Source organism: Streptomyces desertarenae (genome assembly GCF_042681365.1).
GTDB classification, from domain to species: domain Bacteria; phylum Actinomycetota; class Actinomycetes; order Streptomycetales; family Streptomycetaceae; genus Streptomyces; species Streptomyces desertarenae.
Genome location: NZ_JBHUFU010000022.1, coordinates 1 through 57,046 on the forward strand (window position 1 = coordinate 1; position 57,046 = coordinate 57,046).

Below are 57,046 nucleotides of genomic sequence, written 5' to 3' on the forward strand. Positions count from 1 at the left end.
GCTGTTGAGTTCTCAAGGAACGGACGCTTCCTTCGGAACCCCTTCCCAGGGCCCCTCCGGGCGCTTCCCTTCGGTGTTTTCCACCTTACCAGAACCTTTTTCCGGTCCGTTTCCGTCCCGTTCTCCGGTTCCGGCTCCCGGGATCCTGTCGAAGCGCGATTGCTTCCGGTTCCCGTTCGGCGGTTCCCCAAACGTACTGGAGCGGGGCGCCCGGATGCAAATCCGGGCGCCCCGCTCTCTGTTGGTCCTGGGACCGGGGCCTCAGACCTCGACCACCACCGGAAGGATCATGGGACGCCGGCGGTAGTTGTCCGACACCCACCGGCCCACCGTGCGGCGGATCAGCTGCTGAATCTGGTGGGGCTCGGAGACCCCGTCCTGAGCGGCCTTGGCCAGGGCCTCGTCGATCTTGGGGACCACGGAACCGAAGTCGCTGTCGTCGATGCCGGAGCCCCTGGAGTGGATGTGCGGACCAGCGGTGATCTTCCCGGTGCTGCTGTCCACCACCACGAAGACCGAGATGATGCCCTCCTCTCCGAGGATGCGGCGGTCCTTCAGCGAGGTCTCGGTGACGTCCCCGACGGAGAGGCCGTCGACGTAGACGTACCCCGCCTGGACCTTGCCGACGATCTTCGCCCTGCCGTCGACCAGGTCGACCACCACGCCGTCCTCGGCGATGACGATGTGGTCCTTGGGGACACCCGTGAGGGCGCCCAGCTCCGCGTTGGCGCGCAGGTGGCGCCACTCGCCGTGGACCGGCATCAGGTTCTTCGGCCGGCAGATGTTGTAGAAGTACAGCAGCTCGCCGGCCGAGGCGTGGCCCGAGACGTGGACCTTGGCGTTGCCCTTGTGGACGACGTCGGCGCCCCACCGGGTCAGCCCGTTGATCACGCGGTAGACCGCGTTCTCGTTGCCCGGGATCAGGGACGAGGCGAGGATCACCGTGTCACCCGGGACGATGCGGATCTGGTGGTCGCGGTTGGCCATGCGCGACAGCGCGGCCATCGGCTCGCCCTGCGACCCGGTGCAGACGAGGACCACCTCGTCGTCCGGCAGGTCGTCCAGCGCCTTGACGTCCACGACCAGGCCGGCGGGGACCCTGAGGTAGCCGAGGTCCCGGGCGATGCCCATGTTGCGGACCATCGACCGGCCGACGAACGCGACGCGGCGGCCGTGCTCGTGGGCGGCGTCGAGGATCTGCTGGATGCGGTGGACGTGACTGGCGAAGCTCGCCACGATGATGCGCTTCTGCGCTCCGGCGAAGACCTGGCGCAGCACCTGGGAGATGTCGCGCTCGTGCGGGGTGAAGCCCGGCACCTCGGCGTTGGTGGAGTCCGACAGCAGCAGGTCGATGCCCTCCTCGCCCAGGCGGGCGAAGGTCCGCAGGTCGGTGAGGCGGCGGTCCAGCGGGAGCTGGTCCATCTTGAAGTCGCCGGTGTGGACCACCATGCCGGCCGGAGTGCGGACGGCGACGGCGAGGGCGTCCGGGATGGAGTGGTTGACCGCCACGAACTCGCAGTCGAAGGGGCCGATGCGCTCGCGGTGCCCCTCCGCCACCTCCAGGGTGTACGGCCGGATGCGGTGCTCCTGGAGCTTGGCCTCGATGAGGGCCAGGGTGAGCTTGGAGCCGATCAGCGGGATGTCCGGCTTCTCCCTCAGGAGGTACGGGACACCGCCGATGTGGTCCTCGTGCCCGTGGGTCAGGACGATGCCGTCGATGTCGTCCAGCCGGTCCCGCACGGAGCTGAAGTCCGGCAGGATCAGGTCCACGCCGGGCTGCTCCTCCTCCGGGAACAGGACGCCGCAGTCGATGACGAGCAACCGCCCGCCGTATTCGAAGACGGTCATGTTGCGGCCGATCTCGCCCAGGCCGCCCAGCGGGGTGACGCGCAGGCCGCCCTCGGGGAGCGCCGGCGGCGGGCCGAGTTCGGGATGCGGATGGCTCAAAAGTCTCTCCTCATCACGCACGCCACGCGCCCCCGCGGGGCACGTGGCGCGCGATCGTCGTGCACGTGCGGTTGTCGTTCCGTATGAAGTTGTGAAGCCTGTGTCAGAGCTGTACCCCACCGGCTGCGAGATCGCGCTTGAGCTGCTCGGTCTCCTCCGGGGACAGCTCGACGAGCGGCAGGCGCAGGGGGCCGGCGGGCAGGCCCTGGAGGGCGAGCGCGGCCTTGGTGGTGATCACGCCCTGGGTGCGGAACATGCCGGTGAAGACCGGCAGCAGCTTCTGGTGGATCTCCGTCGCCTTGGCGACGTCGCCGCCGAGGTGGGCCTCGAGCATCGCACGCAGTTCGGGGGCGACCACGTGGCCGACGACCGAGACGAAACCGACGGCGCCGACGGAGAGCAGCGGCAGGTTGAGCATGTCGTCACCGCTGTACCAGGCGAGCCCGCTGGCGGCGATGGCCCAGCTCGCGCGGCCCAGGTCGCCCTTGGCGTCCTTGTTGGCGACGATCCTGGGGTGCTCGGCCAGCCGGACGATGGTCTCGGTGTTGATCGGGACGCCGCTGCGGCCGGGGATGTCGTAGAGCATCACCGGCAGGTCGGTGGCGTCGGCGATGGCCGTGAAGTGCCGGTACAGCCCCTCCTGCGGAGGCTTGCTGTAGTACGGCGTGACGGCCAGCAGACCGTGGGCGCCCGCCCGCTCGGCGGCCCGGGCCAGCTCCAGACTGTGCCGGGTGTCGTTGGTGCCGGCTCCGGCGACGACGTGGGCCCGGTCTCCGACCGCCTCGACCACGGCGCGCACGAGCCGGGCTTTCTCCTCGTCGCCGGTGGTCGGGGACTCGCCGGTGGTGCCGTTGACGATCAGGCCGTCGTTGCCGGCGTCCACCAGGTGGGCGGCGAGCCGCTGCGCGCCGTCGAGGTCGAGTTCACCGTCTTCGGTGAACGGCGTGACCATCGCGGTCAGGACCCGCCCGAAGGGCGTCTGCGGTGTGGAGGTCGGAGCCATGGGTCCCACGCTACTCGCAGCCTGTGGTGCGATGCTCCCTCGGGAGGCCGGTTGCGGAGCCCGACACTGTCCGCTCGGGGGTTCAGACAGTGCCGGGTCCGTGGAAAGAGCGTAGACGAACATCGCCAAAAGCCGCAATCCGGACACCGTTCCCGAGGGTCCGCCTCCCACCCGGAGCCGCTACGGCGCCACCCGCCCGTTGGCGTTGAACGCCGCGTGGGTCAGCGGCATGAGCCGCGCCCAGTGCTCCTCCATCCGCTCGGCGACCATCTCGATCTCCCGCTGCGGGAAGGAGGGCACCTTCGCCAGCTCGTGCTGCGTGCGCAGTCCCAGGAAGTGCATCAGCGAGCGGGCGTTGCAGGTCGCGTACATCGACGAGTACAGGCCGACCGGCAGGGCCGCGCGGGCCACCTCGCGGGCGATGCCGGCGGCCAGCATCTCCCGGTAGGCCTCGTAGGAACGGCGGTAGGACTCCTCCAGCGCCTCGGTGACGAGCTTGTGCTGCTCCGCGGTCCCCTCGACGAACCGGTACTTGCCCGGGCGGCCCTCCTGCACCAGCCTGCGGGAGGCGTCGGGGACGTAGAAGACCGGCTCCAGCTCCCGGTAGCGGCCGGACTCCTCGTTGTAGCTCCAGCCGACCCGGTGGCGGTGGAACTCCCGGAAGACGAACAGCGGCGCGCTGATGAAGAAGGTCATCGAGTTGTGCTCGAACGGGCTGCCGTGCCGGTCGCGCATCAGGTAGTTGATCAGTCCCTTGGAGCGCTCCGGGTCCTTCTCCAGCTCGTCCAGGGACTGCTCGCCCGCCGTGGAGACCCGCGCCGCCCACAGCACGTCGGTGTCTGCGGCGGTGTGCTTGACCAGCTCGACGGTCATGTCACTGCGGAAGCGGGGGGTGGAGGGATCGGGCACCTGGGAGGTCCTTCCGGTCTCGTCGCTGCGGGGCGCGACCAGCCTACGGGGGCCGCGCCGCCGGACGGAGCCGGGACCGGGCGGCGGCGCCGGGGGCCGCACGGCGGGCACGGCGGTGATGTTTCCCCGTTTGTTACCGAAAACGGGCACACCGTCGAACGGGTGGACGTTCTCCGTACGACAGCGCAGACCGTCGTACGAGGAGCCCGAACCCCATGGACCGCCGCGAAGAGTCCGTTCCCTTCGCCTTCACCGCCGAGTCCGAGCGGTTCCGCAGCAACGTCACGCCCCCGCGCGTGCGCCCGACGGGATCGCAGATCGCCGGCCGCGTCCTGCTGGGTCTGGTCGTCGTGGCCGGGCTGATCGGCTCCCTGCTGCTGGGCATACCCGCCCTGGAGACTCCGGACGCGCCGGGAGGCCGGCCGGACGGGCCGACCGCCGCCGAGGGCCGCTGATAATCTCCTCGCTCACAGACTCCCCACCGAACGTGCCTGTGAGCGAGGATCCCGTGCCCCTGCACTTCCTGACGGCCGACGGCGAACCGGACGCCGCCCTCTCGGAAGCTCCGCTGCCGTACGAGGAGCGTGAACGGTGGCGGCGTCCGTACCGGCCCGGCCCGTGGCGTGTCGCCGCGTCGGCCGTGGCGCTGCTGATCGCCTCCTACCTGCTGCTGTCCACCCTGATCATCGCCATGGCGGGCACCGCGGCGGAGGCCGGGGCGTGCCTGGCCGCGGCGGCGCTGGTGATCGCCTACGCGCTGCGGATGCTCCGCGTGGGGGTGTGGGTCAGTTCCCACGGGATACGCCGGGTCTCGCTGTTCAGGACGGTGACGCTGGCGTGGCGAAACGTCACGTCGGTGCGGACCGCGCAGCAGCCGGTTCGGTGGCTCGGTCTGCCGCGCACCGTGCAGGGCCAGGCGCTGCTCGCCGGATCGCGCGAGAGCGGGGCCGCACAGACGCTCCTCACCGACCACGACGCCGACTTCCTGGCGCGTCCGGAGGCCTTCGACCGGGCTGCGGACATGGTCGAGGCCTGGGCCGCGGAGTACCGCCGCCACCCGTGAGCGCGCCGCTCCGCCCCCCCCCGGCGCCGTCCGGCGCCGTCTCCCGTCCGAGCGGGGGCGGCGGACGGCGCCGGAGGCAGGGCGGCGGGGGCCTGTCAGCGGCCGTCGCCGCGGACGGGCTTGCCGTCGTGCAGGGCGATGGCCCGCTGCATCGCCTTGCGGGCCCGAGGAGTGTCCCTGGCGTCGTGGTACGCGACGGCCAGCCGGAACCAGCAGCGCCAGTCGTCCGGTGCGGCTTCCGCCTCGGCCTTGCGGCGGGCGAAGACCTCGTCGGCCGAGGCCCGGTCCACCCGGCCGCCCGGGGTCCGCTCCGGCCCGTCCTGCGGCAGCCCGCCCTCGGCCTCCAGCTCCCGCGCCAGCCGGCCCGCGTTCCGCGCGAAGCGGGTGTTGTGCCACAGGAACCAGACGCCGACACACGGCAGCACGAAGGCCACGGCGCCCATCCCCATCGCGGCGGGCTCGCCCGTGCGCAGCAGCAGCACGCCCTCCAGCGCCACCACCGCGAAGACGACGACCAGCGCGGTGGCGAGGAAGGCGTAGGTGATCTTTCCGCCCACGGCCCTCAGTCCAGGTCCAGGAAGTTCTCCAGCCCCACGGTAAGCCCGGGGGCGTCCACCACCCGGCGCACGCCCAGCAGGATGCCCGGCATGAAGCAGCTGTGGTGGAGCGAGTCGTGGCGGATGGTGAGGGTCTCGCCGGTGTCGCCGAGCAGCACCTCCTGGTGGGCCAGCAGGCCCCGCAGGCGCACCGCGTGCACCGGGACCCCGTCCACGTCGGCCCCGCGGGCGCCGTCGAGGGCGGAGGTGGTGGCGTCCGGCTGCGGGGGGCAGCCGGCCTCGGCACGGGCGGCTGCGATGAGCTGGGCGGTGCGGGTCGCGGTGCCGGAGGGAGCGTCGGCCTTGTTCGGGTGGTGGAGCTCGACGACCTCGACGGACTCGAAGAAGCGGGCGGCCTGCTGGGCGAAGCGCATGGTGAGGACGGCGCCGATGGAGAAGTTCGGCGCGACCAGCACCCCGGTGCCCGGTGAGGCGTCCAGCCAGCCGCGGAGCCGCCCGAAGCGCTCGTCGGTCCAGCCGGTGGTGCCGACGACGCCGTGGATGCCGTGGCCGACGCAGTACTCGAGGTTGCCCATCACCGCCTCGGGGTGGGTCAGGTCCACCGCGACCTGGGCGCCTGCCCCGGTGAGGGCCTCCAGGCTGTCGTCGCGGTCGAGGGCCGCGACGAGTTCCATGTCGTCGGCGCCCTCCACGGCGCGCACGGCCTCGGAGCCGATCCGGCCCCTGGCTCCGAGGACTGCCACGCGGAGCTTGCTCATGTGCGTATGTCTTCCTTCGGGTCGCGGGCGCCGCCGCGGGGACGGCGCGGAGCGGGTGCGCCTGCCGTGGCGCCCCCGCGGGTCGGGGGCGGGTCAGGCGACGGCTTCGTCCAGGCGGGCGCTCTGCCGGTCGGTCAGCGGTCCGATGACCGAGAGCGAGGGCCTCTGGCCCAGGATCTCGCGGGCCACCGAGCGGACGTCGTCGGGGGTGACGGCGGAGATCCGCCCGAGCATGTCGTCGACCGACATCTGCCGGCCCCAGCACAGCTCGCCCTTGCCGATGTGGTTCATCAGGGCACCGGTGTCCTCCATGCCCAGCACCGTGGAGCCGGCCAGCTGCCCGACGGCGCGCCGCAGCTCCTCGTCGTCCAGCCCGTGCTCGGCGACGTGGTCGAGCTCGTCGCGGCAGATCTTCAGCACGTCGTGGACCAGGTTCGGGCGGCACCCGACGTAGACGCCGAACAGGCCGCAGTCGGCGAACCCGGACGTGTAGGAGTAGACGCTGTAGGCCAGACCGCGCTTCTCCCGGACCTCCTGGAAGAGCCGCGAGCTCATGCCGCCGCCCAGGGCCGCGCTGAGCACGCCCAGCGCCCAGCGGCGCTCGTCGGTGCGGGACAGACCGGGCACGCCCAGGACCACGTGGGCCTGCTCGGTGCCGCGGTCGAGCACCTCCACGCGGCCGGCGGTGCGGATGCGGCGCGCTCCGGTGCGCGGCCCGACGGGTTCGGCGCCGGCGTCCGCCAGCGCACCCGCCGCCTCGAACGCCTCCCGCACCTGGCGCACGACCGTGTCGTGGTCGAGGTTGCCCGCGGCGGCGACGACCAGGTGGGTGGGGTCGTAGTGCCGGCGGTAGAAGCGGGCGATGCGGTCGCGGGTCAGGGCGTTGATCGTCTCGTTGGTGCCCAGGACCGGGCGGCCCAGCGGGGTGTCGCCGAGCATGGTCCTGGCGAACAGGTCGTGGACGCAGTCGCCGGGGTCGTCCTCGGTCATGGCGATCTCCTCCAGGACGACGCCGCGCTCGGCCTCGACGTCCTCGGAGCGGATCAGCGAACCGGTGAGCATGTCGCAGACGACGTCGATCGCCAGCGGCAGGTCGGTGTCCAGGACCCGGGCGTAGTAGCAGGTGAACTCCTTCGCCGTGAAGGCGTTCATCTCGCCGCCGACCGCGTCGATCTCCGCGGAGATGTCCAGGGCGCTGCGGCGCCTGGTGCCCTTGAAGAGCAGGTGCTCAAGGTAGTGGGTGGCGCCGTTGAGGGCGGGCGTCTCGTCGCGGGAGCCGACCCGCGCCCAGATGCCGAAGGTCGCGGAGCGGACGTCCGGCACGGACTGCGTCACCACGCGCAGCCCGCCGGGGAGCACGGTCTTGCGGACGGCTCCCCCCGGGTCCCCGCCTGCGGCGGCCCTGGAGCCGCGGTGGGCGGCGGGGAGCGGGAGGGAGCGGGAGGAGTGGGCATGGGCGACGGCCCGCCCCGCCGGGGAGGCGGGGCGGGCCGTCGTACGGGGCGTGCGCGTCACTTGGCGGCGGTGTCCTTCTCGTCGTCGGCGCCCTCGGCGCTGTCCGCGCCGTCTTCCTCGTCCAGGACCGGGATCAGCGACAGCTTGCCGCGCTGGTCGATCTCGGCGATCTCGACCTGGACCTTCTGGCCGACCCCGAGCACGTCCTCGACGTTCTCCACGCGCTTGCCGCCGGCGAGCTTGCGGATCTGCGAGATGTGCAGCAGGCCGTCCTTGCCCGGCAGGAGCGAGACGAAGGCGCCGAAGGTGGTGGTCTTCACGACCGTGCCCAGGTAGCGCTCGCCGACCTCGGGCATCGTCGGGTTGGCGATGCCGTTGATGGCGGTGCGGGCGGCCTCGGCGGCCGGTCCGTCGGCGGCACCGATGTAGATGGTGCCGTCGTCCTCGATGGTGATGTCGGCGCCGGTGTCCTCCTGGATCTGGTTGATCATCTTGCCCTTGGGGCCGATGACCTCGCCGATCTTGTCCACCGGGATCTTCACGGTGATGATCCGCGGCGCGTTGGGGGACATCTCGTCGGGGACGTCGATGGCCTCGCTCATCACGTCCAGGATGTGCAGGCGGGCGTCGCGGGCCTGCTTGAGGGCCGCGGCCAGCACGGAGGCCGGGATGCCGTCCAGCTTGGTGTCGAGCTGGAGGGCGGTGACGAACTGGCGGGTGCCGGCGACCTTGAAGTCCATGTCGCCGAAGGCGTCCTCCGCACCGAGGATGTCGGTGAGGGTGACGTAGTGGGTCTCGCCCTCGACCTCCTGGGAGATCAGGCCCATGGCGATGCCGGCGACCGGGGCCTTGAGGGGCACACCGGCGTTCAGCAGCGACATGGTGGAGGCGCAGACCGCGCCCATGGACGTCGAGCCGTTGGAGCCCAGCGCCTCGGAGACCTGGCGGATGGCGTAGGGGAACTCCTCGCGCGAGGGCAGCACCGGGACGATGGCCCGCTCGGCCAGCGCGCCGTGGCCGATCTCGCGGCGCTTGGGGGAGCCGACGCGGCCGGTCTCACCGGTGGAGTACGGCGGGAAGTTGTAGTGGTGCATGTAGCGCTTGCGCGTCACCGGCGAGAGGGTGTCGAGCTGCTGCTCCATGCGGAGCATGTTGAGGGTGGTGACGCCCAGGATCTGGGTCTCGCCGCGCTCGAACAGGGCCGAGCCGTGCACCCGCGGGATCGCCTCCACCTCGGCGGCCAGGGTGCGGATCTCGGTGAGACCGCGGCCGTCGATGCGCTTCTTCTCCTTGATGACGCGCTCGCGGACCAGGGCCTTGGTCAGCGCCCGGTAGGCCGCGGAGATCTCCTTCTCGCGGCCCTCGAACTGCGGCAGCAGCTTCTCGGCGGCCAGCGCCTTGACGCGGTCCAGCTCGCTCTCGCGCTCCTGCTTGGCCGCGATGGTGAGGGCCTGGGCCAGCTCGTCGCGGACGGCCTGCTCCAGCGCCTCGTACACGTCGTCCTGGTAGTCCAGGAAGATCGGGAACTCGCCGACCGGCTTGGCGGCCTTGGCGGCCAGGTCGGACTGGGCCTTGCACAGGGTCTTGATGAAGGGCTTGGCGGCCTCCAGGCCGGCGGCGACGACCTCCTCGGCCGGCGCCTCGGCACCGCCCTTGACCAGCTCGACGGTCCTCTCGGTGGCCTCGGCCTCGACCATCATGATCGCGACGTCGCCGTCGGGCAGGACGCGGCCGGCGACGACCATGTCGAAGACGGCCTCCTCCAGCTCGCTGTGGGTGGGGAAGGCCACCCACTGGCCGCGGATCAGGGCGACGCGGGTGCCGCCGATCGGGCCGGAGAAGGGCAGGCCGGCCAGCTGCGTGGAGCAGGACGCGGCGTTGATCGCGACGACGTCGTACAGGTGGTCGGGGTTGAGCGCCATGATCGTCTCGACGACCTGGATCTCGTTGCGCAGGCCCTTCTTGAAGGAGGGGCGCAGCGGGCGGTCGATCAGGCGGCAGGTGAGGATCGCGTCCTCGCTGGGACGGCCCTCACGGCGGAAGAAGGAGCCGGGGACCTTGCCCGCGGCGTACATCCGCTCCTCGACGTCGACCGTCAGGGGGAAGAAGTCCAGCTGGTCCTTCGGCTGCTTCGAGGCGGTGGTGGCCGACAGCACCATGGTGTCGTCGTCCAGGTAGGCCACGGCGGAGCCGGCGGCCTGCCGGGCGAGCCGGCCCGTCTCGAAGCGGATCGTGCGGGTGCCGAAGGAACCGTTGTCGATGACGGCTTCGGCGTAGTGGGTCTCGTTCTCCACCAGGAAATTCTCCTCGTCTGTGTCTCCGCCCGGGTGGCGGGGACCGTGATGGTGGAGCGTCTTCCCGTACGGGCCGGTCTTCGATCGAAGCTCCCGGGATCGGTGCCCGGGGGCCACTACCGAGGACCGGCGGCGTGAGAACGCTCCGCCTCATTCGGTATGTCGTTGTGGGACCAGACTACAAAGCTTCTGCTCCCCGTGAGGTCCCGTACGCCGCGAAGGTCTTCCGCGCGTACGGCGAAGGGAGCGGCCCCCGCCGGGGGAACCGCTCCCTTCTGCGCGTGCTACCGGGCGCCCGCGGCGCCGCGGCGGATGCCCAGGCGCTCCACCAGGGCGCGGAAGCGCTGGATGTCCTTCTTCGCCAGGTACTGCAGCAGGCGGCGGCGCTGGCCGACCAGCAGCAGCAGACCGCGGCGGGAGTGGTGGTCGTGCTTGTGGGTCTTGAGGTGCTCGGTGAGGTCGGAGATGCGGCGGGTGAGCAGCGCGACCTGCACCTCGGGGGAGCCGGTGTCGCCCTCCTTGGTGGCGAACTCGGCCATGATCTGCTTCTTCGTAGCGGCGTCGAGCGACACGCGATACTCCTCGGGGTTCTTCGTGAGGCCACCGAGTGCCCCTGGTCCTGTGCACAGGGGATCTTCCGGGACTCGGGAGGCGGGGTCCGCTGGGCGCTGCCCCCAGGCTCTCCCGGAGGCGCGTACGCACACGGCCGCGGACCACCTTACCAGCCGTACGACGGGCCGATCACCGCGGGAGCGGCGCCGACGCCGCGGTGACCGGCCCGTTCGCGGGGCGTGGAGCGGTTCAGCCGGTCATGCTCCGGGCCGCGGAGTAGGCGTCCAGCACCGCCAGGCAGAGCGGGACCAGCGTCAGCAGGACGAAGCCCTCGGCGATGTCGAGGAAGCGGCCCCAGAAGGGGGTGACGCCGCGCCGCGGCACGACCAGCCCGATGGCCGTGAGCAGGGCGGCCGCGGCGGCGAGGGCGGCCGACAGCCAGATCGTCCGCAGGTCCAGGGCGCCGCCGTCCCCCGTCAGCAGCTTCTGCACCAGGTCGGCGGGCGGGTTGAGCGCCAGGCCCAGGGAGAGCAGGGCCAGCGAGACCAGGCCGGCGGCCAGCGTGCAGGCCACCTGGGCGGTGTAGCGGAACAGGCGGGCGCGCGCCAGCAGGCCGAGCCCGGTGGCCAGGGCCAGGAGCTGGCCCCAGCCGGAGTCGGAGAAGCCCAGCACGGCGCAGGCGCCGACGGCGACGGCCGCGCAGCCGCCGACGAGGCCGAGGAGCATCTCGTGCCCGCGGCGGGCCTGGGCGGCGATGCGGTCGGCGTCGACGGGGCCGGCGGTGTCGGGGGCGGCGTCCGGATCCTCGTCGTAGCGCATGGCGCCGGTGCGGGGCGGGTGGTAGCCGATGGGCAGCCGGGCGAAGCGGGCGGACAGGCCGGGCAGGAAGGCGATGGCTCCGACGGCCACCGGCACGCACACGGCGGCGGCCTCCACCGGGCGCAGCTCGGTGAGGATGGCCACGAAGGTGACGAGGGTGCCCACGGTCGAGGCGAAGGCGGCGGCGACGAACGGGCCGTCCCCGCTGGGCGTGACGGCGATCAGGGCCACGGAGGCGACCAGGACGGCCACGCACCCCAGCAGGAACTGCAGCCGGCCGACACCGGCGCCGTCCGCCGGCGGCAGCAGACCGGAGCCGGCGATCATCACGTGCGGCAGGGACGCGAGCCCGAGCGCGACGGCGGAGGAGCGGTCGTCGTAGACGCGGGCGCGCACGCCCGCGAAGGCGATCAGCAGCACCCCGGTCACGGCGGCGAGGACGCCCGGCAGGCTGTGCATGTCGTGGCGGACCGGGTCGGCGAACCACAGCACGAAGGCCATGAGCGCCAGCAGCACCACGCCGCCGACCAGGCCGGCGCCGCGCATCAGGTCGTCGCTCCACATCCTGCGGTCCCGGCTCACCGCGGAGGCGACCGCGTCGGAGACGTCGTCGAAGACGGCCGGCGGCAGCGACTCGGCGAACGGGCGGAGGCTGAGGACCTCGCCGTCCAGGACGCGCTGGGCCCCGAAGGAGCGGGAGGCGTCCAGCACGCTGCCGTCGCGGCGCACCAGGTGGTAGCCGACCGGGGCGCCCTCCTCGGGGGACTGGCCGCTGAGGCGGAGGACCTCGGGGTAGAGGTCGGCGACCGGAACGTCCTCGGGGAGCGCGACGTCGATGCGGCTGTCGGGCGCGACGATGGTGACCCGGCAGAAGCCGGTGGCGGCTGCCGGTGCAGTCGTACTCACCTCAGAGATCCCCCTCGTGGGCTGCTCACTGGCTCTCACTGGCTCCACACGATGCGCACGGCCCCTCCACGGGAACCCCGTGTCCTCCCGCGGCTCCCCACCGTCGGCCGGCCGCTCACGCTGCGCATATGTCGCGCGCCACCCTACCGCTCTCCGCCGGCGCGCACTGCCAGTAGGATCGCCCCGCGCGGACGGGGTCCGTCGCCACGGGGGCGTCGGGAGGAACACCGTCCCGCTCTGCCCGAGGGATTGATGCTTCCGTGAGTCAGATCGTCGTCAAGCGTCCGCCACGGGTGCTCCCGCCCAGCGTGCCCAGCGAGGATCTGAGGCTGGAGCCGCCCCCCGAACTCCCGCGCGGGCAGCAGGAGGGCGTGCTGTTCCAGCTCCTGCCGATGCTCGGCATGGGCGGCTCGGTCGTCTTCTTCTTCATGCCGAACGCGCACCCCTTCATGCGCATCATGGGCGTGATCATGATCGCGTCCACGCTGGCCATGCTCATCGCCACCATCGTGCGGTTCCGGCGGGGCACCCAGGGCGAGATGGCGCAGATGCGCCGGGACTACCTCAAGTACCTGGCGCAGACCCGGCGCAAGGTCCGCAGGACGGCGCAGAAGCAGCGCGACGCGCAGTACTACCTGCACCCCTCCCCGGAGCAGCTGTGGGCCCTGGTCGCCGAGGGCAGCCGGGTGTGGGAACGGCGTGCGAGCGACGACGACTTCGTGCACGTGCGCGTCGGCCTGGGCGACCAGCGCCTCGCCACCCCGCTGGTGGCGCCGGAGACGGCGCCGGTGGACGAGCTGGAGCCCCTGACGGCGGGGGCGATGCACCAGTTCCTGCAGACGCACGGCACCGTCGGGAACCTGCCGATGGCCGTCTCCCTGCGGGCCTTCTACCACCTGACGGTGAGCGGGGACCCGGAGTCGGTGCACGGCGCCGTCCGCGCCATGGTCGCCTCGCTGGTCTCCCTCCACTCCCCCGAGGACCTGGTGGTCGGGGTCGTGACCGGGCGGGACGGGACCGAACGCTGGGAGTGGGCCAAGTGGCTGCCCCACGTGCAGGCCCCCGGCGTCACCGACGGCGCGGGCAGCAGGCGGCTGATCACGGGCGACCTGGCGGAGCTGGAGCACCTGCTGGGCGCGAAGCTGGAGGGCCGTCCGCGCTTCAACTCCTCCGGGCAGCCGCTGCTGGAGCAGCCGCACGTGGTGGTCGTGCTGGACGGCGGCGCCGCGGTGCCCCCGAACGCGATGCTGGCCTCCGCCGAGGGCCTGCAGGGCGTCACGGTCATCGAGGTGGTGCCCGGTGACATCGGCAGCCCGCGCGGCGGTCTGTCGGTCGTCGTGCGCCCCGGCGAACTGCGGCTGGAGTCGGCGCACGGGGCGGTGTACGAGGGGCGGCCGGACTCTCTCTCCCCCGAGGCCGCCGAGGCGCTGGCCCGCCAGCTCGCCCCGCTGCGCATGGGCACGGGCGGTGACGACGACGAACCGCTGCTGGCCAACCTGGAGTTCACCGACCTGCTGAGCCTGGGCGACGCCGCCTCGGTGGACGTGCGGCGCACCTGGCGTCCGCGGTCGACGGCCGAGCGGCTGCGCGTCCCGATCGGCGTGGGCGAGGCCGGCCAGCCGGTCATGCTGGACCTGAAGGAGGCCGCGCAGGACGGCATGGGCCCGCACGGCCTGTGCGTCGGCGCGACCGGTTCCGGCAAGTCGGAGCTGCTGCGCACCCTCGTGCTGGGCCTGGCGGTCACGCACTCCTCGGAGACGCTGAACTTCGTCCTGGCGGACTTCAAGGGCGGCGCGACCTTCGCCGGGATGTCCCAGATGCCGCACGTGGCGGCCGTCATCACCAACCTGGCCGACGACCTGTCGCTGGTCGACCGCATGGGCGACTCCATCCGCGGCGAGCTCAACCGGCGCCAGGAGCTGCTGCGCGACGCCGGCAACTACGCCAACATCCACGACTACGAGCGGGCCCGGGCGGCGGGCGCCCCGCTGATCCCGCTGCCCTCGCTGGTGCTGGTCATCGACGAGTTCAGCGAGCTGCTGACGGCCAAGCCCGACTTCATCGACATGTTCATCCAGATCGGCCGCATCGGCCGTTCGCTGGGCGTGCACCTGCTGCTGGCCTCGCAGCGCCTGGAGGAGGGCCGGCTGCGCGGTCTGGAGACGTACCTGTCGTACCGGATCGGTCTGCGCACCTTCTCAGCCGCCGAGTCGCGCGCCGCGCTCGGTGTGCCCGACGCGTACCACCTGCCGTCGGTGCCCGGTTCGGGCTACCTGAAGTTCGGCACCGACGAGATGGTCCGCTTCAAGGCCGCCTACGTCTCGGGCACCTACCGCACCGGCACCTCCGCCGGCGACGGCGCCGCCGGGGGGCCGCTGCCCGCCGAGCGCCGGCCGGTGCTCTTCACCGCCAGGCCGGTCCCGGTGCCCGCGCCGCGGCGCGCCGAGCCCGCGCCGGCCCCCGTGCCCGCCGCGCCGGCGGACGACGACGCGCTGGCCGACACCGTCCTGGACGTCATCGTGCGGCGCCTGGAGAACCAGGGGCCGGCCGCCCACCAGGTGTGGCTGCCGCCGCTGGACCAGGCGCCGCCGCTGGACGAGCTGCTGCCGGGTCTGACGACCGTCGCCGGGCGCGGCCTGACCCAGCCCGACTGCCCGCACGCGGGCCGGCTCGCGGTGCCGCTGGGTCTGGTGGACAAGCCCTTCGAGCAGCGGCGCGAGGTGCTGGTGCGCGACTTCTCCGGCGCCGCGGGCCACATGCTGGTCGTCGGCGGCCCGCAGTCGGGCAAGTCCACCCTGCTGCGCACCCTGGTCGCCTCCTTCGCGCTCACCCACACCCCGCAGGAGGTCCAGTTCTACGGGCTGGACTTCGGCGGCGGCGGCCTGTCGGCCGTCTCCGGGCTGCCGCACGTGGGCGGCGTCGCCTCCCGGCTGGACCCCGAGCGGGTCCGGCGGACCGTGGCGGAGGTCGCCGGCGTGCTCAACCAGCGCGAGGAGTACTTCCGCGCGAACGGCATCGACTCCATCGCCACCTTCCGGCGCCGCCGGGCCCGTGGGGAGATCACCGACCAGCCGTGGGGCGACGTGTTCCTCGTCGTCGACGGCTGGGGAGCCTTCAAGCAGGAGTACGAGATGCTGGAGGCCGTCGTCACCGACATCGCCTCCCGCGGTCTGGGCTACGGCATCCACGTGGTGGTGGCCGCCTCCCGCTACATGGAGGTGCGTCCGGCGCTGAAGGACCAGTTGCTGAACCGGCTGGAGCTGCGGCTGGGCGACACCATGGACTCGGAGTTCGACCGCAAGGTCGCCGCGAACGTGCCCACCGGTGTCCCCGGCCGCGGCCAGACGCCGGAGAAGCTGCACTTCATGACCGCCGTTCCCCGCATCGACGGCGTGGCCTCCGACGAGGAGCTCTCCGAGGCCACCGCTGCGCTGGGCCGCGCGGTGACGCAGGCCTGGCAGGGCCCGCCGGCCCCGCCGGTGCGGCTGCTGCCGCGCGAGCTGCCCGCCGGCCGGCTGCCCGCAGGCGGCGACCACCCGCAGTACGGCGTGGCCTTCGGCATCGACGAGAACACCCTTCAGCCGGTCTTCGTCGACTTCGAGACCGACCCGTTCTTCCTGGTCTTCGGTGAGAGCGAGTCGGGCAAGACGGCGCTGCTGCGCCTGCTGGCCAAGCAGATCTGCGAGCGCTACACGCCCGACGAGGCGCGCATCATCGTCGCCGACTACCGGCGCTCGCTGCTGGGCGACATCCCCGAATCGCACCTCATCGTGTACGCCGCGATGTCCAACGCCATGGACACGCACATGGCCGCGATGCGGGACCTGATGGAGAAGCGCACTCCGCCGGAGGACGTCACGCCGCAGCAGCTGCGCGACCGCAGCTGGTGGCACGGCCCGAAGATGTTCATGATCATCGACGACTACGAGCTGGTCTCCACCTCCAGCGGCAACCCGCTGGCGGTCCTCACCGAACTGCTGCCCTTCGCCCGTGACATCGGCGTCTGCTTCATCATCGCCCGCAGTTCCGCCGGTGCCTCCCGCGCCTTCTACGAGCCGTTCATGCAGCGCATGAAGGAGCTCGGCGCCCAGGGCGTGGTCCTCTCCGCCGACCCCGGCGAGGGGGAGCTCCTCGGCAACGTCCGCGGCCGGCCGATGCCGCCCGGCCGGGGCCACTTCGTCTCCCGCAAGCGCGGCACCCCGCTGGTCCAGGTCGGCTGGCTGCCGACGCACTGACCCGCCGCGGGCGGCACGGCCGGCCCCCGGCCCCCACCGGCCGTGCCGCCCGCGGGACGCCAGGGCGCCCCCTCAGGGCCCGGGTTCCCCCGGAGGGCCCTCGCGCCGTCCCCGCGCGGACGGCCCCGGGGGCCCGCTGCCGGGAGGCGGCCGGTGCTTCCCCCGATGGTTTGGAGGTTGGGCGGACGCCCCTCGGCGCACGGACCGGGCTGTTATCTTGCCCGGAGGTCCGTGAGCCGCGGAACGCCGCGCCGTACCCCTCGGTTCACCACCGCCACCGCACCCCGGGCCCGCCGCGCACGGCGCGGTGCGGAGGGACGCTCCCGCCGCCTGTCGAGGAAGGACGCTGATGGGGACTCAGCAGGAGAAGGACGAGCTGTACGCGATGGACATCTCCGGCGCCGTGTGGGAGAGCGCGCCCGGCGGCCCGGAGGACGAGAAGGTGGAGATCGCGTACCTGCCGGGCGGCGCCGTGGCCATGCGCAACTCCAAGGATCCCGGCACGGTGCTGCGCTACACCGCCGCGGAGTGGCGGGCCTTCGTGCTCGGCGTGCGCGACGGGGAGTTCGACCTCGAACCCTGAGCCCCGGATCGTCCGCCGGCAGAGACGGCAGGCGGGTGTCCGGCGTCGTGGACGCCGGACACCCGCCTGAAGCGTTCGGTGACGGATCCGGAGGGGATCAGAACTCGAACTGCTGGGCCGCCTTGCGGTCCGTCTGCTGGTAACCGCTGGTCGACTCGTCCAGCTTGTCCGCGATGGCGTTGAGCGTGGTGTTCAGGCCGGTGACGTCCCGGCCCCAGCCGTCGTGCTTGGCCTTGAAGGCGTCCCTGGCCTCACCGTTCCAGGTGTTGACGACCTTCATCACGCGGTCCTCGAGCGCGTTGAGCTCGTTCGTCAGCTCCTTGGCGGCGCTGCGGATGTCACTGGCCGCGGCGGTGACGGTGCCGTAAGTGATCTTGATGGTCATGGTCCGCCCCTCCCTTCTGTGGTGTTTTCGTTACTTGACGGTCGGGGTGACGCCCACGCCGGTGAAGTCGCTGATCGGGCTCGCCTTCGCCAGCTGGTTGAACTTCTCCATCTGGTCGATCTCGTTGGCGGTGAAGCCGTCCTTGCTCGCCTGGAGGGCTTCCTCGATCATCTGGAGCCTGCCGTCCAGCTTCTGGGCGTACTCGTTCGTCTGCCGCTGGAGCCTGTCGTAGGAGCTCGCGGCGTCACCCTTCCAGGCGCCCTGGATCGTGTCGACCACGGCGTTCAGGTTGGAGATCTTGCTCTTGAGCTTGGCCTGCATGTTCTGGACCTGGTCGATCAGGGACTTGAGATCGGCATCGCTTGACTGGAAGTTGCCGCCGCCTTCTCCGGACATACCGTTCTCCTTGGATTGGGTTGGTGGTGCTTGCGGGCCGGTCGTCGTGGGCGCTCCACGTGCGGGCCCCCGTCATGTCTTGCGGATCGTCCTCCGCACGAGAACGAATGCGCCGGCAACCACGATGGCCGCCGCGGCACCCGCTCCCAGGTGGATCCACAGGTCGCCGTCGTCCTCGGACTCGGCGGCCGTGTTCTCCACCCGGTCCTTGCGGCCCTCGTCCGTCCCCCCGGCGTCGTTTGTGCGGCTCTTGCCGTCGCTCTCCCCCCAGGAGGGGGACGCCGGTGCCGAAGGGGTCGGTTCCGTGGCCTCGATCGGGTTCTTGCCGGGGTCCCCCGGATCGCCCCTGCCCTCGAGGAGGTGGATGCGGGGCCGGACGGCACCGTACCCGACGTAGACGCTGGAGGCTCCCTTTTTGTCGTCCTTGCGTCCGGCGGTGTCGACCAGCACGCGGAGGACCTGGTTGGCCGTCCACTCGGGGTTCTTGGCCCAGATCAGGGCGGCCGAGGCGGAGGCGAGGGCGGTGGCGGCGCTGGTGCCTCCGTCGCGGACGCAGTACTTCTGGAAGCTCTTGTCGCACCAGCCGGGCATCTCGCTTCCCGGGGCGGACAGATCCACGTTCATGCCGTGCTGGGAGAAGCCCGTCACTTCCCCCTGCTGGTCGGTGGCGCCGACACCGACCACGCCGGCGTACGAGGCGGGATATCTCGGTTTGTTCTCCTTCCGGGCGTCGTTCCCGACACTCGCGAAGAGCAGCTTCCCCTTGCCGAGGGCGTACTCGATCGCCTTCTCCCCGTCCTCACGGTAGTACGGACCTCCGAAGGACATGCTGATGATCTTCGCATCGCTGTCCGCAGCCGCTCGGATCGCCTTCGCGTAGCCATCGGAATCGAGCTTGCCGTCGAGGCCCTTCAACGGGATGCGGTAAGGGACGATCTCCGCACCGGGGGCCAGGCCCCTGACGCTTCCGTTCACGCCCGAACCGGCGATGAGCTCGGCCATGTTCGTCCCGTGGCCGAGGTAGTCGTCGGTGGCCTCTCCCGGGGCACCGGTCATGTCCTCTCCGGGCAGGACCCGGCCTCGGAGAGCGTCGGTGGAGGCGTTGACACCGCTGTCGATGACCGCCACCTTGACGCCCTCACCGGTGCTGACCTTCCACATCTTCTCGGCCTGCATGGCGTCCAGGTACCACTGCTGCGAACGGATGTCGTCCGCGTGGGCCGTCGGGGCCAGCCCGACGAGGCACGTGGTCCATGCGCTGGTTGCCGCCAGCGCGGAGAGCAGGCGCCGCCGCGTGCGCCGCGACGGCAACCTGTTCCGGCCGTGGTCGTGTCCTGCCGTCATCGCCGCTCTCTACTGTGGGGGTTTCAATCGATGACGGGAGGGGCGGTTCCGTTGCGCCCCGTCCGCCATGTCTCTTCGTCCTCGGTGAGGTAGTCCGGTCGGCGGGAGTCGCTCCGGTTCTCCTCACGGGGGCTCGTGGTCCCGCCGCGTGGCACCGCGCCCGCCGGGGCCCGGCCGCCTCCGGTGGCACCGTCTCTCGTCAGCCCGGTGCCGCCGGGCGTGAAGGGGCGGGCCACGCCTCCCTGGCCCGGGGCGCTCCGGGGGGTGCCGACGGCGCCGCCCGCGGTGCCCGCGCCCGGCCTGTGTCCGCCGGAGGTGCCGCCCGTGCCGGCACCGATCGCCCCCGCACCCGCGGCCCCCGCGAGGGGGCGCCCCGCCATGCCGTGTTCCGCCCCGACGACGGTCCCGCGCGGAATGCGCGAGCCTGCGGGTGTCCCTCCGCCCTGCTGCGGGGTCCCACCGATGATGCCGCCGCCCCTTCCCATGGGCGGGGTGCCCTGGGAGCCGCCGCCGGGACCGCCCCCGCCTGTCACGGGACGCACGGCCTGGCCGTTCGCCGGCGGAACAGTGGAGGAACCGCCCCCGCCTGTCACGGGACGCACGGCCTGGCCGTTCGCCGGCGGAACAGTGGAGGAACCGCCCGCTCGCCCCGCGCCGGACTGGCCGGGGGCGTGCGCGGCCGGAACCCTGGAGGCGCCCGTCTGCTTGAGGTTCCCCCCTCCCCGGTGGACGGGAGCGGGCACGGGGCCGGGCAGGACGGGGCCGGGCGTGGCGGGCCCGCCGCCCGACGGAGCGACCGGGGCGCGCGGACCGGTGTCGGCGGGCGCGGGGGGCGCCACGGGGCCGGCGGTGTTGAGGTCGGTGCGCACGGGCTCCCGGGGAGCGGGCATGCCGTCGACGGAACCGGGCGCGCCCGCACCGGACGGCGACGCCCCCGCCCCGGCGGCCGGCGAGCCGCTCGCGGTCGCACCGCTCACGATCCCGCCGCCCCCGAAGCCGGGGGACGCGGAACCACCCCCGCCTCCCGGCACGGGGCCGTCCCCGGATTCGGGCGGCGGCGCCGGGGGCATGCCGACGTTCGGCATCGGGCCGAACTCCGGCTCCTCCAGGCCCTGCATGTTGTCGTGCGAGACCTTGTAGTAGGACGCCAGGCGGTTCATCTGGTTGATGGCCTCCTGGCGGTCGTCCTCCTTCTTCTTGGCCAGCTTGTACTTCTCGTTGGACTCGTTCCGCTCCTCGGGGGGAATGCTCTCCAGACGCGGTGCGGCCATGACGGCGGCGTCGCGCTTGGGCATGCTGCTCTGCACGTTGGCCAGGCCGACTCCGGCCGCCTTCAGCTGGGTGCTGGCCTTCTCCGTGAAGTCGGCGAGGAGCAGGGTGTTCTTGCTCAGCTTCCGGCCCCAGTCGCGGAAGCTGTCGCCGAACTCGCCCTCCCAGTCGACCTTGTCGATGTGCTTCCTGATGTCCTCGCCGACTTCCCTGATCTTCCCGCCGGCCTTCCACAGCTCGTCGGCGGCCTCCCCGATCTCACCCGGCTTCCCGTCGTCGACCAGGGAGAGCATCTCTTCGAGTTCCTTGTCCTCGAAGTCCGTGGAGCCCATGACGCTGTTGCGCGCGGCCACACCGCCGAACGGGTCGAACGGGACGAAGGCGCCGCTCCGTTTGAGGTCGGTCATGAAGAGCTGGCCGGTGACGACCGGCTCCTCGGGCCTGTCCTGCCTGTTCTCGTCGGTCACGGTCGTACCTCCCCCGTCAGTAGGTGACTCCGGTGGCCTCGTCCTTGGGCGGCTGCTTGCCCGCGGCCTGCTCCAACTGGTACTGGTGGGCCCGGGTCTGGAGCTCCCAGAAGCGCCGCTTCAGGTCGTCCTCCAGGTTGCCGAAGCCGACGTCGGCGCCGTGGACGGCGATGCGCATGGCCTCGATCTGGTCGCCGAGGACCTGGGAGAGCCGGGTGAGCTGGGTGTGGACCCGGGCGTACTGGGAGTAGACGCCGTCGGCCTCGGCGAACTCGCCGCCGAAGGAGGAGCGCTTCACCTCCTGCTGCCCGACCCTGGTGGGCGAGGCCGGAGAGCTCTCCAGGTCGCGGAGGATGTCGTCGACCCGCTTCTTGAAGTCCTTGAGGGACTCGAGTTCGCCCTTGAGCTTCCCGGTCGGCACCCCCATCAGGCTCCCCCTCCACCTGTTGAACGCACATGTCCGTCCCGTGCCCCACCACTGTAGCCATCGGGTGGGACAGCACAAACAGCAATCGACGGCGGCCGGTTCGCCCGCGGGCCGGAACGGGGGCGCCGGACGGCGGTCCGTCACGGTGTCAACCCGCCTTCTGCAACAGGATCGAACCATCTGGCACCGCCGCCACCGCCCGTGTGCGCCGGATGGGTGAAGTACCCGTTTCCGCCGACCGGCGTGAAGATCCTGTGCCGATCCGTCGCGTCCCCGCGGCGCGGCGGGTGCGGGCTAGCCGGCCGCGCGCCTGCGCCGCCAGTCCCGGTACACCAGCGAACTCCCCGCGATCACGGAGACCAGGACACCGCCGCCGACCACCGCGTACGTGCCCAGGCGCTCGTTGCGCTCCTGCGCGGTCTCGCCCAGGTGGAGTCTGGCCGGGGTGGGCGGCTCCGCCCGGTCGACGCCCTCGCGGGCCACCGGCTCCTCGATCCGCCGGTCGTCCTCGGTGAGCGCCCGGACGGGATCGACGACGCCCCAGCCCACGTGCCGGTCGTGCCCGGGGACGGAGCGCTCGGCGGTCTGCGCGATCTGGGCGGCGACGTGGTGCGGCTCCCAGTCCGGGTGCTCGGCCACGAGCAGGGCGGCGACGCCCGCCACGTACGGCGCCGAGAAGCTGGTGCCGTTGTCGGCGCAGTGGCCGCCGCCGGGAACCGTGGAGATCATGTCGACGCCGGGGGCCGCGACGTCCACGAAGTCCCCCGACTGGGAGAAGGGCGCCCGCTCGTTGTTGCGGTCGGAGGAGGCGACGGCGATGACGCCCTCGTAGGAGGCCGGGTAGGTCTCCTTGACGTTGCCGCCCAGGCCGTCGTTGCCGGCCGACGCCACGATGACGACGCCCTTGTCCAGCGCGTCGTTCACCGCCCGCTCCAGCCGGGAGTTGGGCCTGAGGGGCTCCGCGGTGTCCTGCGAGATGTTGATGACCTTCGCTCCGACGCTGACCGCGTACGCGATCGAGTCGGCCATGCTGTCGGTGTCGCCGCTGCCCTGGGCGTCGTTCTGCTGGATCGGGATGATGGTCGCCCCGGGCGCGATGCCCACGAAGCCGGTGTTGTCGGCCGGGCGCGCGGCGATGATGCCGGCCACCTTGGTGCCGTGGCCGACGGTGTCGTCCGTGCCGTTCGCCGCGGGGGGCTTGACGGCGCCGCCGTACTCGTCCTTCTTCGGCGGCTCCAGGAACCTCTTGCCCCGCCGGGTGTCGACCGCGCCCTTCAGTTGCGGGTGGTCGTCGTCGACCCCGGTGTCGATGACCGCGACCCTGACGCCCTCTCCCCTGGTCTTCTCCCACAACTGGTCCAGGAGCACCCGCTTGAGCGACCAGGGTCTGCCCTCGAAGGGCTCGGCCGGGTAGGTGCACTGCCCGGTGTCGGCGGCCGCCGGCGGCGCCCAGGCCAGGGATCCGGTGACGGCGCCCAGGGCCGACAGGCCGATCGCCGCGGCCGTCGGGAGCGCAGCCCAGCGGCGCAGCCCGCGGGCGGGAGCCGGGCCGGACGCGCCCGCGGTGGTGGTCGTCGTGTCCGTCATCTCCTGCTCCTCCCTGCGCTCAGGAGCCCTGCGGCTGCTTCGCCGCGTTGGTGCTCAGCCTCGGTCCGGTCGGCAGGAAGCTCGACCAGTCGGCGGGCACCAGGGCCGGCTGCACGCCGTCGTAACCGAGCCTGATCTGCGCCTGGTTGCCGTCCTGCACGCTCTCCTGCGGGTCCTTCCTCCTGCCGTCCGTCCCGATCTCGGACTCGTCCTGGCCGCTGTCGGCGTTCGCCTGCACCGCGTAGCGCAGACCGGTGTCGGTCACCAGGAACACGCCGCCGGAGCCGGTGTCCCGCCCCGTGACCTGGCGGAAGAGCAGGCCCGAGCCGGGGGTCACGTACGCGCTGGTGGCGCCGTTGGGCAGGGGGGCGGGGTAGTTCTTCCCGGCCCAGGTGCTGAGCGTGGTGGTGCCCTTCTTCTCGTCCACGTCGCGCAGCACGTTGCACAGGGCGTCCCGGCCGCTGCCCGGCCGGTTGGCCGTCCTCGCCTCCGCCCGGGGCCAGTTCAGGTCGTGTCCGTAGAAGGCGGCCTCGGGCCGGATGGCTCCGGCGCTGACCTCCCTGGCCTTCCCCTGCTGGCCGAGCGCGATGGAGGCCGGGCTGTTGAGCAGCAGTTTGGCCATGAAGTCGGTGACCTGCATGATCCGGCCCCTGAGCACCACGTAGTGCTGGTGGCCGGTGCCGGACGGGGCGCGCAGCACCATGCCGACCCGGTTGGCCTCGGCGTCCAGGCTGCCGGGGGCGCCGGCCGGGGTGTTCACGCCCTGGATCGCCTGCGGGAACCGGATCTCGTCGCCCCGCCGGAAGGTCTTCAGCCAGTCGGCGCTGACGTCCTGCGGCCGCGCGGCGCCGACGACGGTGCGCAGCAGCGTGTCGTCCCGGGCGATGGGGTAGGCGGTGCCCTGCGCGTCGATGATGTGGAGCTTCCCGTCGGGGTCCCTGACGTACATCACCTCGCCGCCGCGCAGCCGGTTCTCCCCCTCGACCCGCCCCTCGTCCCGGTCGGCGAGGACGAAGACCGCCTCCTGCACGCCGTCGTCGCCGGGCTGGACGCACACGGCCCACCGCTTGGCCCTGGTCGCCTCGCCCTTGTCGGGCAGCCGGTCGGGGGCGTAGGGGATGCCCAGGGTGGCGCCGTGCGGGATCCTCCCGCTGTCGAGCACCTTCTCGTCGACCTCGACGATCCCGAACTTGCTGGGGTCCAGGAGGAGTTTGGCGGAGGCCAGGTTGAGCACCGGGTGGAGCTGCTTCTTGCCCTTGGTCTCCAGGACGACGTAGCGGGTCGTGGACTTGCTGCCGATGACGACCTTCTCGCCCGGGTTGTCCCAGCCCTTGGGGGCCTTGGGTTTGAACATGCCCCAGGCGCCGAAGCCCGCCAGGACGACGACCCCGATGATCAGCCCGGGCAGCACGGCCCGCAGCGGACGCGGCGCCCCCTCTTCCGTTCCGGTCGGCGAGGGCTGGAGGAATGCCGAGACCAACCGCTTCTTGGCGAAGGTGTAGGCGTTGAGCTCGTCCCGCCGTGATGCCATCTCTCGCTGCTTCTCCCCACTGGTGGGCCCAGTGTCCCCCGGGAATCCGGAGCACCGCCACTGCTGCCGTTTGTCGGACCGGGCCCCTACTATGCCGGTTGGCGATCGGCCCCCGCTGCTCCGGTAGGGTGATCGCCCGACCAGCGCCCTGGAGGGTCAGGGCGATTACGGACACAAGGGGATTTTCTGGGGATGGGGACCGCCACGCGGGCCCGGACCACCACGTCCGCGCCCGACAACCCGGCGCCGGACGGCGCACGCCCCGAGCCCGCGCGCCCGCACTCGGTGCGGGCGGTCACCCCGCGCGTCGAGGCGCGCCACCGCGCTCTGGGGCCGCTGCGGCTGCACCAGTTGGTGCTGGCCGAGCTGGCCGCGGCGGGAGTGCTGGCGGCCGCCGCCGTCCACGAGGTCCTGGTGATCCCCGCCGCCGTGGTGGCCGTCCTCCTGCTGCTCGTGGTGGTGATGCGGCGGCGCGGCCGTCCGCTCCCGGAGTGGCTGGGCACCGTCATGGCGCTGCGCCGCCGCAGGCGGCGGGCCGCGGGCGAGGTGCTCCCCCCCGAGACCGATCCCGGACTGGCCCCGGCCGTCGAGTGCGACCCGGCCCTGCGCAGCCTGACCTACACCGACCGCGACCGGCGCGGCATCGGCATGGTGGGGGACGGCACGTTCCTGACCGCCGTGCTGCGCGTCGAGCCGCGTCCCTCCGCCCTGCGCTCCGGACCCGCCGAGCGCCCCCTGCCGCTGCGGCTGCTCTCCGACGTCCTGGAGGTGGACGGCATCCGGCTGGAGTCGGTGCAGGCCGTGCAGTACACCCAGCCCGCCCCGGCGCCGCACCTGCCCGCGCAGTCGGTGGCCGCCGCCAGCTACGGCCCGCTGCAGGCTTCGTGCGGCGCCCCGGCCGTACGGGTGACCTGGGTGGCGCTCAAACTCGATCCGGAGCTGTGCCGTGAGGCCGTCCAGGCCCGCGGCGACGGCCTGGAGGGCGCGCAGCGGTGCCTGGTGCGGGCCGCGGACCAGCTGGCCAGCCGACTGGCCGGGGCCGGGTTCCGCGCGACGCTGCTGTCGGAGCAGGAGCTGGTCACGGCGCTCGCGACGTCGGCCGGGGCGAGCCCGATGGCCACGGCGCGGGCCGGCCGCCCCGACTCCGCGCCGGCCCGGCGCACCGAGGAGAGGACGCGCGCCTGGCGGTGCGACGACCGCTGGCACACCACGTACGCGGTGGCCCGCTGGCCCGAACTGGGGCCGGGCGCCGCTCCGCTGCCGTCGCTGGTGGCGGCGCTGACCGGCCTGCCCGCGCTGGCCACCACCTTCAGCCTGACCCTGAGCCGGGGCGAGCGCCGCTCCGTGGCGCTCCGCGGCCACCTGCGGATCACCGCCCGCAGCGACGGCGACCTGGTCTCCGCCCGGCACACGCTGGAGCGGCTGTCGCGGGAGCACGGGGTCGGGATCGTACGGCTGGACCGCGAGCAGGTGCCCGGGGTGCTGGCGACGCTGCCGCTGGGAGGGACGCGCTGATGCCCGGATCCGCCGACTCGACGCGCGCGGCCGCACGGCCCCGGCTGGGGTTCGGGCTGCGCGGCCCCCGGACGGCCCGTCAGGTCCTGCCCGCCGAGCAGATGGACGCGCTCGCCCTGCCGGTGGGTGACGACGGTGTGGTGGCCGGCGTGGACGTCCGGGACCGCCCCGCCGTCCTCGGCCTCCACCACCCCGTCCCCCACGACGTGGTGCTGGTCGGCGGTCTGTGGACGGCTCAGGTGCTGGCGCTGCGCGCGGCCGGCACGGGGGCCCGGGTGGCCGTGGAGACCGGCCGTCCGCAGGCGTGGACGAACCTGGCCCGGGCCGCGGGCGGCGACCAGCAGTGCATGACGCTCCACGACGTGGGACGGGTGCCGCCGATGGGCGCCACGGCGGTCTCGCCGGTGGTCGTGGTCCGGGACTGCGGGATGAAGCCGCCGCGGGGCCGGGTCTCTCCCGGGCCCTGGCAGTCGGTGCTGACCCTGCTTCCGTACCTGAGCCCGGTGGCCCCCCGGCTGCTGAGGGGTGCGTCGCTCGCCGGCATCCAGCAGGTCTCCCCCGAGGAGGCGCGGCAGGTGGGCCGGATCCTCTCCCTGTCTCAGCAGGAGGTCGAGGCGCTGTCCACGCTCGCCGACGGTGTGACGCTGTGGTGTTCCGGGCAGGACCGGCGGTTCGTGCTGACCAGACCCACCGACGCGGAGGCGGGGCTGCTGGGCACCGCCCGGCGGCTGGACTGATCCGGCTCGCGGCGGGCGGTTCCGCGCCGTCACCGGTCCGTTGCCGGAGTGCGACGGGTCCGGCATGCCGTATCCGCGTCCGCGGCGATTAGTGTGGTCCTGCGCACGGCAGGACGGCCCGGGGAACCGGCCGGGGCCGTGGTGACGGAGGGTCCGCCGGAACCGCCCGCCGGCGAGGGGCGGACCGTGCGGCCCGACCGGGTGCCCGACCAGATCAGCAGGAGGCATTGTGAGCAGCGACCGGGACGAGATCCGCGTCGACGGGATCGCACCCGGCGACGACCTGCCCGAGGACGACACCGAGACCACGGGCGAGTTCACCATCGACTACACACCGCCTGCCTGGTACACGCGGAACGCCGAGCCCGCGCAGCAACCCGCCGCGCCCCCGCCGCCGCAGCCGCCCGCCTTCCCCGGGGCGGCGCCGCCGCCTCCGGCCGCCCCGCCCGCGGCCGGCGGCCACGGGGAGTCCACCGCTCCCGCCGCACAGGGCTCCGGCGGGCCCCAGGGCGTTCCGGACGCTGCGGGCGCCGGGCGGTCGGGCGAGGACGGCGCCGCCGACGGTGCCACCATGCTCTTCTCCGCGGCCGCCCTGCGCCGGGAGGCCGACGGGCGGAGGGCCGCGGAGGAGGAGCCGGCCGGGGTGGAGCCCGCACGGGCGGATGCCGCCGGCCCCCGTCCCGGGGACGCGGACGGCGGTCCCGAGGGCCCCTCGTCCGGAGAGGCCGCCCCGGCGCCCGCGGAGGAGGGGACGCCGGAGGCGCCCGCGGAGGAGGGCGGTGACGGGCCGGGCGCGGAGCCGGAGGCGACGGCCGAACGCGACGACGCCCCCGGCGACTTCGAGGCACCCGGAGAACCGGAGGACACCGGAGCGGGGACCGGCGGCGCGCCGCAGGGCCCGGCACCGCAGGCGCCGCCTGCGGTGCCGGGACAGCCACCGACCGCGCCGCAGGCCGCCGCTCCCCCGCCGTGGCAGCCTGCGCCCGAGGGCGGTGCTCCCGCCGGACTCCCGCCGCTGCCCCCGCACTTCCAGCCCGCCGCGCCGCAGGCCGGTGCGCCGGCTCCGGCGGCGGGGTGGAGCGCCGAGCCGCAGCCCCCCGCCCCCGCACCGCAACAGCCCCAGAGCGGCTACGGCTTCCCCCAGCAGCCCCCGGCCGCCCCGAACACCCCCGCACCACAGGGCGGTTACGGCTTCCCCCAGCAGCAACCCGGCCCTCCGGCGCAGCAGCAGCCGGACGCGCCCCGGTCCCAGCCCCTGCCGCCCGCGCAGCAGCAGCCGCAGCCGCAGCCGTTCCCCCAGCAGCCCGCCGCGCCGCAGGACCCCCGCGCCGGTACCTCCTGGCCCGCAGACCCGCGCCAGCAGCCGACGAGCCAGCCCGGTGCGCTCGGCTACACCGCGTCGGTCGAGCTGTCCTCCGACCGCCTGCTGAACCAGAAGAAGAAGCCGCGCCCGCAGAGCAGCCGTGGCGGAAGCTCCCGGTTCCGCTTCGGCGGCAAGAAGGAGGAGGCGGAGCGGCAGCGCAAGCTCGACCTCATCCGCACCCCCGTGCTGTCCTGCTACCGCATCGCGGTGATCAGCCTCAAGGGCGGCGTCGGCAAGACCACGACCACCACCGCCCTCGGCGCGACGCTCGCCAGCGAGCGGCAGGACAAGGTCATCGCGATCGACGCCAACCCGGACGCGGGCACGCTCGGCCGGCGGGTGCGGCGCGAGACGGGCGCCACCATCCGCGACCTGGTGACCGCGATCCCGTACCTCAACAGCTACATGGACATCCGCCGGTTCACCTCGCAGGCCCCCTCGGGCCTGGAGATCCTCGCCAACGACGTGGACCCGGCGATCTCCACCACCTTCAACGACGAGGACTACCGCCGCGTCATCGACGTCCTCGGCCAGCAGTACCCGATCATCCTCACCGACTCGGGCACCGGTCTGCTCTACAGCGCGATGCGCGGGGTCCTCGACCTGGCCGACCAGCTCATCGTCATCTCCACCCCGTCCGTGGACGGCGCCAGCAGTGCCAGCACGACCCTGGACTGGCTCTCCGCCCACGGCTACGGCGACCTGGTGCAGCGCAGCATCACGGTCATCTCCGGAGTCCGCGAGACCGGGAAGATGATCAAGGTGGACGACATCGTGGCGCACTTCAGGACGCGCTGCCGCGACGTGGTGGTCGTCCCCTTCGACGAGCACCTGGCGGCGGGCGCGGAGCTGGACCTGGACATGATGCGGCCCAGGACGCGCGAGGCGTACTTCAACCTGGCCGCGCTGATCGCCGAGGACTTCTCCCGTCACCAGCAGGAGCAGGGCCTGTGGTCGCCCGGTGGGAACCCGCCGCACGTGGCGCCGCCGATGCCGGGGCAGCCGTACCAGTCCGCGCAGCCCCATCCCCAGTACCAGCAGCCCCATCCCGGGCAGCCGGGCGGCCCGCAGCCGTACGCGCAGCCCCATCCCGGGCAGCCCCAGCCCCAGCCTCATCCCGGGCCGCAGCAGCCGTACGCGCAGCCGCAGCCGGGCCCCCAGCCGCAGCCCGGACAGCCCGGCGGTCCCGGACAGGCCCGGCACGCCGGCCCGCCCCCCGGCTGGCAGCAGCCGCCCCCCGGCGGGAACCCGCCGCATCCGGCGCCGCCCGCGCCCGGCCGGCAGTGGCAGCCGCAGCCGCCCCCGGAGCAGTGAGCGCGGCGGCGCGCACCGCCGCCACCGGGCCGATGTGACGGGCCCGGCCCCGGTCCCTGCGACCGGGGCCGGGCCCGTCCGGTGTCCGGCGGGGGCGCGGACGGCGGTCCGGAGCGTCCCCGCCCGCGCTCAGTCCAGCATCTCCCTGGCGATCCGCACGTCCTCGGCCATCCGCTCCAGCAGCTCCTCCAGCGTGGCGAACTTCTCCTGGCCCCGGATGTAGGCCAGGAAGTCGACGGCGGCGTGGAGTCCGTACAGGTCGAGGCCGACCCGGTCGATGGCGTACGCCTCCACGGTCCGCTCGGTGCCGTCGAACTGCGGGTTGGTGCCGACGGAGATCGCCGCGGGCATCGACTCGCCCGCCACGACCAGCCACCCCGCGTAGACGCCGTCCGCGGGGACCGCGGTGTGCGGCAGGGTCTCCACGTTCGCCGTGGGATAGCCCAGCTCGCGTCCGCGCTGGGCGCCGCGGACGACCACGCCCTCCACCCGGTGCGGGCGGCCCAGCACCTCGGCCGCGCCCCGCACGTCGCCCTCGGCGACCAGCCTGCGGGTGAGGGTGGAGGAGAACGGCTCCCCGCCGCCCGCCTCCCCGCGCTCGAACAGGTCGACGACCATCACGTCGTAGTCGTAGGTCCGGCCCAGCTCCACCAGGGTCTCCACGGTGCCGGCGGCCCTGTGCCCGAAGCGGAAGTTGGGCCCCTCCACGACGGTGCGGGCCCGGAGCCGGTCGACCAGTACCTTCACCACGAACTCGGCCGGCGAGAGCCGGGAGAACTCCTCGGTGAACGGGAGGACCAGGACCGCGTCCACGCCGAGTTCCGCCATCAGCTCCGCGCGCCGGTGGTGCGGGGCGAGCAGGGGCGGATGGCTGCCGGGGCGCACGACCTCGCTGGGGTGCGGGTCGAAGGTGACGACGACGGCCGGCAGGCCCAGCTCACGGGCGCGTCCGACCGCCCTGCCGATGATCAACTGGTGCCCGCGGTGCACCCCGTCGTAGGAGCCGATGGTGACGACGCTGCGCCCCCAGTCCTCGGGGATGTCCTCCAAGCCACGCCAGCGCTGCACAGTGCCCGCTCCTCGCCGAATGCCAGTGGATGGTGCCGGTCCAAGGGTGCCATGGCCCCCCGCCGCACCCGCACGGGGACCCGCGCGTGACGTCCGCCGCGGGGCGCCGGGCACGGGGGTCGCAACGGCGCGGCGCGGACACGCCCCGGTGCGCGCCATGATTCACTCCGCGCGCCCGCCCCGCAAAGAGTGAGTCCGGGCGTTCCCGTGGATAGGGAACAGATGCACACAGGAGGGGGATCGTGGGGCGGGCACCGGTTCCGGCGCCCGTCCCACGGTGCGGCCTCAGGCGAAGACGGCCAGGCTCCTGGCCTTGCCGCCGCGCTCCTCGACGAGGGCGAGGAAGCGGTCGCCGGGGCCGAAGACGGCCACCGGGCCGGGGCGTCCGGCCGGCGGCATGGCGATCCGCGCGCCGTTGGTCAGCAGCCGTGCCTGCCGCTCGTCCACATCCCAGCGGGGGAAGGCCGCGGCCGCGGCCTCGCCGAGGGGCAGGACGGTCAGCGACTCCTGGTGCTGTTCGAGGGTGCGCGCCGCGTCCAGGCCGTAGGGGCCCACCCGGGTGCGCCGCAGCGCGGTGAGGTGGCCGCCGACGCCCAGGTCGGCGCCCAGGTCGCGGGCGAGCGCCCGGATGTAGGTGCCGGAGGAGCAGACGACCGAGACCAGCAGGTCGGTGACGGGCGTGCCGTCCTCGGCGGTCTCCTCGCGGATGTCGTGCACGGTGAAGGAGGAGACGGTGACCGGCCGGGCGGCCAGTTCCACCTCCTCGCCCTCGCGCACCCGGGCGTAGGCCCGCTTGCCGTCGATCTTGACGGCGCTGACCTTGGAGGGCACCTGGAGGATGTCCCCGGTCAGTTTGGCGATCCCGGCGTCGACGGCCTCGCGCGGCAGGCCGGCGGCCGGGACGGACGCGGTGACCTCGCCCTCGGCGTCGTCGGTGACCGTGGTCTGGCCGAGCCGGACGGTGCCGACGTACTCCTTCTCCGTCAGCGCCAGGTGGCCCAGCAGCCGGGTCGCCCGCTCGATGCCCAGGACGAGGACGCCGGTGGCCATCGGGTCCAGCGTGCCGGCGTGCCCGACCCGCCGGGTACGGGCGATGCCGCGCATCTTGGCGACGACGTCGTGGGAGGTGAACCCGGCCGGCTTGTCGACGATGACCAGCCCGCCGGGCTCCTGGGTGCCTCTGCTGCGTGCCACGGGTCAGGCGTCCTCGCCGTCCGTGCCGCCGTCCGCGGCGCCGGTCCCCTCGTCCGGCCCCTCCTCGCGCACGGGCTTGCGGTACGGGTCGGCGTCGCCCGCGTAGGTGGCGCCGGAGGACACCTGCCGGACCTGGGCGTCCGAGGCCCTGGCCTTCTCCAGCAGGTCGTCGATGGTCCGGGCGTTCTCCGGGAGGGCGTCCGGGACGAACGTCAGCGACGGCGTGAAGCGCACGCCGGTCTGCCGTCCGACCTCGGAGCGGAGCACGCCCTTGGCGCTCTCCAGGGCGGCCGCGGAGGCCGCGCGCTCCTCGTCGTCGCCGTAGACCGTGTAGAAGACGGTCGCCTCCCGCAGGTCACCGGTGACCCGGGTGTCGGTGATCGTCACATAGCCGAGCCGCGGGTCCTTGATCCGCCGCTGGAGGGTCTCCGCGACCACGACCCGGATGCGGTCGGCCAGCTTGCGTGCCCGCGCGGTGTCGGTCATGTGTCTGCTTCCTTCTGTTTCGGATGGTTCGGTTGGGATGCGCGTGCGGTCCCGGGGCGGCGGGCCGGGCCGGACACCGGCCGGCCCGCCGCCCGGTCAGTCGTCGTCGCCGTGGAACCGCCGCCGCACCGACAGCAGTTCCACCTCCGGCCGCGCGGCCACCAGCCGTTCGCACCGGTCGAGCACGTCGGAGACGTGCCCCGCGTCCCCGGAGACCATCGCCAGGCCGATCAGGGCCCTGCGGTGGAGGTTCTGGTCCCCGACCTCCGCCGCGCTCACCGCGTACTTGCGCTGGAGCTCGGCGATGATCGGGCGGATGACCGACCGCTTCTCCTTCAGCGACCGTACGTCGCCGAGCAGCAGGTCGAAGGAGAGTGTGCCTACGTACATGCGCTGCGGGTCCAGCCGACCCGTGAGGCCTCGTGAGTGGATCCCCGCCGACGTCCGGAGGGGGCGTTCAGGAACCGTACACGTCCGGTTCCCGCCGATCGACGCGATTAACGGCCGGGAGCCTCCCGCCGGGGCGGGAGGCTCCGTGGCCGTTCACCGGTGTGCCCACCGGAGGGCGTCAGGCGCGGGGCTTCTCCCGCATCTCGTACGTCGCGATGACGTCGTCGACCTTGATGTCGTTGAAGTTCCCGAGGTTGATACCACCCTCGAAGCCCTCGCGGATCTCGGTGACGTCGTCCTTGAAGCGGCGCAGGCCCTCGATGGTGAGGTTCTCCGCCACGACCTTGCCGTCGCGGATGAGCCGGGCCTTGGTGTTCCGCCTGACCTCGCCGGAGCGGATGATGACACCCGCGATGTTGCCGAGCTTGGAGGAGCGGAAGACCTCGCGGATCTCCGCCGTGCCCAGCTCGACCTCCTCGTACTCCGGCTTGAGCATGCCCTTGAGGGCCGCCTCGATCTCCTCGATCGCCTGGTAGATGACCGAGTAGTAGCGGACGTCCACGCCCTCGCGCTCGGCCATCTGCGTGGCACGCCCCTCGGCGCGCACGTTGAAGCCGATGACGATGGCGTCGGAGCCGGTCGCCAGGTCGATGTCGGTCTCGGTGACCGCACCCACGCCCCGGTGCAGGATGCGCAGGTCCACGTCCTCGCCGACGTCGAGCTGGAGCAGCGACGACTCCAGGGCCTCGACCGAACCGGACGCGTCGCCCTTGAGGATGAGGTTGAGCTGCTGCACCTCGCCGGCCTTGAGCACCTTGTCCAGGTCCTCCAGGGAGACCCGGCGGGTGCGCTTGGCGAACGCGGCGTTGCGCTCGCGGGCGGCGCGCTTCTCGGCGATCTGGCGGGCCGTGCGGTCCTCGTCGACCACCAGGAAGTTGTCGCCCGCGCCCGGGACGCTGGTCAGACCCAGCACCAGGGCCGGAGTCGACGGGGTCGCCTCCTCCAGGTTGTTGCCCTTGTCGTCGAGCATCGCCCGGACGCGGCCGTAGGCGTCGCCGACGACCATGGTGTCGCCGACCCGCAGCGTGCCGCGCTGGACCAGGACGGTGGCCACGGCGCCGCGGCCGCGGTCGAGGTGGGCCTCGATCGCGATGCCCTGGGCGTCCTGGTGCGGGTTGGCCCGCAGGTCGAGCGCGGCGTCCGCGGTCAGGACCACGGCCTCCAGCAGCTTGTCGATGTTCAGGCCCTGCTTGGCGGAGATGTCGACGAACATGGTGTCGCCGCCGTACTCCTCGGCCACCAGCCCGTACTCGGTGAGCTGGCCGCGCACCTTGGTCGGGTCCGCGCCCTCGACGTCGATCTTGTTGACCGCCACCACGATCGGCACGTCGGCCGCCTTGGCGTGGTTCAGCGCCTCGACCGTCTGGGGCATCACACCGTCGTTGGCCGCCACCACGAGGATCGCGATGTCGGTCGACTTCGCACCACGGGCACGCATGGCGGTGAACGCCTCGTGACCGGGGGTGTCGATGAAGGTGATCTTGCGCTCTTCGTCGTTGACCTCGGTGGCGACCTGGTACGCACCGATGTGCTGGGTGATGCCGCCGGCCTCGCCCTCGATGACGTTGGTCTTGCGGATCGCGTCCAGCAGGCGCGTCTTGCCGTGGTCGACGTGACCCATGACGGTCACCACCGGCGGACGCGCCACCAGGGCCTCGTCACCGCCCTCGTCCTCGCCGAACTCGATGTCGAAGGACTCGAGCAGCTCGCGGTCCTCCTCCTCCGGGCTGACGATCTGGACGACGTAGTTCATCTCCTCGCCGAGGAGCTGGAGCGTCTCGTCGGAGACCGACTGGGTCGCGGTGACCATCTCGCCCAGGTTGAACATCACCTGGACCAGCGACGCCGGGTTGGCGTTGATCTTCTCCGCGAAGTCGGTCAGCGACGCACCGCGCGACAGCCGGACGGTCTCGCCCTTGCCGCGCGGCAGCATCACGCCGCCGATGGAGGGGGCCTGCATGGCCTCGTACTCCTGGCGCCTCTGCCGCTTCGACTTGCGGCCGCGGCGCGCCGGACCGCCGGGGCGGCCGAAGGCGCCCTGGGTACCGCCGCGGCCGCCGGGGCCGCCGGGACGACCGCCGAAGCCGGGACGGCCGGCGAAACCGCCGCCACCGCCGCCGCCACCGGGACGGCCGGCGAAACCGCCGCCACCGCCGCCGGGACGACCGCCGCCGCCACCGGGACGGCCGGCGAAACCGCCGCCGCCACCCGGACGACCGGCACCACCCGGACGGCCACCGCCGCCGGGACCGCGGCCACCGGGGCCCGGACGCGGGCCCGCGGCCGGACGCTGCGGCATCATGCCCGGGTTCGGGCGGTTGCCGCCCGGACGCGGACCCGCGGCGCCGCCCTGCGGACGCGGCATGTTGCCGGGGCTGGGACGCGAGCCGCCGGGCGCCTGCGGGCGGGGACCGCCCTGGCCGGCACCGGGACGCGGACCGCCCGGGGCACCGGGGCCGCCGGGACGCGGGGCACCGCCCGGACGGGGCGCCTGCGGGCGCGCCATCCCGGTGGAGCCACCGGAGGTGAAGGGGTTGTTGCCCGGGCGCGGACCCGCGGGGCGGGCACCGGGCTTGGGGCCGCCCGGCTTGGCACCGCCCGGACGGCCGCCCTGGCCCTGCGCGGGCGCGCCGGGACGGGCGCCCGGCCTCGGGGCACCCGGACGGGGGCCGGCGGGAGCCGCCGGCGGTGCGGTGAACTCCGGCTTGGCCGGAGGCTGCGCCGGACCGGGCTTGGCCGGAGCCGGGCGCGGACCGGGGGTCGGACCGGGCCTGGCGGCCGGCCCGGGACCCGGGACGTTCTTCTGGGGTGCGCTCTTGGAGGCGTCGGCCGGAGAGGCCGACGGCCGGGGCGCACCGGGCTTGGGCGCACCCGGCCTGGGTGCGGAGGCGCCCGGCTTCGGGGCGCCGGGCTTGGGCGCCGCCTTGCGCGGCGCGGCGGGCTTCGCGGCGGACTTCTTGGCGCCGCCTGCGCCATTGCCCGCGTCGAATGCGTCAGTCAGTTTGCGTACGACCGGCGCCTCGATGGTCGAGGACGCCGAACGGACGAATTCACCGAGTTCCTGGAGCTTGGCCATGACGACCTTGCTTTCGACTCCAAGCTCCTTGGCGAGCTCGTATACCCGGACCTTAGCCACTTCGCTCCTTACGGTCCGGGGGGGTCGTCCGCCGGACCTTCGCTACTGCATGGGCGTACTCATCGCGTACTCATCGAGTGCTCATCGCAATCTCGACCTACTTCCAACTCGCGAGGTACCTCTCCCGTACGGCGGGGTGCCGTACGGGCGTCGTGCGTGCTTGCTGTCTTACGGTGTCTCCCGCGGCACTGCGGTGTGCAGCTCCGCGGTATCAAGCGGCCCAGGGACCCGGAAGGCCCGCTGGAACGCCCGGCGGCGGACCGCCAGATCGACACAGGTCGGTGTGGGGTGCACGTACGCACCCCGGCCGGGCAGCGTACCGCGATGATCGGGAACGCATCCGCCCTCGACCAGCACCACACGCAGCATTTCGCCCTTGCCCGACCGCTCCCGGCAACCCACGCAGGTGCGTTCAGGGCATGCGCGGGTGCGCGTCCGGTCAGACACCTTCCAGTCTACCTCCCCGCGCCGATTGCGCCGTTGGTGGGGGGTCGTCGGCGGGGTACGGACGGTGACCGCCCGTCCGGACGCCCTGTTCCGCACCCCCGCTCCGGCCCGTCTCAGCGTTCCCCGCCCTGCTCGGTGTCCGGGCGGATGTCGATCCGCCAGCCGGTGAGCCGGGCGGCGAGCCGGGCGTTCTGCCCCTCCTTGCCGATCGCCAGCGACAGCTGGTAGTCGGGCACGGTCACCCGGGCCGACCGGGCGGCGGCGTCGACGACGTCCACCCTGCTCACCCGGGCGGGCGAGAGGGCGTTGGCCACCATCTCGGCCGGGTCGTCCGACCAGTCCACGATGTCGATCTTCTCACCGTTGAGCTCGGCCATGACGTTGCGCACCCGGCCGCCCATCGGGCCGATGCACGCGCCCTTGGCGTTCAGACCCGGACGGGTGGACCGCACCGCGATCTTGGTCCGGTGGCCGGCCTCGCGGGCGATGGCGGCGATCTCCACCGAGCCGTCGGCGATCTCCGGCACCTCCAGGGCGAAGAGCTTCTTCACCAGGTTGGGGTGGGTCCGCGAGAGCGTCACCGACGGCCCCCGGACGCCCTTGACCACCCGCACGACGTAGGTGCGCAGCCGGGTGCCGTGCGAGTAGTCCTCGCCGGGCACCTGCTCCTGCGGGGGCAGGATCGCCTCGAGCTTCCCGATGTCGACGAGGACGCTGCGCGGGTCCTTCCCCTGCTGGACGACTCCCGCGACGATGTCGCCCTCGCGTCCGGCGTACTCGCCGAAGGTGACCTCCTCCTCGGCGTCCCGCAGCCGCTGCAGGATGACCTGCTTGGCGGTCGTCGCGGCGATCCGGCCGAAGCCGGAGGGAGTGTCGTCGAACTCGCGCGGCTCGGCGCCCTCCGGCAGGTCCGCCGGGTCCTCCTTGGCCCACACCGTCACGTGGCCGGTGGAGCGGTCCAGCTCCACGCGGGCGTGGCGGCGGCTGCCCTCGGTGCGGTGGTAGGCGATCAGCAGCGCCGCCTCGATCGCCTCCACCAGCAGGTCGAAGGAGATCTCCTTCTCCCTGACCAGGCCCCGCAGGGCACTCATGTCGATGTCCACGGCTACGCCTCCTCCTGGCTCTCGTCGTCAGAGGCCGCAGCCTGACGTGCACCGTCGGTCCTGCCGGCGGCCTTGCGGTTGAACTCGATCTCCACCCTGGCCCTGGCGATCTCGCCGAAGGCGAGCCGGCGGGCGGTGGGCCTGCGGCCCTTGACGCCGGGGACCTCCAGGTCCAGCCCCTCCTCGTCCGCCGCGGTGATCCGGGCGAGCAGCTCGCCGCCGCCCGCCTCCTCGGTCAGCTGCGCCTTGACCAGCCTGCCGACGGCGCGGCGGTAGTGCCGCGGCTCGGTCAGCGGGCGGTCGGTACCGGGCGAGGTGACCTCCAGGACGTAGGGGGCCCCGCCCATCACGTCCGTGGAGTCCAACACCTCGGACGCGGCGCGGCTCAGCTCGGCGCAGGTGTCCAGCTGCACGCCCTCGTCGGAGTCCACCACCACGCGCAGCACGCGCCTTCTGCCCGCCGGGGTCACGGTGACCTCTTCCAGATCCAGACCTCTGCTGACCGCAAGCGGCTCCAGCAGTCCTCGCAGCCTCTCGCTCTGGGTGGTGCTCATCCGGGTGACTCCTCGGCCGCGTGTGCTGTTGTGGAAACATCCAGTCCTGGGGGTTCGGGGGTCAAGCCTATCGTCTGCGGCGAGCCGCGCCGACCAGATGATCCGGACGACTGCGCCGGGCGGCCGTCCCCCGCAGGGGGCATGCCGCGGGCGCGGAGGTGACCCGCCGCGGGGGACGGTGCGAACACGGGTACGCTCGCAGGGCGCTGATCACCGCGGGTTCCCGCGGCCTCCCCGGCGTGCCGTTCGAACCACCTCCCCAGGGAGCACCCGTGCCGATCGACTCGCGTCCGCACCGGCGGAGCCTGCTGGCCACCGGGGTCACGGGGGCCGCAGCCCTGCTTCTGGCGGGGTGCTCCGGCGGGGGTCCCGAGGCCGCCGAGCGCGAACTCCTCACCCGCGCGGAGCGGTTGCGGCGCGACGCGGCGCGGCGCAGCGCCGAACTGCTGGGCCGCTACGACCGCACCCTCGCCGCGCACCCCTCCCTCGCCGGGCGGCTGGAGCCGCTGCGGGCGGACGTGGCGCGGCACGTGAAGGCGTTCGGCGGCACGGCGCGGAAGGACGTGCCGGGAAGCCCCTCGCCCTCGGCGGGCCCCTCCGCGCCGGCGGTGCCCGCGGACGGCGGGCGGGCGCTGACCGCCCTGGTGGACGCCGAGCGCGCCAGGGCCGACGCGCTGCTCAGGTCCCTCGAGGGCGCTCCGCCCGAACTGGCCCGGCTGCTGGCGTCCGTCGCGGCGGCGGGCGCGGCGCACGCGTACCTGCTCACGGACGGCGGTGGGAGATGACCCGGACATCCCGAACGGCACGGACCGGCCGGACGGCGGACGCCGCCGCGCTCGCCCCGGCCTCCGCTCCGGCCGCGGCGCCCGGACGGTCCGGACAGGCCGGGGAGTCCGCCGCGCTCACCGCCCTCCAGGCCGCGCTCGCCGCCGAGCACGCCGCCGTCTACGGCTACGGCGTCGTGGGCGGGCGGATCGCCGGGGAGCGGCGCGACGAGGCACGCCAGGCCTACGACGCGCACCGCGCGCGCCGCGACGCCCTGCGCCGCACTGTGCGGAGGCTGGGCGGCACGCCCCGGCCCGCCGCAGCGGCCTACTCGCTCCCCTTCGCGGTCCCGGACGGCGCCGCCGCGGTGCGGCTGGCCGCCGAGCTGGAGGACCGGGTGGCCGCCGTCTACGCCGACCTGGTCCGCGCCGGCGAGGGCGAGCTGCGGCGGGAGGCGGCGGACGCGCTGCGGGAGGCGGCGGTCCGCGCGGTGCGCTGGCGCGGTACGGGCGTACCCTTCCCTGGGCTCGCCGAGCGCTCCGCCACGGCGCCCCCGGAGACCTTCTGAGCTCCTGCGGGGATCCGGCGGGGCGGACGGCACGGGCCCACGGACGGACAGGACGACGGAAGGGAACCGCTCGCGCATGGCATCCGCCCCCCACGTCGGCCCGCCGCAGCGGCTGGTGCGCTCCCTGGGAGCGGACTCCCCCTGGCTGGCGCGCCTCCCCGAGCTGCTGGCGGGCGCACTGGCCCGCTGGGACCTGTCGGCCGAGCGGGTGGTGGCGCCCGGCGGGCGCGGCAGCCTGGTGGTCCTGGTGCGCCGGGCGGACGGCGCCCCGGCCGCGCTGAAGCTGCGCGCGGACGGCGCCGCGGCGGAGGCGGCGGCCCTGGACCGCTGGGGCGGGCACGGCGCGGTGCGGCTGCTGGAGGCGGATCCGAAGACGGGGGCGCTGCTGCTGGAGCGGCTGCACGCCGAGGTCTCGCTGCGCTCCCTGCCGGAGGCCAAGGCCAACCTGGAGGCGGTCTCGTCGCTGCGCCGGCTGTGGGTGCCCCCGGCGCCCGGCGGCGGGGGACACCCCTTCACCACCGTGGCCGAGCACACCGCGCGGGCCGCGGAGCGGATCCGGCGGCACCTGCCGGCGGAGGCCCGCGCGCTGGCCGACGAGGCGCTGGAGCTGTGCTCGGCGCTGCTCGCCGACGCCCCCGAGGAACTGCTGCTGCACGGCGACTTCCGGCAGGGCGCCGTGCTCTCGGCCGGTCCCGGGCGGGCGCACTGGCTGGCCGTCGGCCCCGATCCCCTGGTCGGCGAGCGCGCCTACGACCTGGCCCGGCTGGTGCGCGACCGGCTGCACGACCTGGGGGCCACCTCCGGTGCCTCCTCCCTGACCCGGCGCCGGGTGCGCAAGCTGGCGGACGCCCTGGAGGTGGACCGGGAGCGGCTGCGCGGCTGGAGCCTGTACCGGGCGGTGGAGTCGGCCTCCCGGCACTTCGCCGCCGGCGCGGGCGCGGACGGCGAGATGCTCCTGGAGTTCGCGGGCTGGCTCTGACCGGCGGCCGGCCGCGGCGTGCGCGCGGACGGCGGGGGCGCGGGGCTGCGGCGCGGGGCGCCGCGTCCGGCGGGTCGCGGACCGGACGCGGGCCCCGGGCCGGAGCGGATCAGGCGCGGGCGGCCAGCCGCTCCACGGCCTCCTCCACCGGCAGCTCCTCGCGCTCGCCGGTGCGCCGGTCCTTCAGCTCCACCAGGCCCTTGGCCGCGCCGCGGCCCACCACCAGGATCTCGGGGACGCCGATCAGCTCCGCGTCGGTGAACTTCACCCCGGGCGAGACCCCGGCCCGGTCGTCGACCAGGACCCGCACCCCGGCAGCGGCCAGCCGGCCGGCCAGCTCCAGGGCCAGCTCGATCTGGGTGCCCTTGCCCGCGGCGACGACGTGGACGTCCGCCGGGGCCACCTCCCGCGGCCAGCACAGGCCCTGGGCGTCGGCGGTCTGCTCCGCCAGCGCGGCCACGGCGCGCGAGACGCCGATGCCGTAGGAGCCCATGGTGACGCGGACGGGCTTGCCGTCCTTCCCCAGCACGTCCAGCCCGAAGGCGTCGGCGTACTTGCGGCCGAGCTGGAAGATGTGGCCGATCTCGATGGCCCGGTCCAGCTTCAGTCCGGCGCCGCAGGACGGGCAGGGGTCACCGGGCTCGACGGTGACCACGTCCAGGTACTCGTCGACCTCGAAGTCCCGGCCGCACACCACGTTGCGGGCGTGGGTGTCGGGCTTGTTGGCACCGGTGATCCAGGAGGTGCCGGGGGCCACGCGCGGGTCGGCGACGTAGCGGAAGGCGGTGCCGGCCAGGCCCTGCGGGCCGACGTAGCCGCGCACCAGGGCGGGGCGGCCGGTGAAGTCCTCGGCGGTGACCAGTTCGACGGTGGCGGGCGCCAGGTGCTCGGCGAGCTTGCCCAGGTCCACCTCGCGGTCGCCGGGCACGCCCACGGCCCAGATCTCGCCGTCCACCTTGACCAGGAGGTTCTTCAGGGTGGCGGAGGCGGGCACGCCCAGGTGCTCGGCGAGGGTCTCGATGGTGGGGGTGTCGGGGGTGTCCAGCTCCTCGAGCGGCGGGTGGCCCAGGGGGTCGCCGGCGGGGTTCAGGGGGAAGGTGACGGCCTCGGTGTTGGCCGCGTAGCCGCAGGAGGGGCAGTCGGCGAAGGTGTCCTCGCCTGCGGCGGCCGGGGCGAGGAACTCCTCGGAGGCCGAGCCGCCCATCGCGCCGGAGATCGCGGAGACGATCCGGTGGTCCAGGCCGAGCCGGGTGAAGATCCGCACGTACGCCTCGCGGTGCAGCCGGTAGGACTCGGCCAGCTCCTCGTCGGAGGTGTCGAAGGAGTAGGAGTCCTTCATCAGGAACTCCCGGCCCCGCAGGATGCCCGAGCGCGGCCGGGCCTCGTCCCGGTACTTGGTCTGGATCTGGTAGAGCATCACCGGCAGGTCCTTGTAGGACGCGCACTGGTCCTTGACGACCTGGGTGAAGATCTCCTCGTGGGTGGGGCCGAGCAGGTAGTCGGCGCCCTTGCGGTCCTTCAGCCGGAACAGCAGGTCGCCGTACTCCTCCCAGCGCCCGGTCTCCTCGTACGGCTCCTTGGGCAGCAGGGCCGGCAGCAGCACCTCCTGGGCGCCGATGGCGTCCATCTCCTCGCGGACGATCCGGGCGACGTTCTCCAGCACCTGCTTGCCCAGCGGCAGCCAGGTCCAGATCCCGGCGGCGGTGCGGCGGACGTAACCGGCGCGGACCAGGAGCCGGTGGCTGAGGGTCTCGGCGTCGGCCGGGTCCTCGCGCAGTGTCTTGACCATCAGACGGGACATGCGCTGGACGCGGGCTGCCATGGGGTACTCCTGCGGGCTGTGTGGTGTGCGGTGGTGCGGGCGGGCGGCGTGCCGCGCCCCGCGCAGGAGACTACCGGCGACGCGGCGGGGGCGGTGCGCCCGGCTCCGCCGGGGCGCCTCACCCCCTCACCGCCGCAGCGGCAGCGGCGCCCCCATCACCGCGTACGGGCTGGGCGCGCTGGGGAACAGCACGTTGCGGGCCAGATCGCGGTAGCCCAGGGAGCGGTAGAGGGCACGGGCGGGGCTCTCGGTGTCGATCGCCGAGAGGATCGAGCGGGGCTCCTCGGCGGTGTCGGTGATCGCCGTGATCAGCTCCCGGCCGATGCCGCGCTTCTGGTACGCCGGGTGGACGTGCAGTTCGGTGATGACGAAGGCGTTGTCGAGCCACTCGGCGTTGCCCTCGCGCCGCAGGTAGGGCTCGACGACCGTGGACCACCACTGGGCGCGGTCGTTGGGCATACCGTAGACGAAGCCCACCAGCCGGCCCTCCGGGGTGGTGGCGCCCAGGGCGCGGGCGCCGGGGACGGCCGCGTGCCGCAGCACGATGTGGCGGCGCACCCCCACCTCGTCGTCGGTCAGCCCGAAGGCGACGGCCTGCACCGCGAGCGCCTCGTCCACCCGGGCTGCCAGGTCCAGTGGACCGACCACGACGTCCTTCATGACCGCCGACCCTACTTCACCGGCACCGGGCGGCTCAGAACAGTACGCTCATGAACGCGCCGACCTCACGGAAGCCCACCTTCCGGTAGGTCGCGCGGGCGGCGGCGTTGTAGTCGTTGACGTAGAGGCTGGCGACCGGGGCGACCTCGGTCAGGGCGTAGCGCAGCACCGCCGCCATGCCGGTCACGGACAGGCCCCGGCCGCGGCGCTCGGGGGCGACCCACACCCCCTGGATCTGGCAGGCGTGCGGGGTGACGGCGCCGATCTCGGCCTTGAAGACCACCCGGCCGTCCTCGATGCGGGCGAAGGAGCGGCCGGTGCCGACCAGTTCGGCGACCCGGGCCTGGTAGACCAGCCCACCGTCGCCGGCCAGCGGCGAGACGCCGACCTCCTCGGTGAACATCGCCACGCAGGCGGGCATCAGCACGTCCATCTCGTCCTTGCGGACGCGCCGCACGTACGGGTCGGGCCGTATGCCCTCGGGGAGGGTGTCGGTGGCCATCAGCGGCTGATGGCGGCGGACGTCCCGCGCGGGCCCCCAGTGCGGCTCCAGACGGGCCCACAGGTCGGCGGTGGGTCCGGCGGGGCCGACGACGGAGGAGCAGCGGCGCCCCTGGCGGCGGGCCCGCTCGGCGAAGGCGCGCACCGCCTCCGGCCCGGCGCAGACGGGCACGAGGTTGGCGCCGGAGTAGCACAGGGACTCCAGGCGCCCCCGGTGGTACCAGCCCCACATCTCACCGCCCAGCCGCCACGGGTCCAGCCCGGAGACGCGGACCCGGGAGGCGACGAAGGCGTTGGCGACGGGCTCGCGGTCGAGCACCGCGAGGGCGTCGTCGAACTCGTGCGGTTCCACGACGCGGGTGGTGGTGGTCGTCAACACGTGGAAATGCCTCACCGTGCGGCCCGAGGGGGGTCGGGGGTGCCGAGATGGGGGTGCGGTCTCCCGACTCTACCTCTCGGGCCGCGGGGGCGCGGTGCCGGCGGGTGCGGTGCGGCCGCGGCACGGGCGGTGCCGGACCGGGCCTCGGGTCAGCTGACGGAGACCTGCGGCTCGCCGGACGCCACGCCGTCCTTCTCCATCTGCTCGGCGATCTTCATGGCCTCGTCGATGAGGGTCTCGACGATCTTGGACTCGGGCACGGTCTTGATGACCTCGCCCTTGACGAAGATCTGGCCCTTGCCGTTGCCGGAGGCGACGCCGAGGTCGGCCTCGCGGGCCTCGCCGGGGCCGTTGACGACACAGCCCATGACGGCCACCCGCAGCGGCACCTCCATGCCCTCGAGACCGGCGGTGACCTCGTCGGCGAGCTTGTAGACGTCCACCTGGGCCCGGCCGCAGGAGGGGCAGGAGACGATCTCCAGGCGGCGCTGGCGCAGACCGAGGGACTCCAGGATCTGGAGGCCGACCTTGACCTCCTCCACCGGGGGCGCCGACAGGGAGACGCGGATGGTGTCGCCGATGCCCTCGGACAGCAGGGCGCCGAAGGCGACGGCGGACTTGATGGTGCCCTGGAAGGCCGGCCCGGCCTCGGTGACGCCCAGGTGCAGGGGGTAGTCGCACTTCCGGGCCAGCAGCCGGTAGGCGTTGACCATCACGACCGGGTCGTTGTGCTTGACCGAGATCTTGATGTCGCGGAAGCCGTGCTCCTCGAACAGGGAGCACTCCCACAGCGCGGACTCCACCAGCGCCTCGGGGGTGGCCTTGCCGTACTTGGCCAGCAGCCGCTTGTCCAGGGATCCGGCGTTGACGCCGATGCGGATCGGGACGCCGGCGTCGGAGGCCGCCTTGGCGATCTCCTTGACCTTGTCGTCGAACTGCCGGATGTTGCCCGGGTTGACACGGACGGCGGCGCAGCCGGCGTCGATGGCGGCGAAGACGTACTTGGGCTGGAAGTGGATGTCCGCGATCACCGGGATCTGGGACTTCTTCGCGATGGCCGGCAGGGCCTCGGCGTCGTCCTGGGACGGGCACGCCACGCGGACGATCTCGCAGCCGGCGGCGGTCAGCTCGGCGATCTGCTGGAGCGTGGCGCCGACGTCCGCGGTGACGGTGGTGGTCATCGACTGCACGGAGACCGGGGCGTCGCCGCCGACGGCCACCGAACCGACCTGGATCTTCCGGCTGATCCGTCTGTCGGCCAGTTTGGCTGGTACGGACGGCATTCCGAGTGAAATGGCTGTCATGTGGTGCGACCCCAAGCTGTGGTTCAGTGCCCCGTTCGGCGGCGGTCTCAGGCATCCGAGATTACGGTACGTCCACCGCCCCGGGCACATCGCGGGGCCGGTGCCCGCGTGCGGAGCGGAGGACGCGCCGGGTCCGCGCGCCCTCCGCTCCGCACGCGCCCTGGCCTCACCCCGTCAGGCGCACCGGGTTGACGATGTCCGCGATGAGGACCAGCAGGGTGAAGCAGACGAAGACACCCGCCACCACGTAGGCCACCGGCATCAGCTTGGCCACGTCGAACGGCCCGGGGTCGGGACGGCGCAGGACCCGGGCGACGCCCCGGCGCACCGACTCCCACAGCGCGCCCGCGATGTGGCCGCCGTCCAGCGGCAGCAGCGGCAGCATGTTGAACAGGAACAGCGACAGGTTGAAGCCCGCCACCAGGAAGAGCATCACCGCCACCCGTTGTTCGGCGGGGATCTCCAGGGCGAAGACGTCACCGCCGACGCGGGCCGCGCCGACCACGCCCATGGGCGAGTCCTGCTCGCGCTCGGCGCCGTTGAAGGCGGCGTCCCACAGCCCGGGGATCTTCTCCGGGAGGCTGAGCAGGGCGTCGACGCCGCTGACCATCATGTCGCCCATGCGGTCCACGGCCTGCGGGAAGGTCTGCTCGACCACGCCGGTGGCCGGGGAGAACCCCAGGAAGCCGGTGGTGACGTACTCGCCCTCGACGTAGCCGCCGCGCCCGTCGGACTTGGCGACCTCGTTCTTCACCAGGTTGGCGTGGAGGACCTTGCGCTCGCCGTCGCGCTCGACGGTGACGGTGGCCGGGCCGATGGTGTCGCGGATGCGCTGCTGGAGGTCGCCCCACTCGGCGACCTCCTTCCCGTCGAAGGCGACGATGGTGTCGCCGGGCCTGAGGCCGGCCGCCTTGGCCGGGGAGTCCGGGGCGCCCTCGGGGCAGGTGTCGGTCCGCTCCGAGACCTTGATGACGCAGTCGGAGACGGTGGCGACGGTGGTGGTCTGCGTGCTGATGCCGAAGGCCATCAGCGTGGTGACGAAGACCACCACGGCCAGCACCAGGTTCATGAAGGGCCCGGCGAACATCACGATCACGCGCTTCCAGGGCTTGCGCGTGTAGAACAGCCGCTTCTCGTCGCCCGGCTGGAGCTCCTCGAAGGCGGCGGCGCGAGCGTCCTCGATCATGCCCCGGAAGGGCGAGGTGGAGCGCTTGCGCAGGGCGCCGTCCTCGCCGGGCGGGAACATGCCGATCATGCGGATGTAGCCGCCGAGCGGGATCGCCTTGATGCCGTACTCGGTCTCGCCGACCTTCCTCGACCACAGGGTGGGCCCGAAGCCGACCATGTACTGCGGCACCCGGACGCCGAACATCTTGGCCGTCGACAGGTGGCCCAGCTCGTGCCAGGCGATGGAGAACAGCAGCCCGACGACGAAGACGACTATGCCGAGGATGGTCATCACCGTCGTCATGCGCGTGCCTCCGCTGTCGTCGCACCAGTGGTACGTACCGTACGCGCCGCCAGTTCCCGGGCGCGGGCGCGCGCCCACTCCTCGGCGTCGAGGACGTCCTCCAGGGTCAGCCCGCCTCCCCGGGGGGTGCCGTGCTCCTCGACCACCGCGGCGACGGTATCCACTATGCCGGTGAAGGACAGCCCGCCGGACAGGAACGCCTCGACGCACTCCTCGTTGGCCGCGTTGAAGACCGCCGGGGCGGTGCCGCCGAGGGCACCGACGTGGCGGGCCAGCGCCACGGACGGGAACGCCTCCTCGTCCAGGGGGAGGAACTCCCAGCTCATCGCCGTGGACCAGTCGAAGACGGGACCGGCGTCGGGCACCCGGTGCGGCCAGCCCAGACCGAGCGCGATGGGCAGCCGCATGTCGGGCGGCCCGCACTGGGCGAGGGTGGACCCGTCGGTGAACTCCACCATCGAGTGAATGTAGGACTGCGGATGGACGACGACCTCGATGCGGTCGAAGGGGATGTCGTACAGCAGGTGGGCCTCGATGACCTCCAGCCCCTTGTTGACCAGGGTCGCGGAGTTGATCGTGATGACCGGGCCCATGGCCCAGGTGGGGTGGGCCAGGGCGTCGGCGGGCGTGACGTTCCGAAGCTCCGCGCGGCTGCGTCCCCGGAAGGGGCCGCCGGAGGCGGTGACCAGCAGCTTGCGCACCTCGGCCCGGGTGCCGCCCAGCAGGGCCTGGAAGAGGGCGGAGTGCTCGGAGTCGACGGGGACGATCTGGCCGGGCTTCGCCAGGGCCTTCACCAGCGGACCGCCGACGATCAGGGACTCCTTGTTGGCCAGGGCCAGGGTGCGGCCCGCCTCCAGCGCGGCGAGGGTGGGGCGCAGCCCGATGGAGCCGGTGATGCCGTTGAGGACGGTGTGGCACTCGGACGCGGCCAGCTCGCAGGCCGCGTTCGGCCCGGCCAGCACCTCGGGCAGGGGCTCGGCCGGGCCGTAGCGGGCGCGCAGCGCCTCGCGCAGCTCGCCGGCCTTGTCCGCGCGGGAGACCGCGACGGCGCGGACCCGCAGCCGGTGGGCCTGCTCGGCCAGCAGCTCCACCCGTCCGCCCGCGGCGGACAGCGCGGTCACCCGGAAGCGGTCGGGGTTGCCGAGCACCACGTCGACGGCCTGGGTGCCGATCGATCCGGTGGAGCCCAGGATCACGATGTCGCGCGGTCCGTCGGCGGGGGCGTCGGCGGCGCCGGCCGGGTGGCTCAGGTGCGGGTCGGCGAGAGGGGCGGGACTGTCGGTCATCCCCCCATTCTGTCCGGTCCGCGAGACGGACCGGACACCGCGTCGCACCGCGCCGCCCGGCCGTCACCCGGTGCGCAGTTCCTCCACCGCCGTGCCGGAGCGCAGGAACAGCAGGCCGATACCGGTGGCGACCGCGACGAGGGCCAGGACGCCCAGCCCGTGGAGCGCCAGGTCGTCCAGGGGCACGGGGACGGCGCGCACGACGTCGGGTACCTCGACGAAGCGGCTGTGCTTCTCGAAGTTCCCCTCGCACAAGGCGGGATCCGCGTCGCAGACCTGCGCCTGGCCGCCGTACTCCCGCACCTCCGGGCCGAAGTAGCCCCGGCCCATCAGGGTGCCCACGGCCATGGCCGACAGCACGGCCGGGACCAGGGGTGTGAACGTCTGCCACAGCAGCGCCCGGGCCAGCACCGGGCGGGGCACTCCGCAGGCCGCCAGGGCGGCGTGGGTGCGGCGGCGGGCGACGACGGCCTCGGCGACGGCCACCAGCATTCCGCCGGCCGCGATCACCAGCGCCACGGTCACGGCCGTGTCCACCAGGTCCATGCTCCTCAGGTAGAAGGGGTCGGCCCGGTACACGTCCGCCCCCGTTCCGCCGGCCGCCTCGGCGTGGAGCCGCCACACCTCCCGCCGGGCCTCGTCCATCGCGGTGAAGTAGGAGCGCCCGGTCAGGGCGCCGGCGCCGAAGACCACGGCCACCAGCAGCGCGGCGAGGGTGCGGCTGCCGTGCCAGGGGTCGGCGAGCAGCCGCCGGGCGGCCAGCAGCGGTGCGGGGCGCCGGGCGAAGCGGTGCAGCACCCGGCCGGCGGTGTGGGAGATCCAGCCCGTCCCGAGCACGACGCCGAGGGCGGCCAGGAGCCCGCCCCCGAGGAGCAGGACGAGCGGCAGGGGGAAAGTGAAGGAGGCGTCGCGGGTCTCGTCGTACCACGTCCACAGCCCCTCGTAGGCGAGGAACGCGCCGGCCCCGAGGGCCAGCAGGACGCCCGGCCACGGCTTCGGCGTCCCCTTCGGACGCGTGCGGCGCGCCACGCCGAGCGGATCCACCGCCACCCGGCGCAGCATCACCGCGGCCGTCGCCGCCGCGAGCAGCGGCAGGCCCAGCACGGTGGCGGCCGTTGCGGGCACGGACGGCAGGACGTCGGTGGGAAGGCGCAACCTGCCCTCGGCGTCCGGCCGGTGCAGCACCTCGTGTCCGATCAGGTAGACCGCGAGCCCGCCCAGGGTGCCCAGCAGGCTCGCCACCGCGGTCTCGGCGGCGACGACGGCCGTGGTCTGGCGCGGGGTGGCGCCGGCCAGCCGGATCGCGGCGAGCCGCCGGTCGCGGGCGGGGGCGCCGAGCCGGGCGCACTGTCCGGCCAGGGCCAGCACCGGGATGCCGAGCATCAGCAGGGCGGCGGCCACGCCGGGCCGCAGCCCGGGTTCACGCAGCAGCGCGTTGGTGTACTGGTCGGACCAGGCGGCGCTGCCGTCGCCCGGGCCGAGCCCGGCGGGCGCCTCGACGGCCAGCACGGTCAGCGCGGCGAGCACCGCCAGGGCGGCGAGGAGGGCGCTGAGGGCGGTGAGCACCACCCGCAGGGCGTCGGTACGGGTCCCGGCGAGGGCCAGCCCGAGGAGCGCGGAGGGTCTCACCGGCCACCGCCGTGCACCGTCGTCGGCATGTCGAGGCCGAGGCCGGACGGATCCACGGCCCCGTCCCGCAGGGCGACCTCGCGGTCGGCGTAGGCGGCGACGGACGCGTCGTGGGTGACGAGCACGACGCTGGTGCGCCGCTCGTGGGCGACCCGTGTCAGCTGCCCGAGCAGCCGCTCCCCGGCGAGCGCGTCCAGCGCGCCGGTGGGCTCGTCGGCGAAGAGCACCTTCGGGCCGGTGACCAGGGCGCGTGCGGCGGCGCACCGCTGCTGCTGGCCCCCGGACATCTCGCCGGGCCGGGCGTCGGCCACGTCGGCGGCGTCCAGCCGCTCCAGCCACTCCAGCGCGGCCGCCCGGGCCTCGCGCCGCCCCTTCCCGGCCAGCAGCAGCGGCAGGGCGACGTTCTCGGCCGCCGACAGCTCCGCGACGAGCTGCCCGAACTGGAAGAGGACCCCGAACGCGGTGCGCCGCAGCCGGGAGCGGTCCGCCTCCGAGAGGGTGCCGAGGCGCTGACCCCCGTACAGCACCTCGCCTTCGTCGGGACGGAGGATCCCGGCCAGGCAGTGCAGCAGGGTGGACTTGCCGCAGCCGCTGGGCCCGGTGACGGCGAGGATCTCCCCCTCGGCCACCTCCAGGTCGACGCCGCGGAGCGCGGGCGTGGGTCCGTAGGACCTCACCAGCCCGCGGGCTTGCAGAAGCGTCATGAGCGCACCTCCCGGTGCAGGTCGGCGACGCGCTCCAGCGTGGTGCGCAGCCAGCGCAGGTCGGCGTCGAGGTGGGCGATGGCGAAGTCCGCGGCGACCACGTCGCCGAGAGAGGAGGCCGGGTCGGTCTTGACGGCGGTCAGCTCCCGCAGCCGTGCGGTGTGGGCCCGGCGCTGGGCGGCGAGGTAGTCACGGGCCTGGTCGGCTCCGTCGACGAGCAGGGCGACGACGACCTTGGCCAGCAGCACGCTGCCGACGTAGGGGGCGGGCGTCTCGATCTCCGCCATCCAGGCGCGCAGCTTCTCGCGGCCGGCCTCGGTGACGGCGAACTCGGTGCGGTCCGGGCCCCCTTCGCGGCTCTGGCCCCGCTTCTCGACCAGCCCGTCGCGCTCCAGCCGGCCGAGCGTGCCGTAGACCTGGCCGAAGGCGATCGGTTTGGCCTGGGGGAAGCGCTGGTCGTGCGCCTTCTTCAGGTCGTAGCCGTGCTGCGGCCCGGCGGCCAGCAGGGCGAGCAGGACGTGGGCTGCGGTGGACATGACGGCGACTATTCCCTGAGAGAATAGTCGCCGTCAAGTCGCTCCCCCGCCCAGGTGGTCGGCGTTCACCTACGGCAGCGAGCCGTGGGACGCACTTCCGGAGCACGTGCGCCGCGCAGGGGACGACCGGGCCTGCGCAATCCCGTTGTCCGCGCCCCGGGCGGGGATGAGAATGCCCCGGTGCTGATCCGACGCGAGACCCCCGCCGACGTCCCCGCCGTACGCGCCGTCACCGGGGCCGCCTTCGCCGCCCGGTCGCGGACGGCCGTCCCGATCGAAGTCACCCTGCTGGACGAACTGCGCGACTGCGCGGCGTGGTTGCCCGCGCTGTCGCTGGTGGCCCTGGCGCCGGACGGCGGGATCGTCGGGCACGTGGTGTGCACCCGCGGACGGGTCGGGGACACCCCCGCGCTGGGGCTGGGCCCACTGAGCGTGCACCCGGACCACCAGGGGCGCGGCACCGGATCGGCGCTGGTGCACACCGTGCTGGGTGCGGCCGACGCCCTCGGCGAGCCGCTGGTGGCCCTGCTCGGCGAGCCCGCCTACTACGGACGCTTCGGCTTCCGCGCCTCGGCGGAGTACGGCGTCACCCCGCCCGATCCCGCCTGGGGGAGGTACTTCCAGGTCCGTACGCTCTCCGCGTACGGACCCGGCAGCCCCGGCCCGCGCGGCACCTTCGCCTACGCCGAACCGTTCGACCGCGTGTGAACGGAACCGAGGTGACCGAGGAGCGCGGCGTCGTCTACGACGAGGCCGACGGCAAACTGTCGGACGTCCACCGGCCCGCCCGGCCGCCGGCCGGCGGCGCCCCGATCGTCCTGCTGTGGCACGGCAGGGGGCCGGACGAGCGGGACGTGCTCGCACCGCTCGCGCGGGAGGCCGCCGGCCTGGGGCTGGTGGTCGTGGTGCCCGACTGGCGCCCGGACGCGGCCGACGGCGGCCTGCGCCACCTGCGGGCGTCGGCGCGGTTCGCGCGGGAGCGGGCGGGCGAACTCGGCGGCGACGCCGACCGGATCGTGTCGGCGGGTTGGTCGCTGGGGGCGTACGTGGCGATGAGCGCGGCCGTCCGGCCCGAACTGCTGGACGGGGTGCGGCCGACGGCCGTCGTCGGAATCGCGGGCAAGTACCTCTGGGAGCGCCCGGAGTCGGGACTGCGCGACCTGCGCGACGAGTTGGCCGCCACGTCCGTCGACCCGGTCCCCGTCCACCTGGTGCACGGCACCGCCGACGACATCGCGGCCGTCCATCACTCGCGGGACTTCGTGCCCGTCCTCGACCGGTGGGGGTGGCCGGTCGACCTCACCGAGACCGACGCCGACCACGCGGGCGTACTGGGGGCCGAGTACGCCCCGGGGCGGGGACGCTGCGTCCCGACCCGGAACGCGTCCGCCCTGGCGGCCGGACGCACCACCGCCCGCGTCCTGGCCCGCGCCGCCGGACTGCCGGCTCCGGGCTGACCGTCGCGGCTTCGGCACCGTCGGCCGGGACAGGCCCGCTCGGAGCCCGATAACATCTCCCCCACCTCCGGATTCACTGGAGGAGAGTCACTTCCACCACCCGATCGGATACCAGTGGGGGAACCTTCAGGGGGAAAAGCTCAACATTTCACCAGGCGAGCTGCGCGCATCGGCTCATGCGGCGGACACCATCTCCAAGGATTTAGGGAAACCTCTGTCCAAGGCATTGGGGGACATCGCAGCCGCCGGAGAGTCCCTGCGCCACTGGTCCGTCGGAGCCCAACTCAAATCGACCGGAGAAGGCTGGGGTGACGCGCTGGGAAAGCTGCGCGGCCGATTGGGTGAGCACGCCGACGGCCTGCGCATGGTGGCCGATGGGCACGACGTCAACGAAGAGAACGTCCTGAGCCGGCTCAAGGGATGGTGACGCCTCACCATGCCGGAGCATTACGCCGAACTCTTCCGTCAGGATTTTTCCGACCTCGATGCTGCCGCCAAGTCATGGAAGAACCTGGTCGAAAAGTTCTCCGACGCGCAAAATGGTTCCGGGGGGAAAGTCTCCGGACCACTGCACGCCGCAGGATGGGAAGGCGAAAGCGCTCACTTCGGATTTGCAGCCCTGGAAGCGACCGAGAGCAAGCTCGGAACCGCCAGCACGAATGTGGGTCTCATAGCCTCGGTACTGGAGACACTCAGTGGCAGGATGCAGGCGGCTCAGCGGAAACTGCGCAACGCCGTCCGCGACGCCGAAGAAGCCGGACACACCGTGACCGCCGACGGGTGGGTCGAACCAAAAAAGGCCGTTGATCCGAGGTATCACAACGATCCCGACTACGAGAATATTCAGCAGGAGGCGAACCGCGACCTCGGGATGTACCGCTCACGCATCGGCGACGCGATCTCCGATGCGTTGACCGCCAGTTCACAGGCAGCCGAGGCGCTGCGCCAGATCGATCCGTTCGATCTCGACAAACGCTACGGCGGCGAGAAAGCCCGCGAGGACGCGCAGCGGGTTGCCGATTTCATGGGACTCGAAGAGGGCTCGGTCCCGGACAGCGAGCGGCCCGGGAAGAACGCCGAGTGGTGGAACGGCTTGGATGACAGCGAGAAGCGCGTCTACCTTGCAGCCTTACCCGACCGGATCGGCGCACTGGACGGCCTGCCCGCCACGGTGCGCGACCAGGCCAACCGCACCGTGATCGACAACCACCTGAACGACTACGCCCTGCGGGAGAACTCACTCGGCATACACGAGCGCTCCACTTACGCCTCGCTCCAGAAACTCAAGGACCGCCTGGACGAGACCGAAGCGTCCCCCGAACACAAAAAGCTCTATGTTCTGGGGATCGGCACGGAAGGCGACGGCAAGGCCATCGTGGCCATGGGAAATCCCGACAAGGCCGACCACACCGCCGTTCTCGTCCCGGGCACGGACACCGATCTGGGCAGCATGCCCGGTCAGATCTCGCGGATCGACCGCCTCCAGGACGCCGCCCTGGCGCAAAGCCCCAACGAAGACGTCGCCGTCATCAGCTGGCTCGGCTACGACGCCCCGGAGATCGACGGCAGCGTGGCCTCCAAGGGGCGAGCCGAGGAAGGCGCCGCCGACCTGCGCGGTTTCACCGAGGGCACCAGAGCCGCACACGAGGGCGGGCGCGGCCACCTTACCGTGACAGGCCACAGCTACGGAACCACCATGGTGGGAGTGGCAGCCAGCGGGGGCCGCGGATTGGAAGCGGACGACATCATCGCTTTGGGCAGTCCCGGTATGGGCGTCGACAAAGCCGCCGATCTGCAAGTGGACCCCGACCACGTATGGGTCGGCGCCACCCAACAGGACCCGATCGTCAAGCATGCATCGAACCTCACGCTCGGAATCAATCCCGCCAGGGAGGGGTTCGGCGCTCAACCCATTGCCGTGAACGACGGAGGGCACAGCAGTTACTGGGATTCAGGGAAGGAGAGCCTGAGAAACCAGGGCCGAATAATAGTCGGCCATCGGCCGAATACAGGCGAGTACTACCACGGCAAGGAAAGCGAGATCAACCCGGTGGGACCAGATGGAACACCCCTGCTAATTCCAGGATAGGACCCCTTGGAACTCAAAATTACCACAAGATTGATCGCCATTTTCACGGCGGCACTGATGTTGGGGGGTTGCATGTCGAGCGAAAAGAACGAGCCCCTTCCCCGAATGAGCAAGAAAGGCGCGGAAGACTGGGCCCGCCACTTCACCGAATCCATGGCCAGATCGGCCGGGGTGAAAATCAAGGAGGGAACAGTCAAGCCCGCCTTCCATGACTGCGTAGGGGAGAACGACGAGGTGGCCGAGGACGGAAGGTTCCTCCTCGACTACTACGCACGGGCCTCCCTTCCGGTTTCGGAACACGCGAAAGCCGTAAAGAAAGTTCGAGCAGACCTGGAAAAACGTGGATACACGATAAACGGGTATCAGGAGACAGGGGGCGGCAAGCCTTCCGTCCTATTGGATGCGGCACATCCGGAAAAGGGTTTCACTGTGTCGGCCGAAGGGCACGCTCCTCAGGACGAGCTTCTTTTCTCCATCAGCACTCCCTGCCTGCTTCCGCCCGGTGCGACACAGCAGCAGCTCTGAGTCCGGCACGCGGGCGACCGGGTTGTGCTCGCCGGCAAGGAAACCCCGCTCGGGCTGTGGCCGCGTCCCCGGTCCCCGCGTACCGGTGACGGGCCGGTGGGGCGCCCGCCGGGGCGAGGACCTTCCCTCCCCCGATGGGCGGAGCCGGCCCCGTCAGTCGAAGCCGCGGTGAACGACCGCGCGCGTTGAGGGGTGAAGAGCGGCCGGGGAGCGGTCGGTTCCGGCGATCGGCGGGTTCAGGACCTGCCCGCGTGATCGGCCGCCTTTCCCGTGCTCGCCGGGGAGCATCGGTTCCGGAGGGCGGTTACGGGGCCGGTGCCCTTGGGCCTCCGCGGTGGTCCACCACTGCCGCTCCCAGCTCACGGGCCGCGGTACGCCCCGTCGAGTGGTCGCAGAACTGGACGGACCAGTTGGCCGCGGTGACGATGTACCGGGGGAGCTCCGGAACGCTGATGGCCAGGCGGATCGCCTCGTCACGGGCGGCCGGCGTGGCGTGCAGTTCGAGACGGGCGCAGGCCTCCTCCGCTCCCTCCGTCACACACGTCACCACGTTCTCGGTCCCCTCCTCCGGCTTCCGGTCCGCGCATCCCACCGACGCCTCCAAGGCACCGGCCAGAGCGTCGAGGTCCGCGTACCGGGGCTCGCCGGGGATGTCGGGCAGCGGAAAGAGCGGTGGCAGGACGACCGCGTCGAGGGCCTCGGCGATCTCCGGGGCGTAGAGGGGGTTCAACACCCGGATGTACCAGTTCCCGGCAGCGACCAGGGTGCGGGGACGCGGAGGCGTACGCCAACTGGCGATGGAGTCTCCGATCTCGTCGCGGCTGAACGTCTTGGGATCCAGAACATGTACTTCGTTCTCGACCTTCTCCCCGTCGACCTCGGTCATGCAGTCGAGACCGGAACCATTGGCCCTTCGCCGCAGAACCACACATTCGATGCCGCCTCGCTCAAGTGCCGTGACCACATCGTCTGCCGTCTTGAACACCGGCCCTGTGGGAACATTGTCCGGCATCGGCGTGAGCGGTTCCGAACTGTTCCGCGTGAACGCGTCGCAGGCGGTGAGCACCATCACCAGCAGACACGAGAGCAGCACCGTCACGGTCTTCTTCACGGCTCAACCACCCTTCGGCGGAACGGGCGACGGGCCCGGGCTCGGGGACGGGGTGCCGGGCTCGGGTTCACCGGTGCCGGTGCCACTGGTGGGGCCACCCGCTCTGTAGATCGGGTCGACGGAGACATGGTGTCCTGCGGGAGTCTGTGACTCCAACTGCGCGACAGCCAGCGCGCGCTCCTCCTCACTGAGAGCCTCCCAGGCCATGGCGTCCTCAAGGTGCGGTTCGATCCTGTCCCAGTTCTCCCCCCGGGGCCTGATGTCTCCTCCACGCCGGCCGGATTCGGTACCGTGCTGCTCGTTCAGCTCCCGCACGTCCGGGGTGTCGGCGGCGTACAGCACAAACAGATCTTTTTCTGTCCTGGCGCCATACGGGTTCTCTTGGAGGTCCTTCAGGTGGTAGGCGCTGAGTCTTACGTCCAGTTCTGGGTTGGCCTCGATTTCTGCGGCGAGTTCAGCGTCACTGAGCTCACTCATGTACCTGCCGTCCGTCAGGACGAACGTCTCGCGGTACTTCTCGAGAACGTCCCGTGCCGTTTCCAGCTTCATGTGCGTGATCCCCAGTGACTTGCCCGGGTAGGGCCCCACGGCGAGGCTCCAGTCGAAGAACCGGCCGAATTCCGTCAGCGGTCCGCGCAGACTCGGGTTGTGGTTCTGGTACCACTGCTGCTCCTGCCACAGGATGGCCAGGAGGAGCTTCCTGCTGATGTTGGTCTCCTGCGCCGCCCGGTCGACCGCGGCGAGGACCGCCGGGGGGACGTTGACCGGGTGCAGCCCGTCCAGGCCACCCGACAGGCGCAGCGCGATGGCCAGTGGGCTGTTGTCCTTGAGGGCTTCCCTCACCAGCTTCGGATCGCCCATGGTCGCGAGTCCCTCGATCGTCCGGAGCACCCGGGCGGTTCCGATGTCCGCACGAGTGGCCTTGGCCAGGGCGCCGGAGACGATGTCGCGGGTGTGCCTCACCGGCTCCAGGTGACCGTCACCGCCCTTGGGCCCCATGACGGACTGGTTCTGCCGTACACGGCCGCTGTCGTCCACCGTCAGATCGTGTCTGCGCGCGTAGTCGAGAGCGCTGCGCAGATCCCGTTGGGCGTCGGCGATGTCATCGGCGAGATCGTCGTAGGTGCGTGCCAGAGCGCGTAACGCGACGGCCGCCGCCTCGTAGTCGTCCGCGTGTTTGACGAAACGACGACGGGCCGCCTCCCCGGTGTCGCCCACCCAGCAGGTCCGAAGCGTCGCGGCGACCTCGTCGCGGGCGTAGGAGGCGAGGCCGTCGCACTGTTTCGCCGCTCTCACCGCGTCATCGGCGGCCTCCCGCCACTTCTGGGGCCGGGCGGTGTCGAGTTCGCTGACGGAGACCATCAGGCCCCCTCCAGCCAGCGGGCGGAGGCGCGCAGTTCCGCCGC

At 72.9% G+C, this 57,046-nt stretch carries 51 protein-coding genes (1 of these 51 cut by a window edge); 15 read left to right on the forward strand and 36 right to left on the reverse strand.

Annotated elements, in window-relative coordinates; translation table 11 throughout:
- Positions 1-261: 261 nt before the first annotated feature.
- From ACFSJS_RS25220 to thyX, 3 genes are all read right to left on the reverse strand, one after another.
- On the reverse strand, positions 262-1,947 hold the full coding sequence (locus ACFSJS_RS25220) for a ribonuclease J (protein WP_380904300.1): 1,686 nt from the start codon (positions 1,945-1,947) through the stop codon (positions 262-264).
- A gap of 103 nt (positions 1,948-2,050) precedes the next feature.
- Positions 2,051-2,950: a 4-hydroxy-tetrahydrodipicolinate synthase gene (gene dapA, locus ACFSJS_RS25225; protein WP_380904302.1), complete on the reverse strand. Its 900-nt coding sequence runs from the start codon at positions 2,948-2,950 to the stop codon at positions 2,051-2,053.
- 180 nt (positions 2,951-3,130) lie between these two features.
- Positions 3,131-3,823 carry an FAD-dependent thymidylate synthase gene (thyX, locus tag ACFSJS_RS25230; RefSeq protein WP_380904404.1) on the reverse strand — a complete coding sequence of 231 codons (693 nt, stop codon included), beginning with the start codon at positions 3,821-3,823 and terminating at the stop codon, positions 3,131-3,133.
- A 251-nt stretch (positions 3,824-4,074) separates the two neighbouring features.
- Here thyX and ACFSJS_RS25235 point away from each other — a divergent pair, with 251 nt between their 5' ends.
- Positions 4,075-4,314 carry a hypothetical protein gene (locus tag ACFSJS_RS25235; RefSeq protein WP_380904304.1) on the forward strand — a complete coding sequence of 80 codons (240 nt, stop codon included), beginning with the start codon at positions 4,075-4,077 and terminating at the stop codon, positions 4,312-4,314.
- A 53-nt stretch (positions 4,315-4,367) separates the two neighbouring features.
- Positions 4,368-4,922, forward strand: a complete 555-nt coding sequence (locus ACFSJS_RS25240; RefSeq protein WP_380904306.1) for a hypothetical protein — start codon at positions 4,368-4,370, stop codon at positions 4,920-4,922.
- A 95-nt stretch (positions 4,923-5,017) separates the two neighbouring features.
- Here ACFSJS_RS25240 and ACFSJS_RS25245 read toward each other — a convergent pair whose 3' ends face one another.
- The 6 genes from ACFSJS_RS25245 to eccD form a co-directional block, all read right to left on the reverse strand.
- A complete protein-coding gene (locus tag ACFSJS_RS25245) occupies positions 5,018-5,479 on the reverse strand; it encodes a tetratricopeptide repeat protein (protein WP_380904308.1) in 462 nt (153 codons plus the stop codon).
- A 5-nt stretch (positions 5,480-5,484) separates the two neighbouring features.
- Positions 5,485-6,237, reverse strand: coding sequence for a 4-hydroxy-tetrahydrodipicolinate reductase (gene dapB / locus ACFSJS_RS25250; protein ID WP_380904310.1), 753 nt, complete (start codon positions 6,235-6,237; stop codon positions 5,485-5,487).
- A gap of 93 nt (positions 6,238-6,330) precedes the next feature.
- Entirely contained in the window at positions 6,331-7,752 is a 1,422-nt protein-coding gene (locus ACFSJS_RS25255) for a M16 family metallopeptidase (RefSeq protein WP_380904312.1), read from the reverse strand.
- Complete coding sequence (locus tag ACFSJS_RS25260) at positions 7,749-9,986, reverse strand: polyribonucleotide nucleotidyltransferase (protein WP_380904314.1); 2,238 nt, start codon at positions 9,984-9,986, stop codon at positions 7,749-7,751. Before ACFSJS_RS25260 ends, ACFSJS_RS25255 begins: the two co-directional genes overlap by 4 nt.
- 284 nt (positions 9,987-10,270) lie before the next feature.
- On the reverse strand, positions 10,271-10,558 hold the full coding sequence (gene rpsO / locus ACFSJS_RS25265) for a 30S ribosomal protein S15 (protein ID WP_162466452.1): 288 nt from the start codon (positions 10,556-10,558) through the stop codon (positions 10,271-10,273).
- A 229-nt stretch (positions 10,559-10,787) separates the two neighbouring features.
- The gene (gene eccD, locus ACFSJS_RS25270; RefSeq protein WP_380904316.1) at positions 10,788-12,263 is read right to left on the reverse strand and encodes a type VII secretion integral membrane protein EccD; all 1,476 of its coding nucleotides are present in this window, start codon (positions 12,261-12,263) and stop codon (positions 10,788-10,790) included.
- 260 nt (positions 12,264-12,523) lie between these two features.
- Here eccD and eccCa point away from each other — a divergent pair, with 260 nt between their 5' ends.
- Positions 12,524-16,498, forward strand: a complete 3,975-nt coding sequence (eccCa, locus tag ACFSJS_RS25275; RefSeq protein ID WP_380904318.1) for a type VII secretion protein EccCa — start codon at positions 12,524-12,526, stop codon at positions 16,496-16,498.
- Positions 16,499-16,847: 349 nt separating this feature from the next.
- Positions 16,848-17,081, forward strand: coding sequence for a DUF397 domain-containing protein (locus ACFSJS_RS25280; RefSeq protein ID WP_380904320.1), 234 nt, complete (start codon positions 16,848-16,850; stop codon positions 17,079-17,081).
- Between the two features lie 97 nt (positions 17,082-17,178).
- Here the strand turns inward: ACFSJS_RS25280 and ACFSJS_RS25285 are convergent, their stop codons facing one another.
- The 7 genes from ACFSJS_RS25285 to eccB all read right to left on the reverse strand — a co-directional run bounded on the left by ACFSJS_RS25285 (position 17,179) and on the right by eccB (position 24,487).
- Positions 17,179-17,466 (reverse strand): WXG100 family type VII secretion target, encoded by a 288-nt coding sequence (locus tag ACFSJS_RS25285; RefSeq protein ID WP_380904322.1) that lies wholly within the window; start codon positions 17,464-17,466, stop codon positions 17,179-17,181.
- 30 nt (positions 17,467-17,496) lie between these two features.
- Positions 17,497-17,862 carry a WXG100 family type VII secretion target gene (locus ACFSJS_RS25290; RefSeq protein ID WP_380904324.1) on the reverse strand — a complete coding sequence of 122 codons (366 nt, stop codon included), beginning with the start codon at positions 17,860-17,862 and terminating at the stop codon, positions 17,497-17,499.
- A 72-nt stretch (positions 17,863-17,934) separates the two neighbouring features.
- A complete protein-coding gene (locus ACFSJS_RS25295) occupies positions 17,935-19,206 on the reverse strand; it encodes a S8 family serine peptidase (RefSeq protein WP_380904326.1) in 1,272 nt (423 codons plus the stop codon).
- A gap of 23 nt (positions 19,207-19,229) precedes the next feature.
- Complete coding sequence (locus ACFSJS_RS25300) at positions 19,230-20,942, reverse strand: WXG100 family type VII secretion target (RefSeq protein ID WP_380904328.1); 1,713 nt, start codon at positions 20,940-20,942, stop codon at positions 19,230-19,232.
- Positions 20,943-20,958: 16 nt separating this feature from the next.
- Positions 20,959-21,369: a hypothetical protein gene (locus ACFSJS_RS25305; protein ID WP_380904330.1), complete on the reverse strand. Its 411-nt coding sequence runs from the start codon at positions 21,367-21,369 to the stop codon at positions 20,959-20,961.
- A gap of 294 nt (positions 21,370-21,663) precedes the next feature.
- Positions 21,664-22,956 (reverse strand): type VII secretion-associated serine protease mycosin, encoded by a 1,293-nt coding sequence (mycP, locus tag ACFSJS_RS25310; RefSeq protein ID WP_380904332.1) that lies wholly within the window; start codon positions 22,954-22,956, stop codon positions 21,664-21,666.
- 19 nt (positions 22,957-22,975) lie between these two features.
- A complete protein-coding gene (eccB, locus tag ACFSJS_RS25315) occupies positions 22,976-24,487 on the reverse strand; it encodes a type VII secretion protein EccB (protein ID WP_380904334.1) in 1,512 nt (503 codons plus the stop codon).
- A 192-nt stretch (positions 24,488-24,679) separates the two neighbouring features.
- Here eccB and eccE point away from each other — a divergent pair, with 192 nt between their 5' ends.
- From eccE to ACFSJS_RS25330, 3 genes are all read left to right on the forward strand, one after another.
- Positions 24,680-26,002, forward strand: a complete 1,323-nt coding sequence (eccE, locus tag ACFSJS_RS25320; RefSeq protein WP_380904336.1) for a type VII secretion protein EccE — start codon at positions 24,680-24,682, stop codon at positions 26,000-26,002.
- Positions 26,002-26,739: a hypothetical protein gene (locus ACFSJS_RS25325; protein ID WP_380904338.1), complete on the forward strand. Its 738-nt coding sequence runs from the start codon at positions 26,002-26,004 to the stop codon at positions 26,737-26,739. Before eccE ends, ACFSJS_RS25325 begins: the two co-directional genes overlap by 1 nt.
- A 229-nt stretch (positions 26,740-26,968) precedes the next feature.
- Positions 26,969-29,416, forward strand: coding sequence for an SCO5717 family growth-regulating ATPase (locus ACFSJS_RS25330; RefSeq protein ID WP_380904340.1), 2,448 nt, complete (start codon positions 26,969-26,971; stop codon positions 29,414-29,416).
- Positions 29,417-29,545: 129 nt separating this feature from the next.
- Here the strand turns inward: ACFSJS_RS25330 and ACFSJS_RS25335 are convergent, their stop codons facing one another.
- The 8 genes from ACFSJS_RS25335 to rimP form a co-directional block, all read right to left on the reverse strand.
- Complete coding sequence (locus ACFSJS_RS25335) at positions 29,546-30,484, reverse strand: bifunctional riboflavin kinase/FAD synthetase (protein ID WP_380904342.1); 939 nt, start codon at positions 30,482-30,484, stop codon at positions 29,546-29,548.
- Positions 30,485-30,769: 285 nt separating this feature from the next.
- Positions 30,770-31,678, reverse strand: a complete 909-nt coding sequence (gene truB / locus ACFSJS_RS25340; RefSeq protein WP_380904344.1) for a tRNA pseudouridine(55) synthase TruB — start codon at positions 31,676-31,678, stop codon at positions 30,770-30,772.
- Between the two features lie 3 nt (positions 31,679-31,681).
- On the reverse strand, positions 31,682-32,164 hold the full coding sequence (gene rbfA / locus ACFSJS_RS25345) for a 30S ribosome-binding factor RbfA (protein ID WP_380904346.1): 483 nt from the start codon (positions 32,162-32,164) through the stop codon (positions 31,682-31,684).
- Positions 32,165-32,260: 96 nt separating this feature from the next.
- Positions 32,261-32,554: a DUF503 domain-containing protein gene (locus ACFSJS_RS25350; protein WP_380904348.1), complete on the reverse strand. Its 294-nt coding sequence runs from the start codon at positions 32,552-32,554 to the stop codon at positions 32,261-32,263.
- A gap of 178 nt (positions 32,555-32,732) precedes the next feature.
- A complete protein-coding gene (gene infB / locus ACFSJS_RS25355; RefSeq protein ID WP_380904350.1) occupies positions 32,733-35,750 on the reverse strand; it encodes a translation initiation factor IF-2 in 3,018 nt (1,005 codons plus the stop codon).
- Positions 35,751-35,918: 168 nt separating this feature from the next.
- Positions 35,919-36,197, reverse strand: a complete 279-nt coding sequence (locus tag ACFSJS_RS25360; protein WP_380904352.1) for a YlxR family protein — start codon at positions 36,195-36,197, stop codon at positions 35,919-35,921.
- A 113-nt stretch (positions 36,198-36,310) separates the two neighbouring features.
- Complete coding sequence (gene nusA, locus ACFSJS_RS25365) at positions 36,311-37,300, reverse strand: transcription termination factor NusA (RefSeq protein ID WP_380904354.1); 990 nt, start codon at positions 37,298-37,300, stop codon at positions 36,311-36,313.
- A gap of 2 nt (positions 37,301-37,302) precedes the next feature.
- Positions 37,303-37,854: a ribosome maturation factor RimP gene (gene rimP / locus ACFSJS_RS25370; RefSeq protein WP_380904356.1), complete on the reverse strand. Its 552-nt coding sequence runs from the start codon at positions 37,852-37,854 to the stop codon at positions 37,303-37,305.
- A gap of 272 nt (positions 37,855-38,126) precedes the next feature.
- Between rimP and ACFSJS_RS25375 the strand changes: the two genes are divergently transcribed.
- The 3 genes from ACFSJS_RS25375 to ACFSJS_RS25385 all read left to right on the forward strand — a co-directional run bounded on the left by ACFSJS_RS25375 (position 38,127) and on the right by ACFSJS_RS25385 (position 40,166).
- Positions 38,127-38,639 (forward strand): hypothetical protein, encoded by a 513-nt coding sequence (locus ACFSJS_RS25375; RefSeq protein ID WP_380904358.1) that lies wholly within the window; start codon positions 38,127-38,129, stop codon positions 38,637-38,639.
- Complete coding sequence (locus ACFSJS_RS25380) at positions 38,636-39,187, forward strand: ferritin-like domain-containing protein (RefSeq protein WP_380904360.1); 552 nt, start codon at positions 38,636-38,638, stop codon at positions 39,185-39,187. Before ACFSJS_RS25375 ends, ACFSJS_RS25380 begins: the two co-directional genes overlap by 4 nt.
- Before the next feature lie 76 nt (positions 39,188-39,263).
- The gene (locus ACFSJS_RS25385) at positions 39,264-40,166 is read left to right on the forward strand and encodes an aminoglycoside phosphotransferase family protein (protein WP_380904362.1); all 903 of its coding nucleotides are present in this window, start codon (positions 39,264-39,266) and stop codon (positions 40,164-40,166) included.
- Between the two features lie 109 nt (positions 40,167-40,275).
- Here the strand turns inward: ACFSJS_RS25385 and ACFSJS_RS25390 are convergent, their stop codons facing one another.
- The 9 genes from ACFSJS_RS25390 to ACFSJS_RS25430 all read right to left on the reverse strand — a co-directional run bounded on the left by ACFSJS_RS25390 (position 40,276) and on the right by ACFSJS_RS25430 (position 50,458).
- The gene (locus ACFSJS_RS25390; RefSeq protein WP_380904364.1) at positions 40,276-41,988 is read right to left on the reverse strand and encodes a proline--tRNA ligase; all 1,713 of its coding nucleotides are present in this window, start codon (positions 41,986-41,988) and stop codon (positions 40,276-40,278) included.
- Positions 41,989-42,114: 126 nt separating this feature from the next.
- The gene (locus tag ACFSJS_RS25395) at positions 42,115-42,648 is read right to left on the reverse strand and encodes a GNAT family N-acetyltransferase (protein WP_380904366.1); all 534 of its coding nucleotides are present in this window, start codon (positions 42,646-42,648) and stop codon (positions 42,115-42,117) included.
- Positions 42,649-42,682: 34 nt separating this feature from the next.
- Positions 42,683-43,528 (reverse strand): GNAT family N-acetyltransferase, encoded by an 846-nt coding sequence (locus ACFSJS_RS25400; RefSeq protein WP_380904367.1) that lies wholly within the window; start codon positions 43,526-43,528, stop codon positions 42,683-42,685.
- A 149-nt stretch (positions 43,529-43,677) separates the two neighbouring features.
- On the reverse strand, positions 43,678-44,832 hold the full coding sequence (gene ispG, locus ACFSJS_RS25405; RefSeq protein ID WP_380904368.1) for a flavodoxin-dependent (E)-4-hydroxy-3-methylbut-2-enyl-diphosphate synthase: 1,155 nt from the start codon (positions 44,830-44,832) through the stop codon (positions 43,678-43,680).
- Positions 44,833-44,998: 166 nt separating this feature from the next.
- A complete protein-coding gene (locus ACFSJS_RS25410) occupies positions 44,999-46,303 on the reverse strand; it encodes a M50 family metallopeptidase (RefSeq protein ID WP_380904369.1) in 1,305 nt (434 codons plus the stop codon).
- Positions 46,300-47,589, reverse strand: a complete 1,290-nt coding sequence (dxr, locus tag ACFSJS_RS25415) for a 1-deoxy-D-xylulose-5-phosphate reductoisomerase (RefSeq protein ID WP_380904370.1) — start codon at positions 47,587-47,589, stop codon at positions 46,300-46,302. Before dxr ends, ACFSJS_RS25410 begins: the two co-directional genes overlap by 4 nt.
- A gap of 63 nt (positions 47,590-47,652) precedes the next feature.
- The gene (locus ACFSJS_RS25420; RefSeq protein ID WP_380904372.1) at positions 47,653-49,218 is read right to left on the reverse strand and encodes a hypothetical protein; all 1,566 of its coding nucleotides are present in this window, start codon (positions 49,216-49,218) and stop codon (positions 47,653-47,655) included.
- Positions 49,215-49,922 (reverse strand): ABC transporter ATP-binding protein, encoded by a 708-nt coding sequence (locus ACFSJS_RS25425; RefSeq protein WP_380904374.1) that lies wholly within the window; start codon positions 49,920-49,922, stop codon positions 49,215-49,217. The genes ACFSJS_RS25420 and ACFSJS_RS25425 overlap by 4 nt, the downstream gene beginning before the upstream one ends.
- Positions 49,919-50,458, reverse strand: coding sequence for a PadR family transcriptional regulator (locus ACFSJS_RS25430; protein WP_380904376.1), 540 nt, complete (start codon positions 50,456-50,458; stop codon positions 49,919-49,921). The genes ACFSJS_RS25425 and ACFSJS_RS25430 overlap by 4 nt, the downstream gene beginning before the upstream one ends.
- 180 nt (positions 50,459-50,638) lie before the next feature.
- On the opposite strand from ACFSJS_RS25430, the gene ACFSJS_RS25435 reads away from it, so the two are divergent.
- The 5 genes from ACFSJS_RS25435 (at position 50,639) to ACFSJS_RS25455 (ending at position 54,529) form a co-directional block, all read left to right on the forward strand.
- Entirely contained in the window at positions 50,639-51,166 is a 528-nt protein-coding gene (locus ACFSJS_RS25435; RefSeq protein ID WP_380904378.1) for a GNAT family N-acetyltransferase, read from the forward strand.
- Complete coding sequence (locus tag ACFSJS_RS25440) at positions 51,163-51,915, forward strand: alpha/beta hydrolase (protein WP_380904380.1); 753 nt, start codon at positions 51,163-51,165, stop codon at positions 51,913-51,915. The genes ACFSJS_RS25435 and ACFSJS_RS25440 overlap by 4 nt, the downstream gene beginning before the upstream one ends.
- Positions 51,916-52,141: 226 nt before the next feature.
- Entirely contained in the window at positions 52,142-52,342 is a 201-nt protein-coding gene (locus ACFSJS_RS25445; RefSeq protein WP_380904382.1) for a hypothetical protein, read from the forward strand.
- 9 nt (positions 52,343-52,351) lie between these two features.
- The gene (locus ACFSJS_RS25450) at positions 52,352-54,004 is read left to right on the forward strand and encodes an alpha/beta hydrolase (RefSeq protein WP_380904384.1); all 1,653 of its coding nucleotides are present in this window, start codon (positions 52,352-52,354) and stop codon (positions 54,002-54,004) included.
- A 6-nt stretch (positions 54,005-54,010) separates the two neighbouring features.
- The gene (locus ACFSJS_RS25455; protein ID WP_380904386.1) at positions 54,011-54,529 is read left to right on the forward strand and encodes a hypothetical protein; all 519 of its coding nucleotides are present in this window, start codon (positions 54,011-54,013) and stop codon (positions 54,527-54,529) included.
- A 304-nt stretch (positions 54,530-54,833) separates the two neighbouring features.
- Here the strand turns inward: ACFSJS_RS25455 and ACFSJS_RS25460 are convergent, their stop codons facing one another.
- The 3 genes in view from ACFSJS_RS25460 to ACFSJS_RS25470 are tightly spaced (at most 3 nt apart) and all read right to left on the reverse strand, a layout consistent with a single transcriptional unit that may run on beyond the window.
- Complete coding sequence (locus tag ACFSJS_RS25460; RefSeq protein WP_380904388.1) at positions 54,834-55,640, reverse strand: hypothetical protein; 807 nt, start codon at positions 55,638-55,640, stop codon at positions 54,834-54,836.
- 3 nt (positions 55,641-55,643) lie between these two features.
- A complete protein-coding gene (locus ACFSJS_RS25465) occupies positions 55,644-57,002 on the reverse strand; it encodes a hypothetical protein (protein WP_380904390.1) in 1,359 nt (452 codons plus the stop codon).
- A protein-coding gene (locus tag ACFSJS_RS25470) for a hypothetical protein (RefSeq protein WP_380904392.1) crosses the window boundary here: on the reverse strand, positions 57,002-57,046 show its 3' portion. Its footprint extends 384 nt past the window's final position; 45 of the gene's 429 nt are visible here — the last part of the coding sequence; its start codon lies beyond the right edge, outside the window; the stop codon is at positions 57,002-57,004. Before ACFSJS_RS25470 ends, ACFSJS_RS25465 begins: the two co-directional genes overlap by 1 nt.

What these genes read in the sequence shown, in the direction of transcription:
- dapA (WP_380904302.1), bottom strand. Translation starts at nt 2,950, where the DNA reads ATGGCTCCGACCTCCACACCGCAGACGCCCTTCGGGCGGGTCCTGACC.
- thyX (WP_380904404.1), bottom strand. Translation starts at nt 3,823, where the DNA reads ATGACCGTCGAGCTGGTCAAGCACACCGCCGCAGACACCGACGTGCTG.
- ACFSJS_RS25235 (WP_380904304.1), top strand. Translation starts at nt 4,075, where the DNA reads ATGGACCGCCGCGAAGAGTCCGTTCCCTTCGCCTTCACCGCCGAGTCC.
- dapB (WP_380904310.1), bottom strand. Translation starts at nt 6,237, where the DNA reads ATGAGCAAGCTCCGCGTGGCAGTCCTCGGAGCCAGGGGCCGGATCGGC.
- ACFSJS_RS25280 (WP_380904320.1), top strand. Translation starts at nt 16,848, where the DNA reads ATGGGGACTCAGCAGGAGAAGGACGAGCTGTACGCGATGGACATCTCC.
- ACFSJS_RS25285 (WP_380904322.1), bottom strand. Translation starts at nt 17,466, where the DNA reads ATGACCATCAAGATCACTTACGGCACCGTCACCGCCGCGGCCAGTGAC.
- ACFSJS_RS25290 (WP_380904324.1), bottom strand. Translation starts at nt 17,862, where the DNA reads ATGTCCGGAGAAGGCGGCGGCAACTTCCAGTCAAGCGATGCCGATCTC.
- ACFSJS_RS25295 (WP_380904326.1), bottom strand. Translation starts at nt 19,206, where the DNA reads ATGACGGCAGGACACGACCACGGCCGGAACAGGTTGCCGTCGCGGCGC.
- ACFSJS_RS25305 (WP_380904330.1), bottom strand. Translation starts at nt 21,369, where the DNA reads ATGGGGGTGCCGACCGGGAAGCTCAAGGGCGAACTCGAGTCCCTCAAG.
- mycP (WP_380904332.1), bottom strand. Translation starts at nt 22,956, where the DNA reads ATGACGGACACGACGACCACCACCGCGGGCGCGTCCGGCCCGGCTCCC.
- eccB (WP_380904334.1), bottom strand. Translation starts at nt 24,487, where the DNA reads ATGGCATCACGGCGGGACGAGCTCAACGCCTACACCTTCGCCAAGAAG.
- eccE (WP_380904336.1), top strand. Translation starts at nt 24,680, where the DNA reads ATGGGGACCGCCACGCGGGCCCGGACCACCACGTCCGCGCCCGACAAC.
- ACFSJS_RS25325 (WP_380904338.1), top strand. Translation starts at nt 26,002, where the DNA reads ATGCCCGGATCCGCCGACTCGACGCGCGCGGCCGCACGGCCCCGGCTG.
- rbfA (WP_380904346.1), bottom strand. Translation starts at nt 32,164, where the DNA reads ATGACCGACACCGCGCGGGCACGCAAGCTGGCCGACCGCATCCGGGTC.
- ACFSJS_RS25350 (WP_380904348.1), bottom strand. Translation starts at nt 32,554, where the DNA reads ATGTACGTAGGCACACTCTCCTTCGACCTGCTGCTCGGCGACGTACGG.
- rimP (WP_380904356.1), bottom strand. Translation starts at nt 37,854, where the DNA reads ATGAGCACCACCCAGAGCGAGAGGCTGCGAGGACTGCTGGAGCCGCTT.
- ACFSJS_RS25380 (WP_380904360.1), top strand. Translation starts at nt 38,636, where the DNA reads ATGACCCGGACATCCCGAACGGCACGGACCGGCCGGACGGCGGACGCC.
- ACFSJS_RS25385 (WP_380904362.1), top strand. Translation starts at nt 39,264, where the DNA reads ATGGCATCCGCCCCCCACGTCGGCCCGCCGCAGCGGCTGGTGCGCTCC.
- ACFSJS_RS25390 (WP_380904364.1), bottom strand. Translation starts at nt 41,988, where the DNA reads ATGGCAGCCCGCGTCCAGCGCATGTCCCGTCTGATGGTCAAGACACTG.
- ACFSJS_RS25395 (WP_380904366.1), bottom strand. Translation starts at nt 42,648, where the DNA reads ATGAAGGACGTCGTGGTCGGTCCACTGGACCTGGCAGCCCGGGTGGAC.
- ispG (WP_380904368.1), bottom strand. Translation starts at nt 44,832, where the DNA reads ATGACAGCCATTTCACTCGGAATGCCGTCCGTACCAGCCAAACTGGCC.
- ACFSJS_RS25410 (WP_380904369.1), bottom strand. Translation starts at nt 46,303, where the DNA reads ATGACGACGGTGATGACCATCCTCGGCATAGTCGTCTTCGTCGTCGGG.
- dxr (WP_380904370.1), bottom strand. Translation starts at nt 47,589, where the DNA reads ATGACCGACAGTCCCGCCCCTCTCGCCGACCCGCACCTGAGCCACCCG.
- ACFSJS_RS25425 (WP_380904374.1), bottom strand. Translation starts at nt 49,922, where the DNA reads ATGACGCTTCTGCAAGCCCGCGGGCTGGTGAGGTCCTACGGACCCACG.
- ACFSJS_RS25430 (WP_380904376.1), bottom strand. Translation starts at nt 50,458, where the DNA reads ATGTCCACCGCAGCCCACGTCCTGCTCGCCCTGCTGGCCGCCGGGCCG.
- ACFSJS_RS25450 (WP_380904384.1), top strand. Translation starts at nt 52,352, where the DNA reads ATGCCGGAGCATTACGCCGAACTCTTCCGTCAGGATTTTTCCGACCTC.
- ACFSJS_RS25465 (WP_380904390.1), bottom strand. Translation starts at nt 57,002, where the DNA reads ATGGTCTCCGTCAGCGAACTCGACACCGCCCGGCCCCAGAAGTGGCGG.